Below are 54944 nucleotides of genomic sequence, written 5' to 3' on the forward strand. Positions count from 1 at the left end.
CTGATCAGCCTGTGTCGCTGATCATTCTGTGTCGCTACTCGATTCCGATGGTGAGAAGCCAGTTCGGTATCGTCCCCGCCGGACCCGACGAGGCCGGCTGGCTCACCCCGCACGGACGCGAGGCCCTTTCCGGGGCGCCCGTCTTCCGTCGGCACACTCCCCAGGAACAGGACTAAGAAATGGCACTATCAGAACTCACCCGCGAAACCACCTCCTCCGGCGCCTTCGACCGTCAGACCAACTCCTTCTCCACGCCGTTCGGGGACGCCCCGGGCGAGCTGCCCGTCGAAGCCGGCCGCTACCGGCTGCTGGTGGCCAAGATCTGCCCCTGGGCCCACCGCCAGATCATCGTCCGTGAGCTGCTCGGTCTGCAGGACGCCATCAGTCTCGGCGTGGCCAAGTCGCTGCGGGATGATCGTGGTTGGCCCTTCGCGCTCGACGAGGGCGGCAAGGACCCGGTGCTGGGGTACGAGTACGTCACCGACGCCTACCTGGCTGCCGACCCCGGCTACGACAAGCGCGCCACCGTGCCCGCGCTGGTCGACGTCACCACCGGGCAGGTGGTCAACAACGACTACCACCGCATGACCAACCACCTCGAGGTCGCCTTCGCCCCCCTGCACGCCGCCGACGCCCCCGACCTCTACCCCCAGGAGCTACGCGAGGAGATCGACACCTTCAACGCCTGGCTCTTCGACCGGGTGAACAATGGCGTCTACAAGTGTGGTTTCGCTACCTCGCAGGCGGCTTATGAGGACGCCTACGACGCCCTGTTCGCCGCCCTGGACGAACTCGAAGAACGGCTTGCTGACCAGCGGTTCCTGTTCGGTGACCACATCACCGACGCCGACGTGCGGCTCTACGTCACCCTCGCCCGGTTCGACGCCGCCTACTACGGCCGGTTCAAGGCCAACCGTCAGCGATTGGTCGACTTCGAGCACCTCTGGGGATATGCCCGCGACCTGTTCGAGACGCCGGGGTTCGGTTCGACCACCGACTTCGACGCCATCAAGCTGGGTTACCACGCCTCGCTGGAGGGTCAGGGAGCCGTCGTCATCATTCCCAAGGGCCCCGACCTGAAGGGTTGGAAGTCCCCCCATGATCGCGCTCGGCTCAGCGGGACGCCGTCGGAGAAGTTCCGTCGAGCATGAGTCGTCCCGACGTCGTGGGGAGGCTGCCGCCGGGCTTGTGACGGGCGCCCCCACGACGGGCGGAGGCACCCGTTAGGCTGGCGGTGACAACACAGTCCAAGAAAGGTTGAACATGGCAACCATCGATTACATCGCCGCCCGCCAGATCCTTGACTCCCGTGGCAACCCGACCGTCGAGGTCGAGGTCGAGCTGGAGGACGGCGCGCAGGGCCGCGCCGCGGTGCCCTCGGGCGCGTCCACCGGCCAGTTCGAGGCTGTTGAGCTGCGCGACGGCGACAAGTCGCACTGGGGTGGCAAGGGTGTGACCAAGGCCGTCGAGAACGTCGAGGCCATCGCTGACGAGGTGCTGGGCGAGGACGCATCGGAGCAGCGCCTCATCGACCAGATCATGATCGAGCTGGACGGCTCGGACAACAAGGGCAAGCTGGGCGCCAACGCCATCCTGGGCGTCTCCATGGCCGTTGCCCACGCCGCCGCCGAGTCCGCCGGCCTGCCCCTCTACCGCTACATCGGTGGCCCGACCGCCAACATGCTGCCGGTTCCGATGATGAACATCCTCAACGGTGGCTCGCATGCCGACTCCAACGTTGACATCCAGGAGTTCATGATCGCCCCCATCGGTGCCGAGAGCTTCGCCGAGGCCGTCGAGATGGGTGCCACCGTCTACCACGCCCTCAAGAAGGTCCTCCACGACAAGGGACTGGCCACCGGCCTGGGTGACGAGGGCGGCTTCGCCCCCAACCTGGAGTCCAACCGCGCCGCCCTGGACCTGATCGTGGAGGCCATCAAGGCTGCCGGCTACGAGCCCGGCTCCCAGGTTGCCCTCGCCCTGGACGTTGCTGCCTCCGAGTTCCACAACGAGGACGGCACCTATGCCTTCGAGGGCGCCAACAAGTCGGCCGACGACATGATCGCCTACTACACCGAGCTGGTGGACAACTACCCGCTGGTCTCCATCGAGGACCCCCTGAACGAGGAGGACTGGGAGGGCTGGAAGAAGATGGCCGCCCAGCTCGGCGACCGCGTCCAGCTCGTGGGTGACGACCTGTTCGTGACCAACGTGACCCGCCTGCAGCGCGGCATCGACGAGAAGGCCGCCAATGCCCTGCTGGTCAAGGTGAACCAGATCGGTTCGCTCACCGAGACCATCGACGCTGTCAACCTGGCCCACCGCAACGGCTTCTCGACCATGATGTCGCACCGTTCGGGTGAGACCGAGGACACCACCATCGCCGACCTGGCTGTCGCCCTGAACTGCGGCCAGATCAAGTCCGGTGCCCCCGCTCGTACCGACCGTGTGGCCAAGTACAACCAGCTCCTGCGCATCGAGCAGGACCTGGACGAAGCCGCCCAGTACGCCGGCGCGTCGGCCTTCCCCCGTTTCAAGGCCTGAGCTGGGAAACCTGAGCGTTCCCGCTTCGATCGGCCCCGACCCCCACGCTGGGGGCGGGGCCGTTCCGCTTCCGTTCCCGGAGACCGCACTACACTGGCCGCGTGAGTCCCCAAGGCAGCAGTCGCAAGCCTGGCTCCGGAACCCGCTCCGGCGCCCGGCGCCCGGGCGACACCCCGCGTTCACGCGCAGGGTCGCGAGCTGCCGACCGTTCCCGCTCGCGATCGAGCGCCTCGAACACGAAGAAGCAGGCCGCCGAGCCCATGGCGTCCCAGCACCCGGCGACCAGGGAACGGACCGGGACAACCGGACGCAGCCGGCGCGGTGCCCACGCCGCGCCCCGCGCGCGCCGCAGTCTCGGCGTCACCTGGCGGGCGGTGGCGGTGCTGGCCGTGCTCTTCATCCTGCTGCTGAGCTACCTGAACAGCCTGCGCGTGTACTTCTCCCAACAACAGGAGATGGCCGAGACCCGCGCCCAGATCGAGTCGGAAAGGCGACAGATCCAGGAGCTCCAGGACGAGAAGACGCGCTGGGAGGACCCCAACTACGTCAAGGCGCAGGCGCGTAGCCGGCTCGGCTGGGTGGTCCCCGGCGAGGTCGGCTACAAGGTCATCGGCGCCGACGGCAAGCCACTGGGCGGGGGCGCCGAGCTGGACCCGGCAACCACCGACGAGAAGGGCAAGCATCCTGTGACCTGGTGGGAACGGCTGATCGGTTCCCTCAAGACCGCCGACAATCCGGTCCCCGCCGCCCCGACCGCCAGCCAGTCGCCCACAGCGCAGAAGACGGTCAGGTACGCCCCACCCTCCAAGACCACCCCGCAACCGACCTCCACCCGGTGAACCGTGACAGATGACATGACCCACGATGGCGCAGCTCTGCCCAGCCTGGAACCCATGACCGAGGCCGACGAAAAGGCCATCGCCGAGCAGCTGGGCCGCGCGCCGCGCGGTGTCGCCGGCATCGCCTGGCGCTGCCCCTGTGGCAAGCCCGGAGTCGTCGCCACCGAGCCCAGGCTCCCCCAGGGGACGCCGTTCCCGACCACGTACTACCTGACCTGCCCGCGCGCCACCTCCGCGGTGTCGACGCTCGAGGCGAGCGGGCTGATGGCCGAGATGAGCCAGCGTCTCACCGAGGACGCCGAACTGGCTGCCCAGTACCGTTCTGCGCACGAGTCCTACCTGGCCGATCGGGCCAGGCTCGGCGAAGTGCCCGAGATCGAGGGCATCTCCGCCGGTGGGATGCCGACCCGCGTCAAGTGCCTGCATGTGCTCGTGGGCCATTCGCTGGCCAAGGGGCCGGGCGTGAACCCGCTGGGTGACGAGGCGGTGGCGACACTGGGCGAATTCTGGCAGCGTCCCTGCCTGGAGGACGGCGAATGAGCAGTACCGGACGGGTCGCGGCCATCGACTGCGGGACCAACTCCATCCGACTGCTGGTCGCCGAACCGGGGGCTGACCGGCGCCCCGTCGAGGTCCTGCGCCGCACCACCATCGTGCGCCTGGGGCAGGGAGTGGATGCGGCCGGTGAATTCCACCCCGATGCCCTCGCCCGCACCTTCGCGGCCTGCGACGACTATGCCGCCCTCATTGCCGAGACCGGGGGAGTGCAGCAGGTCCGTTTCGTCGCCACCTCGGCTGCCCGCGATGCCGCCAACTCCGAGGAGTTCTTCGCCGGGGTGGAGCAGCGTTTCGGCGTTCGCCCCGACGTCATCACCGGTGCCGAGGAGGCGCGGCTGAGCTTCACCGGTGCCGTGGCGGGGCTCCCCCAGGCCCCCGACCCGGTGCTGGTGATGGACATCGGCGGAGGGTCCACCGAACTCATCCGCGGCACCGGTGGAAACATCGAGGAGGCCGAAAGCCTCACCATGGGTGCTGTTCGCCTCCGGGAGCGATTCCTGCACGACGATCCGCCGACCGCGCCGCAGGTGGCTGAGGCCTGTGAACGAGTCAACCACCTGCTCGACCACTGTCGCGTCCCGTTGGAGGGGATCGCCACCTTCGTCGGTGTCGCGGGCACCGTGACGTCGATGGCAGCGGCCGAACTGGGCCTTCCGGTCTACGAGCGCTCGAAGGTGCACCTGTCCGTACTCGGCGTGGAACGCGTGGAGGACGTGGCGGCCGAGTGGCTGTCGCGGTCGGTGGCCTCGCTGCGGGAGATCCCTTCCATGCAGCCGCAGCGCGCCGAGATCATCTCCGCCGGCGCGCTGATCCTGGGCGAGGTCATGAAGCGCGTGCGGGTCCCATTGACGGTGAGCGAGTCCGACATCCTCGACGGCATCGCCCTGGAGATGCTGGCCGAGAAGCAGTAGGGGCCTCCCACTAGGCTGGATCCCACGCCCTCGTGGCCCAACTGGCAGAGGCAGGCGGCTTAAACCCGCTTCAGTACGGGTTCGAATCCCGTCGGGGGCACAGCGAATGCAACATGTGGCAACACAGACCCCTCCAGTTGACCCCCCCTAGACTGATATGGCAGTGGTGACGACCGACGTCCCCTGGACAACGCGATGGTGCGACGGGAGGCCGGACATGTGGACGCTCACGGGGTTCGCCGATGAGATCGCCGATGATTTCGTCGAACAACTCGATCTTCTCAACGCACTGGGGGTCACCCATCTGGAGTTCCGCTCCGCGTGGGGAACGAACATCCTGAAACTGGACGCTGCGCAGAGGGACGAAGCCAAGCGCCTGCTCGACGAGTACGGCATCAGCGTGAGCGCCATCGGATCTCCCATCGGGAAGATCGGCATCGAGGACGACTTCGAGCCCCATCTGGACGCGATGCGCCACGCTGCGGGGGTGGCGCACTTCTTCGGCACCGGGTACATCCGCATGTTCAGCTTCTTCATCCCTGCGGGGAAGGACCCTGCCGACTACCGCGACGAGGTCATGCGCCGTATGAAGGCGCTGGTCGAGGTCGCCACCGAGGCCGGGGTGACCCTGCTGCACGAGAACGAGAAGGACATCTACGGGGACGTCCCCGCACGCTGCCTCGACCTGGTGCAAACGATCGCCTCCCCGAACCTGAAGGTCATCATCGACCCGGCCAACTTCGTCCAGTGCGGCGTCGATCCGTTGGCTGACGCGCTCCCGGTCCTGAGACCGCACGTGGTCTACATGCACATGAAGGACGCCGTGGCCGGCACACCGCGAGTGGTGCCCGTGGGCGAGGGGGATGGCCGCGTCCCCGAACTCCTGGACGAGCTGCACCGCAGTGGATTCGATGGATTCTTCTCCCTCGAGCCGCACCTGGGTGAGTACACCGAGTTCGGCGCCATGACCGGCCCCGACCTATGGGCTCGTGCCCATGAAGCGCTGGTCAGCGTCCTCCAGGACCAGGGGATTGCCTTCCGATGACGACAGCGGCGATTGTGGGATGCGGCGACGTGGCCGTGGTCCACGCCGAGGCTCTGGCTGCCCTGAACATCCCCATCGTCGGTATTGCAGACACCGATCCCGCCGGCCGCGAGCGTGCCGCCCATCTCCTTCCAGGGACGCCGGTCTTCGCCTCCCATGAGGAGCTCATCGCCAGGACCTCGCCCACCGTCGTCCACGTCACCACACCGCACCACCAGCACGCCGACGTCGTCTGTGATCTGCTCGAGCGCGGCATCCACGTGCTCCAGGAGAAGCCCCTCGCCCACACCCTGGCCGACGGAGAACGGATCGCGGCGGCGGCCGCCGCCAGCGACGCCCAGTGCGGGGTCTGCTTCCAGAACAGGTACAACGCCCCGATCCAGGCTCTCAAGCAGGCCCTGGACGCCGGGGAGCTGGGCGCAGTGAACGGCGCCTACGGCAGCGTGATCTGGGCGCGCACCCCCGACTACTACGACGACAGGCCCTGGCGAGGTCGCAGGAGCGCCTCCGGTGGGGGACTGCTCATCAACCAGGCGATCCACACCCTCGACGCGATGGCCTGGCTGTTGGGCGAGCCCGACCAGGTGGCCGGCACCATCGCCACTCTCAGGTACCGGGACCGGATCGATGTGGAGGACACCGCTTCGGCGTGGTTCCGCCATCCGGGGGGTGTCACCAGCACCTTCGCCGGGTCGCTGACCAATGAGACCTACCGGCTGGTCGAAATCGAGGTCTACGGATCCGAGGGCACCGGTGTCATCCGCGACGGGCTCGAACTGAACACCGGCAGTGGCACCCCCCGGCGCGTTCCGGAACGCCGTGTCCGCACCAGCGGGCGTACGTACTGGGGGATGTCCCACCAGCTGCTCATCCAGGACTTCCACCAGAGCATCGGCTCACCGGAGCGCTTCTGGCTGGGGCCAGAAGAGGCCCTGGTCTCATTGCGCATGGTGATGGCCCTCTATGCCGACGCAGACCGCGGACGACCACACCAGGGGGAAACAGCATGACCAGCCACGATCAGACCGCTGTGCGGCTGGGAATCATCGGCTTCGGCGCCGAGGGCGCCAGCTACGCACGATTCCTCGCTGCGGGCCGCGTGCCCGGCATGGTGATCGGCGCCGCCTGTGACATCGATGAATCGAAGAGGGCCGAGGCAGAACAGTTCGGCGTCCCCGTCTTCGAGGATGCCGTGGCGATGATGGAATCGGGCACGGTCGACGCAGTGGTCACGACCCTGCCGCACTACCTCCACCCCGAGATGGGCATCTTGGCGCTCGACCGCGGCCTCCACGTCTTGGCCGAGAAGCCACTCGGGGTCTACACCCGCCAGGCCCAGCAGCTCATCGACCATGCGAGCACCAGGCCTGACCTGACCTTCGCGGTCTTCTTCAACCAGCGGGCCAACCAGCTGTACCGCGACCTGAAGCAGCTCATCGAGTCCGGTGAGTTGGGCAGACTGCGCCACGTCTACTGGGTCATCACCACGTGGTGGCGCCCCCAGGGCTACTACGACCAGTCAGAGTGGCGCGCCACCTGGGGTGGGGAGGGCGGCGGCGTCCTGGTCAACCAGGCCCCCCACCAGCTCGACCTCCTGCAGTGGCTGTGTGGAGTTCCGCGCAGCGTCTTCGCGAAGTGCGCCTACGGATTCGCCCGCGACATCGCCGTCGAGGACGAGGTGAACGCGCTGCTGGACTTCGGCGAGGGCGTGACCGGCAGTTTCATCACCGCCACCCACGACCTGGCCGGCACCGATCGGCTCGAGATCCTCCTGGACGCCGGGAAGGTCGTGGTGGAGGGATCCCGCAAGGTGACGATCACCCGGATGGCGCAGGACGAGCGTTCCTACAGTCGCTCCCTCGGCCCGGAGCAGGTGCGCGGCATCTTCTCCGGCGACTTCGACCCGACGGGAGTGCTCTCCATCCAGACGCAGGAGTACGAGTCGGTGTGGGGGCAGCAGCATGTGGAAGTGCTGCGGAACTTCGCCGCCGCCGTGCGCGGGGAGGAGCCCTTGCTCGCGGACGGGGCCGATGGCATCCATGGCGTGCGCCTGGCCAATGCCATCCACCTGTCCAGCTGGACCGGTCAGGAGGTCCCCCTGGACGATTTCCCCGAGGAGCTCTATCTCCGGGAACTCAACGACCGGATCCGGGCTGAGGGCGGCCCCTGGCCGGAACGCGCCTGAAACGGATCCGCTGATGTCTGCTGCAGAGGAGATGAGGATGCCCAAACTCGGCGTTCAGATGATGATGGTCAAGGAGGCTGTGGCCGAGGAGGGGATGTGGCCCGTGCTGCAGCGGCTCCACGACCTCGACCTGGAAGGGGTCGAGGTCAGCCAGATCCCCACCGATGAGACGAATGTGGCCGCGCTGGAGCGGGGGACCAGGGAACTGGGACTGGCAGTGGGTGCCCTCTCGGTGGCGATCGAACCGATCGCAACCGCCAGCTGCGACAACCTGGTCACCGACTTTGCCAAGATCGTGGAGGACTGCCAGCGTCTCGACTGCCGGTACGTCCGCATCGGCATGATGCCGGTGGCGGCCATGACGAGCAAGGACGCCTGCGAGGAGTTCGCCCGCAAGTGCCAGGCGAAGGCCCAGGAACTCGCACCGCACGGCATCACCCTCTGCTATCACAACCATCACGTGGACCTGGCCCAGCTCGAGGGGGAGAGGATCTTCGACATCGTCCGCCGCGTCGCCCCCAGCCTCGGTTTCGAGGTCGACCTGCACTGGGTCATGCGTGGTGGAATGAATCCCCTCGACATGCTCAAGAACTATCACGGCGTTTGTAAATTGGTGCACCTCAAGGACTTCCGTGTGGTGCCGCTGACGCCTGAGATGGCTGAATTGCCTTCTCAGGGAAAACACCGCGAGTTTGCCATCGAGTTCAACAATCTTGTGCGATTCTCAGAGGTGGGGGCCGGGAACATGAACTGGCCCGAACTCCTGCCGGCGGCGAAGGCGGCAGGAGCGGACTGGTTCTTCATCGAGCAGGATGAGACCTACGGCCGCGATCCCTTCGACTGCATCAAGGACTCCAGGGAGTACCTCCGGACGATTGGCTACTGATCTCAGAGAGGAGATGGGATGTCCGCACCTGCCGTCACCGGCGCGAAACCCCGCAGGCAAAGCCTGCTGCGGCGGCTCAGTCGGGACAGGACACTGCTGTTGATGTGCCTGCCCGGCCTGCTTGTCCTGCTCATCTTCCATTACGCGGCACTCGCCGGAAATGTGATCGCGTGGAAGGACTACAAGCCCTACATCGGCATCGCTGACTCCGACTGGGTGGGCTGGGAGAACTTCCAGCTGATGACCAATGGGGACCCAGAATTCCTCAATGCCGTCAAAAACACCCTGGTGTTGACCCTGGTCCAGACCGTGCTGGTCTTCCCGGCACCCATCCTGCTGGCCCTCCTGCTGAACTCGGTCATGTCCACCAAGATCAAGCGGATCATCCAGAGCGTCCTGTACCTCCCGCACTTCCTGTCCTGGGTGGTGGTGGTCGCCATCTTCCAGCAGGTGCTGGGCGGCGGTGGCCTGATCAACACCTGGCTGCGCCAGAACGGCCACGAGACGCTCAACATCATCGGCAACCCGGACCTGTTCGTGGGGCTGTTGACCAGCCAGGTGATGTGGAAGGACACCGGCTGGGCGACGATCCTCTTCCTCGCTGCGCTGGCCGGTATCGATTCCACTCTGTACGAGGCCAGTCAGGTTGACGGCGCCTCCCGCTGGCGACAGCTATGGCATGTCACGCTCCCGGGTCTCCGGGGGATCATCATCCTGCTGTTGATCCTGCGCCTGGGCGATTCGCTCAGCGTGGGCTTCGAGCAGATCATCCTGCAGCAACGAGCGGTGGGCATGGACGCCAGTGAGGTCATCGACACCTACGTCTACAACCACGGCATCACCGGAAACGCCTGGGGCGAGGCCACAGCAGTGGGCCTGGTGAAGGGGTTGATCGGCACGATCCTGGTGTTGGCAGCCAACAAGGTGGCCCACATCTTCGGTGAACAGGGGGTCTACAAGTCATGAGCGCTCGTCCATCCCAGCGCAAGCGGCTGGAGAATGGCCAGCAGGCCCCGGGCCCCGCTGAAGCCTTCCTCACTGGCGTCATCCTGCTCCTGTGCTGTCTGGCGGTGGTGGTGCCCTTCCTCGGCATCATCTCCACGTCGCTGTCCAGCGCGCGTCACCTCAATCAGGCCGGCGGCTTCGTGCTGTGGCCCGATGGCTTCAATCTGGACGCCTACCGGTCCGTGCTCTCAGGGGGTGTCGTCACCCGGGCTCTGATCGTGAGCATCGGGATCACCACTGTCGGCACCATCCTGTCCCTGAGCGTGAGCGCGATGATGGCCTACGGGCTGAGCCGCCCGGGAAGCTTCGGCCACCGGCCGATCCTGATGGTGGTGCTGTTCAGCCTGCTGTTCAGTCCCGGCCTGATCCCGCTCTACCTGACCGTCAAGCAGGTCGGGTTGCTGGATTCGTACTGGTCACTGATCCTGCCCGGCCTGGTGAGCGCCTTCAACATCATCGTGCTGCGCGCCTTCTTCATGAACATCCCGGCCGAGTTGTTCGAGTCGGCGCGCATCGACGGGGCCACCGACTGGTCGATCTTCACGAAGATGGTGCTGCCGCTGTCCAAGCCGGTGCTGGCGGTGATCGGCCTGTTCTACGCGGTGGGCTACTGGAATGCCTTCTTCGGGGCCCTGATCTACCTGTCCGACCAGGGCAAGTGGCCGCTGACTCTGGTGATGCGCACCTACGTGCTGGACAATGCCCAGCTCTCCGGCGGTGACCTCGGCGCCGGGGTGGATGCATTGCCGCCCCAGCCCGCCCTGCAAATGGCGATGCTGCTGATCGCCGTCGCTCCCATCCTGTTCGTCTACCCCTTCCTCCAGAAGCACTTCACCACCGGCATGCTGACCGGTGCGGTGAAGGGCTGACCCAACCCCTCCAAGGAGAACAATCATGAGCGAGTTGACTCGTCGAAGCCTGATTCAGACCGGCAGTGTTGCCGCCGTCGCGCTCGGCGTCCCGTTGGTCGCCGGCTGCGGCAGCAAGGACGGGGGTGACACCGGCAAGGGCGCTGACGGCAAGAATGTGGCTGCGCCGGCGTTCAAGGCCCCCGAGGGCCCCAAACCCGACATTGCCGGCGACAAGGACATCCCCGACACCTTCTTCAAGTATCCGGCCGAGCCCACGGTGTCGGTGAAGGAGAAGGCCGGCGACGGCAAGCCGGTCAGCATCCTGACCCAGACCTTCGCCCCGGTCACCGCCCAGCCGCCGAAGAACACCGCTTGGGCGAACTTGAACGAGAAGATCGGCTCGGAGCTGAAGATCCAGCAGATCCCGGCAGGGGAGTACGCCTCGAAGTTCTCCACCACGGTGGCCGGCGGACAGCTGCCCGACATGTTCTTCATCGGCGAGGTCCCCGACATGGCCGGCATGGTGCAGGCCACCTGCCTCGACCTGTCCGACCACATCTCCGGGGACAAGATCTCCCAGTACCCCAACCTGGCCGCCATCCCCAGCGAGTGCTGGGAGGCAGGCCGCTTCGGCGGGCGCCTTTACGGCATTCCCAGCCCGCGTGGCGCGATGTCCTCCGGCGTGGTCTACCGGCGCGATGACCTGCTCGCCGACAAGGGTGTGAAGGCTGACTGGGGCAACTTCCAGGAGTTCTTCGACCTGGCCAAGCAGATCAACGACCCCAAGGGCGGACGCTGGGCGTCCACGATGGTGCCCGGCCAGTACATCAAGAACATGCTGGGCATCCCCAACTTCTGGAAGTGGGACGGGAAGACGATGCAGAGCTGGTGGACCGCCCCCGAGATGGAGGAGGCCATTGAGGCCCAGCGCAAGTGGGCCCAGGCCGGGCTGATGCATCCTGACGCCTTCTCCGCCCCCAACACCAAGGTGTGGTTCAGCACCGGCAAGGCCTATTTCAACCCCGACTCCTTCAGCGCCTGGTCCCAGTACTGGAGCGACGCCCCGAAGGGGTTCGACATCGACGTGTGTCAAATCCCTGCCTTCGACGGCAACGGCAAGGGCCACATGTGGATGAGCTTCCCCTCCTTCGGTCGCTCGGCCATCAACAAGAAGGCTGGCGACCGCGTCGAGACCCTGTTGAAGGTGGCCAACTACCTGGCTGCACCCTTCGGTACCAAGGAGTACCTGGACGTCAAGTACGGGAAGGAGGGCAGCGACTACACCCTCAAGGGCTCCGACCCCGTCCCCACCCAGACCGGTGGTGCCAACAGCCAGCTGGGCGTGAAGTACATCGCGGACGCGCGCATCGCCAACTACCTGCCGGGTCACGAGGATTCCGCCCGCAAGCTGGACGCGTCCATTCGCAAGCTGGTGCCTGACGCCTACCGCAACGACGCCGTCTACCTGCCTTCCAAGACGGTGGAAAAGAAGTGGGACGAGGCGAGCAAGACGTTCGGTGCCCTTGAGGGCGACATCGTCCAGGGGCGCAAGAAGGTCTCCGAGTACCGCCCCATCGCCGACAAGTGGTGGAAGGACTACGGGCAGAAGATGGCTGACGAACTCGCGCAGGCCTACACGGACGCCGGTCGCGGCTGAGCAGGACAGCACACAATACAAGGAGCATCTGTTGAGCGTCATCGCGCTGACCGAGTGGAAGGCGTGGGCCCGTTCGGGGCCCGCGCCCTCCGGGGCAACCCAACCCTTCCCGGCAGCAGCACCGGGCAGCATCCACACCGACCTCATGGGTGCGGGGCTGCTGGAGGACCCACTGCTGGCAGACCACGAACTCGACCAACGCTGGGTCGGGCTGGTCGACTGGTCGATGGAGGCCGAGTTCGACCTCGAATCTGATGGGGTGGGTGACAGCTCGGTGACGCTGTGCCTCGACGGCGTCGACACCTTCGCGCGCGTTCACGTGAACCATGCCGAGGTGGCGCGGGTGGAGAACATGCACCGACGCCATCGGCTCAACATCTCCGATGCTGTCCAGCAGGGGCGCAACCGCGTGCGGGTTGAGTTCGATGCTCCACTCAGCGAGACCAACCGGCGTGCCCTGGACCAAGGGATGCGTCCGCATGTGAACGACCACCCCTACAACGCAGTGCGCAAGATGGCCTGCAGCTTCGGCTGGGACTGGGGCCCGGACACTGTCACCTCCGGCCTCTGGCGCCCGGCCTGGGTCGAGGTCGACACCGGGCCGAACCTGGAGGGCACCATGGTGTCCACGCGGCGGCAGGACGACTCCTGGGCCCTCCGGGTCGAACTGGCTGAGGATGTCGACGACTGGAGCGTGCACCTGACCGGGCCCGGCGTCGAGTTCCAGTCCGCAGGCCAGGGTCGACATCTGGATGTGCCCGTGCACGGCGCGCAGCTGTGGTGGCCCCGGGGGTTCGGCGACCAGCCGCTGTACACCGTGACCATCGAGGCAACCCGGCGGGGACGCCCGAGCCGTGCAGTGCGGCGCATTGGTTTCCGCGAGGTCCGGGCCGTCCAGGCTCCCGACGAGCTGGGGCATGGCTTCCATCTGCAGGTCAACGACGAGCCGGTGTGGGTACGCGGGATGAACTGGATCCCCGATGATCCCTTCCCGCACCGCGTGGACGAACAGGCCATCCGGCGGCAGCTGGCTGGCGCCGTCGACCTGGGGTGCAATCTCATCCGGGTCTGGGGTGGTGGAACATGGGAGTCCGACACCTTCTACCGGGTCTGCGACGAGCTCGGGCTGCTGGTGTGGCAGGATGCCCTGTTCGCCTGCGCCTTCTACTCCGAGGAGGAGCCGCTGCGCTCGGAGGTGGAGGCCGAGGTCCGGGACAACCTGGTTCGCCTGCACCATCACCCCAGCCTGGCGCTGCTGTGCGGCGGCAATGAGTGCGAATCCATCGGGGCCGAGCGCGGCTTCCAGGACGGGCACGACTTCCGCCACAGTTGGGGCCTGGGCTATTGGCGCGACATCATTCCGAGCCTCGCCTCGGAGCTGGTGCCCCAGCTCGCCTACATCCCCAACTCCCCGTTCAGCCCCCGCGCCGATGACATGCCCAACGACCCCGCGCAAGGCACGATGCACGTGTGGGACGTGTGGAACTCACGTCCCTATGAGGACTACCGCACCCACCGCCCCCGCTTCGCTGCCGAGTTCGGCTGGCAGGCGCCGCCGGCATGGACCACCCTCACCGAGACACTGGAGGACGACCCGCTGACACCTGAGTCGCCACAGCTCCTCATCCACCAGAAGGCCGGCGCGGGGCAGTTGAAGTTGCAGCGTGGCATTGTGAGGGACTTCGGGCTCCAGACCGACATGAAGTCGTGGCACTGGGCGGCACAGCTGGTCCAGGCCAGGGCATTGCGGGTGGCGATCGACTGGTTCCGCAGCCTTGACGAGTGCCGCGGGGCCATCATCTGGCAGCTCAACGACTGCTGGCCGGTGCTGTCGTGGGCAGTGGTCGACAGCAACGGCTGGCGCAAACCCGCCTACTACTCCCTCCAGCAGGCGTTCTCGTCCAGGACGGCGAGCGTGCCCGAGCCCGAGGGCCCGTGGGTCAGCCTGTCCAACCACACGACCACTCCCTGGGAGGCCAGTGGGGAGCTGATCCGCTATGCCTCAGATGGGACCGAGCTGGCCCGAGAGCAGATCCAGGCGTCGGTTCCAGCCGGCCAGGTCGTGCGTGTGCCCCGCGGTGACGACCTGCAGTTCTCCTCACCGGGGGAATTTCTCAGGATCGACGTGGGTGACGCCCCGATCGCCCATTGCTGGGCAGCGGCAAACCGCACGGACCATGCCGCCCCGGCCCAGTACGACGTGCGGCTGGACGGAGACACAGTGGAGCTCACCGCACAGGCCGTCCTGCAGGAGGTGTGGCTCGCGGCCGATGAAGTCGGGTGCGAGGTGACCGGCGACCAGCTGGTCTCCCTGCTGCCCGGAGAGGTGCATCGCTGGGTGCTGGTCAAGGTCCCTGACTCGGTTGATGTGGTGAGGAAGGCGATCCGGACGGCGAACGAGTTGGTAACCTCGGACTGAGGCACCCTGATTCCACCCCGAATCACGGCGGCGGCGGAACATCTGGACCGGCCACGTCGTTGGTTACCATTGACAGCGTCGCCTGACATCCGCACAGTCCGTGCCGGGCTGGTGGCGCCACTTCTCCAGGAGGTATTTGCACCATGGGCAATCCTGTCCTCGGTCGAATCGAGCAGTTCAATCGCCCTGCACCGAGCCAGGGCTATGGATACCCCCAGCAGGGGTACGGCCAGCAGGGCTTCCCCCAGCAGGGGTACGGCCAGCAGGGCTTCCCCCAGCAGGGCTATGGCCAGCAGGGCTACGGCCAGCCCCAGGGCTACGGCTATGGCCAGCCGCAGCAGTATGGGTACGGCCAGCCGCAGGCTCCCCAGGGAGTCATGACCTTTGATGACGTCATCGCCAAGAGCGCCCTGGTCCTGGGTGCGATCGCGATCGTCGCCGGACTGAGCTGGGCGCTCATTCCCGATGCCCTCATGGGGCCCGCGATGATCCTGTCGGCACTGGTCGGCTTCGTCACCGTCCTGGTCGTCACCATGCGCCGCACTGCCTCGCCAGTCGGCGTGCTGGCCTATGCGCTGATCGAGGGTGTCTTCATCGGCATGTTCTCGAAGTTCTTCGAGAGCGTCTACCCCGGCATCGTGGTCCAGGCCGTGATGGCCACCTTCGCGACCGCGGGTGTTACCTTGGCGGCCTACCGCTTCTTCAACATCCGTGTCACCCCGAAGTTCCAGAAGGTGGTCTTCCTGGCCACTGCCGGTTTCGCCGTGGCGATGCTGATCAATTTCGTGTGCGCCCTCTTCGGTATTGACCTGGGCCTGCGCTCGATGGGCGGCAACTCCCTCATCGTCCTGGGCGTGGCTCTTCTGGGTGCCGTTCTGGCCGTGCTGAACCTGGTCACCGACTTCGACATGATCGAGCGGGGAGTCGCCAACCGTGCTCCTGCCTCGCAGAGCTGGGTGGCAGCCCTGGGCGTCGCGGTCACCATGGTGTGGCTCTACACCGAGATCCTGCGCATCATGAGCTGGTTCCGCGACTGACCTTCTCCTGATGTCACAGTGCCCCTGCTTCGGTGGGGGCACTGTTGTCTCCGGCCCAGTGCGCCTCGGACCCTGCCCCCTGCCATCACCGCGCGGCCGATTGTCAGTGCGCGGGGATGCTGGAGCCGTACTTGTCCAGGATCGACCGAGAACCCGAGGTCCAGGGCAGGGAACGCCACTGCCACAGCGGCACCCAGGCGGAGCGCTCGGTGGTGCCATCCACGTCGATGACGACCGGGTCGGTGGGGTTTTCGCAGGTCGCGGAGTAGAAGATGCGCAGGGCGTGGAAGTCCTCCAGGACACCATTGGGCGCGCGTCCGATCCAGTGGTCTGACTGGAGGTCAAGCAGCCGGTTGATCCGAATCTCCTGGCCAGCCTCCTCGAAGACCTCCCGCACGACGGCTTCTGCGGGGCTCTCGGCGGGGTCCAGCCCGCCGCCAGGCAGCTGCCACAACCCGGGCACGGCGGTTCGATCCGAGCACTCTGTCCCCAGCAGGCCACGGACCGATCGCACCAGTGCGTAGGCGGCGATGCGTTGGTTGCGCACGGGAGTCTCGCCGGGCTCGATACGCAACTGCGGGTCGGCCCCGCGATATTTCATCCGCGGGGGGCGCGACCGCGGCGTCCTGGGGGCGACTCGTGCCGTCAGCACGACCTCGCCCTCCACCATCTGGGCGCTGAGCAGGCTCTGGATCACCCACCCCTGGCGCCAGAAGGCCAGCTTCGGGTGCTGCCCGTGGGCAATGTCGACGCGGGCGAGCTCCTTGGACCCAGGACTGGCCACGCCGATGATCTGCATCGGTTCATCATCTCATCTCGGTGAGGGGATGTCGCCGAGCACCTGTCCGCTCCTGACGAACAGTCATCCTCGCCCCAGAGCCCATGGCCACCTCGCGACTTCCCCTACAGTGGACTCACCAGCTCGATCGAAGGGGCTCCCATGGATTTCAAGAGCGATGCCGGAATCGACTCCGGCTCCGTCATCAGCGGAGGCGGTGGCGGCCGTGGCGGCGGTCTGGCCGTTGGCGGCATCGGTGGCGTCATCATCGCCATCATCGCTGCCCTGCTCGGCTTCAATCCCGCCGACGTCCTGGGTGGGGGTGGCGGCGCGCAGGGCCCGGGCGCCCAGCAGACCCAGTGCAGGACCGGCGCGGACGTCGAGCGCGACCCCGAGTGCCGTTGGCCCGCCTACATGACCTCGTTGAACCAGTACTGGAGCCAGACCGTCAACGGTTACCAGAAGCCCACCATGCGCACCTTCAGCGGCAGCGTCCAGACCGCCTGCGGCACGGCAAGCTCCCAGGTCGGGCCCTTCTACTGCCCGGGTGACCAGAAGATCTACGTCGACACCCGCTTCGTCGGGCAGCTGCTGCAGCAACTGGGCACCGAGTCCAGTTCTGCGGCCGAGGCCTATATCGTCGGCCACGAGTTCGGCCACCACATCCAGAACCTGACCGGCGTCCTGGCCAAGTCCCAGGACGGCAAGACCGGACCGACCTCCAATGGCGTCCGTGTGGAACTGCAGGCCGACTGCTACGCCGGTGTCTGGTTCAAGTGGGCGGCCCAGAACCCCGATGACATCATCGAGAACATCACCCAGGACGATCTGAACCGCATCGTCGATGCCGCCCGGGCTGTGGGCGATGACCACATCCAGCAGCAGTCCGGTGGCGGCGTCCACCCCGACGGTTGGACCCACGGCTCGTCCAAGATGCGCAAGTACTGGCTGGCGAAGGGCTTCAACTCGGGCGACCCGAACACCTGCGACACCTTCAGCACCGACGAGCTCGGGCAGTGATCACACCTCGGTGGTGATGTCCCGGCCGCTCAGGTCGGTCACGATGGTCCTGCTGCCCACGGTGAACCTCACCGTGGGCAGCGGTCGTCCGTCGCGACAGTCGATGACCCAGGTCACCGCTGTCCCCTCGGGTTGCTCGAGGCGTGCCGGCAGCGATTCCATGTGGCTCACGAGGACGTCCAGAGGGATGTCGGTGGGGCTGAAGGAGGCCATCGTGGGCGCCTCGGCCCGCGAGGTGCGGTAGGCGGGCACCTTCTCCGGACGCGTGATACGCAGCGTGGCACTGCTGTTCTTGGGGTCCGCCGACTCTGCATAGATCAGGTCACGGGCCAGTTCGACGCGGGTGAGCTGGGTGCGCCCGGCCACGGCGTCCTTGAGGCCCTCCTCGAGCCCCGGGCGGGTGTGCAGATCAAGCCTTCGCACCAGGGATCCGTCAGGCCGGAAGAAGACGGCTTCGGATTCCGGGCGCGTCGTGACCACCATCTGGATGGAACCGGGGGTCTGCTCCACAATCTGCAGTTCCTGCCCCGAGGAGCTACCCGACACCTCAGCAGCAGCACGGAAGAGCGCCCCGACGTCCTGCAGGTCGAAGTCCTTGGGGTCGAAGCTGGCCTGCTGGATGTACTCGATGTCGGAGGCAACCTTCGTGATTCCCCCCGATTCCCAACGCCAGGCAGCCACCTTTTTCTGCGCGTCGAGGCAGCTCAGCGTGGCAGTGGTCCGGGTGATGTCGAGTTTGATGACCGGCAGGCGTGCCCAGGCCACGAGGGCATCGACGACCTTGCGCGCCTCGCCCGGTCTGGTCAGGTCGGCCTCTGCGCTGCTGCTCGCGCTGGGAGTGGGGGACACCACCGGCACCGTGCTCGTGGTGGGCGAGCTGGACGGGCTCACGCTCAGAACCGGCCCCTCGCCCTTCCCACAGGAGGCCATGCCCAGGGACATGGCCGCCAGACTCAGGAGGCGTCGACGAGGCAGGGGCACGGCAGAATCCTACGCGCGTCCCGGACCACACCGCGTCGGGGATCGAACGCGGAAAATGCGTTGCGCACCGCCCGCGGGCGTCCTAGCGTGGCAGTACACAGGAAAGGGGGTGGTCCACACAGTGACGTACGACAGTGGGACATGTGAGGTGGTCTGCCGCTGAGGCGGAATCCACTCAGATCACCGGAACCCGCAGGGTCAGGCTCTCGTCCCGCCTGGCTGCCCCACTGGGCAACCTGCGGGTTCTCCTGTGTCCGGCTCAGTGCTCCTCGTCGTCCCCGGCACCGTCATCGTCGAAGTCCTCGTCGGTGAGCGCCCACGCAGGTCACCGTCGCAGCGATGGGCGGGCAGCAGCCCTCGCAGCCAGCGGGACTGCCTCAGCCCAGGACGCCGACCTGGCAGCTCACGCCGTTGGGCCCGTGGTTGCAGTAGCCATTGGGGACGCGGTCCAGGTACTGCTGGTGGTAGTCCTCGGCCCAGTACCACTCACCAGCCGTCCCGACCTCGGTGGTGATGGGGCCGAAGCCCTTCTCGGTGAAGCGGGGCTGCAGCTCCACGACGGCGGCGCCGGCGATGGCGGCCTGCTCGGGGGTGGTGGTGAAGATGGCCGAGCGGTACTGGGTGCCCACGTCATTGCCCTGGCGCATCGCCTGAGTGGGGTCGTGGTTCTCGAAGAACACCCTCACCAGCTCGGCGTAGCTGATCGTGTCGGGATCGAAGACGATGCGCACGGTCTCGGTGTGGCCGGTCTTGCCGGTGCACACCTCTTCATAGGTGGGGTTGGGGGTGAACCCGCCCATGTAGCCGGCGGCAGTCGCCTTCACACCGTCCAACTCCCAGAAGATGCGCTCTGCACCCCAGAAGCAGCCCATGGCGAAGTAGGCGACTTCAGTGCCCTCGAACTCCCGGTCCAGCGGGTCACCGAAGACGCGATGGTAGGTCGGATGGCCCAGGACCGGCTCGCTGCGTCCCGGCAGCGCCTTGTCGGGGGAGACCATCGAGGTCTTGTCAGTCAGGTTGCGCCACATGGTGTGCACCTTTCAGCCGAGGGTTCGGGGACAGACGAAGATTCATGTGTCCCTTTCAGCAATAATGCACCTGTGACCAAGGACGCCAGCGGACCGGCTGCTCGGTCCTTCGCGGCGTTCGTTGACCGGCTGCATGGACTGCTACCCGGTATTCTCTCGCGAATCCCGGCCACGTTCATCGGGTTCGCCATCATCAACCTGTTCACCTTCGGGGTGGACCTGATCCTGTTGTGGATCAGCCATGGAGTCCTGCGCCTGCCCTATCCGCTCGCCGTCAGCGGCAGCTTCGGTCTCGCCAGCGTGCTCGCCTTCTTCCTGAACAAGCTGCTGAACTTCCGGGCGCACGGCGACACGGCCAGCCAGTCGGGCAAGTACCTGGTGGTCATTGTCAGCAACTACCTGATCTGGATCCTCGCCTTCTCCTCCCTGCTGGAGTGGCTCGGGGTCTGGTACCCGATCGCGCGCGTGACGGCAGCCTGCGTCGAGGGCATCTACATCTACACCCTGGCGCGCTTGTGGGTGTTCCGGGGACACCGCTCGGCGTCGGTCAGTCCCCAGCCGGCGGAAGAGCCCAGTCAATGGGAGCAGCGTTCTGCCGCCTGAGCTCCTCATTGGCCCGGCTGAACGGGCGTGAGCCGAAGAACCCTGTCCGTGCCGACAGCGGCGAGGGGTGTGCACTGGCAATGATGGGGACCCCGCCCAGCATCGGCGTCAGCGACTGTGCGTCACGGCCCCACAGGATGGCGACCAGCGGGCCCCCGCGCTCGACGAGCGCCTCGATCGCCAGCTGGGTCACCCGTTCCCACCCCTTGCCGCGATGGCTTCCGGCGGCTCCCGGCCGCACGGTCAGCACCCTGTTGAGCAGCAGGACGCCCTGACCGAACCAGTGGCTGAGGTCGCCATGGGCACTCGGGGCGATCCCGAGGTCGGAGTCGAGCTCGGCAAAGATGTTCACGAGGCTGCGGGGCAACGGATGGACCCCGGCATCCACGGAGAAGGACAGCCCCACCGCGTGACCGGGCGTGGGGTAGGGGTCCTGGCCCACGATCAGTACCCTGACGTCCGCCAGCGGTCGGCTGAAGACGCGCAGGACATTCGGCCCCGCGGGGAGGTAGCCGCGTCCCTCGGCAATTTCGGTGCGGAGGAAGTCACCCAGGGCGTGAATGGTCGGTTCCACAGGGGAGAGCGCCTCGGCCCAGTCGGGGGCGATCAACTCGTTCAGGGGTCTGGGGGTGCTCACCGCACCAGTCTGGCGCACGAGTCTCCCTGAGATCACCCTGACCGTCACCTCCAGGCCCCGGCGGCTCCATACGATGGAGCCATGAGCGATCAGATGTCCATCCTGGAAGACCTCGCCGCCGGCCGCATCGACGCCGCAGAGGCTGCGCGACGCATCGATGCCCTGAAGTCCGACTCCAGCGGGGGCACGGACACCGCCGAACAGGCTGAGCAGTCCACACCCGAATTCGAGGGGGGACGCGCCCAGTTCGCCACCCACACTCGTGAATCCTTCCGGCGTGATCCGGAGCCCGAGGCTGAGGAGGTTCCCGAGGAACCGCGACATGCCGATTCGGATCAGGAGACCGTCGTCGAGGCCGAGATTGTCGAGGAACCCGCTGAGGAGCAGCCGCGACCCCAGGGCACCCGCGGCGTCGACCGCGTGGTCGTTCGTGCTGTCGGACGCCGGGTACGGATCATCGGCGACAGGGCCACCGCGACGGTGACCGCCGACGGACCCCACGTGCTGCGTCGCACCGGCAAGACCCTCGAGGTCGCCAGTGACGGCGAGATCGGCCCCTCACTGAAGGGTTTCAGCATCCTCAAGCCGCCGCGCAGCCTGGACGACCTGCGCACCCTCGGTCTGGGCAAGGAGTTGCTGATCCGGGTGAACCCAGCGATCCCCGTGGACGTGGAGGTCACCGGCGGGGCGCTGACCGTGACAGACGTGCCAGTTCTGGGTCGGGTCCGCGTGACGGTGGGTGGTGCCACCCTCGAGGGCGTCACCGAGGTCGAGGATGCCCTGGTGCAGACCGGCCCGGCCCATGTCACCGGCAGCATCAACCGCGGCCGCTCCCGGATCCGCGTTGAATCGGGGTCGCTGACCATCGAGCTGGGCGCTGAGTCGAATGTGACCGTTCGTGGTGAGGCCCGCTTGGGGCGCGTGGTCTGGCCGGGGGAGGCCGGACCGCTCGATGAGTACGTCGCCGGCAATGGCTCGGCGCGACTGGACGTCGGGGTCGTGATGGGTCAGGCCATCATCAAGGACGCCACCGCCTGACCTGCGCAACCGCAGGACAAATGCCAGCGCCCGTCATCCTCAGTGATGGCGGGCGCTGGCACGGTCTGCAGGAGTGGCGCTAGCCGGAGAAGGGTTCCACCTTCACGATGGTGACGCTGATGGTCTTGCCGGTTGGGGCGACGTAGTCGGCGTCCTCGCCGACCCTCTTGCCGACGATCGCCGACCCGAGCGGGGATTGCGGCGAGTAGACCTGGATGTCCTCGACGGAGTCGTCCAACCCCATCACCTCTCGGCTACCGAGCAGGAAGGTGTCGGTGTCGTCCTCGTCGCCGAAGTAGGCGACGGTGACCATGGTGCCCGGGACGACCTCATCGCCGCTCGTGGGGGCCTCGCCCACCTCGGCGCGACGCAGCATGTCCTCGAGCTGGCGGATACGGGCCTCCATCTGGCCCTGTTCCTCACGGGCGGCGTGGTAGCCGCCGTTCTCGCTCAGGTCGCCCTCCTCACGGGCAGAGGCGATCTTGGCGCTGATTTCGGTCCGGCCCTCACCCTTGAGGTACTCCAGCTCGTTGGTGAGCTTGTCGTACGCCTCCTGGGTCAGCCAGACAACGGATGCGGTATTTGCAGACATTCCGCAATTCTATCCGGTTCGGCGTGGGAACAGCGACAGGGGCCCAGTGGTGTCGCGGGTACTCAGACGAGCCTGCAACTGGTCAGGATCGCGGTGTGCGCGCGAAGGTAGGTCTTGATCGAAGCGGGGATGCGGGCGTCCTTGGCCTCGGAGGGGGGCACCGCGACATCGAGTTCGCCCACGGTCTCACCGGAGGGGGCCTGCGCCTGGACGGTGCAGCGAGCCGCTCTGGACGGGTCGGGCCGATGGACGTTCACCTGCACGTCGACCTGGGCGTCGCTGACAACCCTGTAGCTGTAGAGCTGCCCGTGGACGCCGGGCCGTGACTTCTCCCAGCCGGCCCAGATGCCCCAGCCGAGCAGGGCTCCCACCAGCACCAGGCCGACGACCAGTTGCGGCCAGTGGCGGGTGCGCGGGGGATAGCGTTGGGCAAGCCTCTGGCGATCAGCCTGGCTCAACCCTTCGGGGACCCGAACATCCATGATCTCCACTCTAGTGTGGACGGCAGCCGCGATGACTGCCGGATTCCTGTCAGTGGCCGGCACGAGATGAACGTGGGCGGGTCCCTCGGGTGCGCTGGTGCACAATGGGGCCTATGTCCGAGACCGACCTGCGCCTCCTGCACGTCCATGCCCACCCCGATGACGAGTCGTCCAAGGGGGCGGCGACCACCGCGAAGTACGTCGCCGAGGGCGTCCGCGTGATGGTGGCGACCTGTACCGGCGGCGAACGTGGCAGCGTCCTGAACCCCGCGATGGACCGACCCGAGGTGTGGGCGGACATTGCCGCCATTCGTGCCCAGGAGATGGCTCGCGCCCGCGAGATCCTCGGCGTGGAGCAGGTCTGGCTCGGCTTCGTGGACTCCGGATTCCCCGAGGGGGACCCGCTGCCCCCGCTGCCGGAGGGCTGCTTCGGGCTGGTCGATCCGGTCAAAGCCGCCACACCGCTGGTGCGGGTCATCCGTGACTTCAAGCCCCAGGTGATGACGACCTATGACGAGAAGGGCGGCTACCCGCACCCCGATCACATCATGTGCCACCGGCTCACGATGGAGGCGTTGAAGCAGGCTGCCGACCCCGACGCACACCCCGAGCTGGGGGAACCCTGGCAGGTCAGCAAGCTCTACTACCAGATGTCCTTCCACCGGCTCCGTTTCGCGGCGCTGGATGCTGCCATGCATGAGGCCGGGATGGACTCCCCCTACCGGGAGCGGCTGGCCAACTGGGAGGACTTCGACTACGAGCGTCGCGTCACCACCCGCGTCCCCTGTGCGGAGTACTTCGACGTGCGCGACCGGGCCCTGATCGCTCACGCCACCCAGATCGACCCGAATGGTCCCTGGTTCGAGGTCCCCCAGGACGTGCAGAGCCGGGCCTGGCCCACCGAGGACTTCGAGCTCGCCTTCACCACGGTGCAGTCCGAATTGCCCGAGGACGACCTGTTCGCCGGCCTCCGGGGCGAGGTGCGTCCCACGGCCCACGCTCAGGGGGACGACTTCACCATCTGACCTGCTCGGGGTGGGCCGAGTCATGGGCGGCGACCCGTGACACGGTGACGGGCGGTAACCTTCGACCCATGGGCAATCTGAACTCGGGTCAACTGACGCTGCTGGCCTTCGGTGTGCTGGCGCTTTTCGGCGTGCTTGCGTTCCTGAGCCTGCGCCGCAACATCCGCGGCATCCGCCCGGCCACTCCCGAGGAACTCGAGGCCATGGAACACCCCGGCATTCCTGTGTCGGACAGCCCGTCCGCGGAAACCTGCGAGGTGACTTCCCTGGAGGAGGCCAGCCCCGCCGCGGACCCCACCTCGGGACGCCGCAGCCGACGCGGTCGACGCCCACCCAAGGCGTCCACCCGCAGCTGACTGGTCGTCCGTTCCAGCGCTTCAGGCGATCGCTAGGCTGGCGGCATGCCGAACCGTCTGGCCGATGCCACCTCCCCCTACCTGCTGCAGCACGCCCACCAGCCCGTTGACTGGTGGCCCTGGGGCGAGGACGCCTTCGAGGAGGCCCGCCGACGTGATGTGCCGATCTTCCTGAGCGTGGGCTACGCGGCCTGCCACTGGTGCCATGTCATGGCGCACGAGTCCTTCGACAATCCTGAGATTGCCCAGTTCCTCAACGACAATTTCGTCTCGATCAAGGTCGATCGCGAGGAACATCCCGACGTCGACGCCGTCTACATGAACGCCACCCAGGCGATGACCGGACGCGGCGGCTGGCCGATGAGCGTCTTCCTCACCCCCGAAGGGGTGCCCTTCTTCGCCGGAACCTACTTCCCGCCGGTCGCAGGTGGCGGGATGCCCGGCTTTGGCGACGTCTGCCAGGCACTGTCGCAGGCCTGGCAGGAACGCCGCGAGGAGGTCGTGGGATCGGCAGGTCAGATCCGTGAGCAACTCGCGGAGCTGAACCAGGTGCCCACCGCCGCCGACAAGGCGCCCACCGCGCTCGACACCCTGGAGAAGTTGGGGGAGAGCTACGACATGGTGCACGGCGGCTTCGGGGCTGCGCCCAAGTTCCCGCCGTCGATGCTGCTGGACGCGCTTCTGGTGAAGGGCGACCCGACCAGCCTGGACATGGCCCAGCTGACCTGCGAAACCATGGCCCGTGGCGGCATCCACGACCAGCTCGCCGGCGGCTTCCACCGGTACTCCGTGGACGCCGGCTGGGTGGTGCCCCACTTCGAGAAGATGCTCTACGACAACGCCCTGCTGCTGGGCACCTACACCCGCGCGTGGCGCCGCACCGCTGACCACGACCCCGACAAGCGGGCCCTGTTTGAGCGGGTCATCTTCGGCATCGTTGACTGGCTGCGGGAGGAGATGACCACCGAGAACGGCGGTCTGGCCTCCAGCCTGGATGCTGACTCCGCCGACATCCGCGGCGCGGTGCACGAGGGCATCTTCTACGTCTGGAATCCCGAGCTGCTCACCGATGCGCTGGGCGAGGAGGACGCAGAATTCGCCCAGAAGGTCTTCCACGTCACCTCCGGGGGCACCTTCGAGCACGGCTTCTCCACCCTGCAACTACGCACCGTCTCCGACTGGGAGCGGCTGGAGCGCGTCATCGCCCGCCTGAAGGAGGTCCGGGCCGGACGCTTCCGGCCCGCCCGTGATGACAAGGTCGTGGCGGTCTGGAATGGCCTGGCGATTGACTCCCTGGTGACCGCCGGGATGGTCTTCAACCAGCCCGAGTGGGTCGAGATGGCCCGGCGCGCGGCCGAGGCGGTCTGGACCGTGCACCGGGTGGAGGTGGAGGGCGTGCCGACCCTGCGTCGCACTTCCCGTGATGGCGTCCCCGGGGAGTCGCCGGCTGTCACCGAGGACTTCGGGGCCCTGGCGCTCGGTTTCACCCGCCTGGCCGGCGCCCTGGGCGATGCCCAGTGGCTCGAGCGCGCCATGTGGCTGGTCGACCAGGCCGAGGAGCTGTTCTCCAGCGAGGACGGCGGGTTCCACGATGCGGCCGAGGACGAGCTGCGCTTCGCGCGTCCGCGTGACCTGACCGACAACGCGACCCCCTCGGGCACCGCGACCATGGTGGCCGCGCTTCGGGCGGTCTCCCTGCTGTCGGGGGAGCAGCGCTACATGGAGCGCGCCGACCAGGCGGCCCGGACCACCTGGTCGACCACTGCGGCGATGCCGCGGTTCGCCGGCTGGAGCCTGGCAGACGCGCTGGTGATGGAGGAGGCGCGACGCGGGCTGCGTCCGGCCTACGTCACGATCGTGGTCGACGAGGGCGACCAGCTGAACCAGCTGGTGCGGGCGGCCTGGCGGATGGCGCCAGCCGGGACCGCGCTGGTCGCCGGCCCCGTCGGAACCCAGGGCTTCGGTCACCTGTTCGAGGGACGCGGTCAGATCGACGACAGCGCCACGGCCTATGTCTGCCGCGGGATGACCTGCTTCGAGCCGGTCACCTCCTACGAGGAGCTGAAGACTCCGCTGTGGAGCCGCTGCTGACCCAGAAGGAGCGTGGCCTCACCGCTCTGGAATCTGGGGGACCAGGGTCTTCACACTGAAGCGCGCAAAGTCCCGGTCGAAGCTGACGACCGTTCCATTGACCTCCAGGGCCAGGGCAGCCAGATGGGCGTCGCTGGTGAGGTTGGCCGCTGATCCGCTGGCAGAGAGCAGGCCAGCCAGCACGTCAAGGTGGCGGGGAGACGGTTCGGGTGTGACGACCCGTGGGTGGTCGAGCCATGACCTGACGAGGCCGGTTGCCTCGTCCACAGACAGCGCTTCGGTGAACAGTTGCCGATTCGTGGCGATCCGGAGGAAGGCCAGAAGGCTTGTCCACGGCATTCCCACCACCTCGGTGCCCTCCCGGAGCTGGTGGAGGAGCCACTCCCGGCTGGCCAGGTGCTGGGGTGCGGAGGCGTTCGCCGCGTACAACAGGACGTTGGCATCGATGATGAGCATCACCGACCCTCGGCCATCTTGGTCAGGAGCGCCTCATCCTCCATGGAGGCCGCGAGACGAAGCGCGTGGGTGAGGTCCACTCGGGGCACTCCCATGGAGTAGCTGGGGAACGTGAAGTCCGCCCCGCGGGAGGCTCCCAGGCCGCGCCTCAGGGCGTCATTCACCACCTGCTTGAACGGCAGCTGCCGGGCCGCCATCTCGCGCTCCAACAGGGCCTCGACATCACTGTCCAGAGTGATCGTGGTACGCATGGAGGCATCATAGCATCATAGAGCGTGATGCCATGATGATTCCCTCCTGCGCGCCGGACTGGGGGAGGTCTTGCCAGGCTCGGGGGAGGACCTGCCAGCTCGCTCCGAAGGGGTCGACGATCCAGCCGCAGGCCAGTTGGACCTGGCTTCGGGAGAGCTCGAGGGTCCAGAGCTGGACCTCGCCCGTGGGCTGGTCGGCGTTCTTCAGGGTGAGGTTCCGCAGGACCTTCGAGTTCGGGATGACGGTGGCGTAGAACTCGACGGCCTTCCGGGCCTCCTCGGTGGTGAACCAGAGGCAGGTGAAGACGACGTCACGACTGGCCCTCCTGCACCTTCGTGTCGGTGTCGACGATCATTAGGGTCGCGCCGGCCGGGTCCTGGATGGTGGCCAGGCGACCGAAGGGGGAGTCCTCGGGGCCGTCAAGGACCTTGCCGCCGAGCTCGGTGACGCGCTGGGAGGCGGCATCGCAGTCCTCGACGCGGAAGTAGGTGCGCCAGTAGGAACCCATCTCGGCCGGGATGAAGCCCTGGGCATTGCACAGCCCTGAGCTGGAGGAGTCGGCGGGGCCGTTGGTGAAGTAGTTCGCCTCGGCCTCCGCGTCGTCCGTCGACTCCGCCATCGGGACCGGCTGGAAGTCGAAGACCTCGGTGTAGAACTGCTTGGTGGCCTCGATGTCCTGGCTCATCAGCTCGAACCACACCGGGGTGCCGACGTTCATGGAGAAGTCATAGCCCTCGGTGTCTCCGGACTTCCACATGCCGATCGTCGCGCCGGTGGGGTCGAGCACCATCGAGAAGCGCCCGGCCGCACCCGCGTCGCCGGGTTCCACGATGACGTGGGCACCCTTCTCGGCGGCAAGCTTCGTGCGCGCGTCCACGTCGTCGACGGCGAGATAGACATCCCAGCTGCTCGGGATCGGATTGCCCTCGGGGCAGGTGATCCCGGTGGTGTCCATGCCGCCACCGACCAGCGCGCCATCCTTGGTGGTGATCATGGTGTAGTGCCCCATGGCCTCACCGGAGTCCTCGAACTGCCAGCCGAACAGCTGCTCGTAGAAGGCCTTGCTGGCGGCGAAATCGTTGGACCCGACATCGATCCAGGTGGGGGTGCCAATGCTGCGGTTCATTGCTGTCTCCTGAAGTCACTCGTGGTGTCGTGATCTGACAGCACTCACGCTACGGACGCCTGGAGGTCGGCGTTTGTCCGTTCCTGCGCAGTGTTCAGCCGACCTTGCGGCAGAGGCTGGGCAGGGCGGTGAGCAGGGGCACCGAGTCGGCTCCTGCGGCGGCGAAAACCAGTCGGACGCTGCCGGCTTCGGTGATCGGGCCGTGGTGCACTGCCACCACGGGGCGGGTGGGGGCGAGTTGCTCGGTCACGTCGAGGCCCTTAGGCACGGCGAAGCCGAGAAGCCACGGTGCGCCGGGCGCCAGCGGGAGGTCGACGGGGTCGCCGAACTCGGCCAGCACGCCTCCCCGGGGCAGCCCGACCGGCGCCGGTTGGGGGTACCAGCCCAGCCACAGATGCGCTTTGTCCCCCAGAGCCACAGGCAGCACAGGAGTGATGCGAACGGTCGCCTGGCGTGCGTCCCCGAGCTGGAAGGGGCGGGCAGGGTGGTCAGCGAGCTTGTCGGCAAGATGCCGCAAGGCGCCGGGCGGCACCCCGACGCTGGTCCGGAAGCGGCGGCTGAAACTGGACAGCGAGTCGAAGCCGACAGCGGTGGCGACGTCGATCACAGCGTCGTCGCCGGTGAGCAGCATTCGCTTGGCGGCGTCCATCCTGACAGCGGCGAGGTACCGGGCAGGCGGCACGCGCATGGCTGCCACGAACAGGCGGCTGAAGTGGAAGGGGCTGTAACCCGCCTCATCGGCCAGATCGGCGACAGTGAGATCCTCGTGGAAGCGCTCGGCCACGAGATCGAGCACCGACTTCAGGGCGGGGCCAATCGTGGCAGTGCCCACAGCGGCGGGCACTCCGGTGACAGCGGTCGCGACCATGGGGAGAGGCTACTTCGAGCCGGGCCGACCGCGTCGCTCAACGACCGTATCGACGTTCCCGCTGGGTGAAGGATCGCAGGGCGCGCAAGAAGTCGACGCGCCGGAAATCAGGCCACAGGGCCTCACAGAAGTAGAGCTCGGAGTGCACGCTCTGCCAGATCAGGAATCCCGACACCCGCTGCTCCCCACTGGTGCGGATGATCAGGTCGGGGTCCGGCTGCCCCTTGGTGTACAGGTGGTCGGCGATCTGTTCGATCTCGAGGGTCTCCGCGAGTTCGGAGAGGGAGCTGCCCTTCTCGGCCTCGACGGCCAACAGCGAACGGAAGGCATCGCGCAGCTCGTGGCGTCCTCCGTAGCTGACGGCAACGTTGATGTGGATGCCCTCATGACCTGCGGTGGACGCGGTGGCGCCAGCGAGCCGTTCGGCGATGGGTCCGGGCAGCAGCTCCATCGCCCCCACGATCTGGACGCGCCAGCCGGGGTGGTGGGACAGGTCCTCCACCAGGGTCGCGATCACCTCGAGCAGGTCGTTGAGCTCCCCGTCCTCGGCGCGATGGAGGTTGTCCGTGCTCAACACCCACAGGGTGACCCGCTCGATGCCGGACTCGTCACACCACTCGCAGAACTCCTTGAGCCGCTCGGCGCCGGCCCGGTAGCCGGCGGCCAGTGGCTGGCCCGGGGCATTCAGGCGGGCCCAGCGCCGGTTCCCGTCGGCCATGACGGCGACGTGCTGGGGGAGTCGGGTGCGATCCAGCTCAGCCGCCAACCGCGCCTCGTAGGAGCGGTAGAGCAGGCCCCGCGGGTGCAGGCGGTCGACCAGCTCCTGGACATGCTCGGGCCTGACCAGTCGCTGGAGGTCCTTCTTGGTGACCATGAAGCAGAGCCTAGCCACTCGGAATGTCGTTGCGGCAGCGCGGCGTTCCCGGTGGGGTGGAGGTCCCAGCTTGTGAGCAAACCTACGGAAGCGTAGGTTTGTCCTGCCTACGCAACCGTAACTTTGGAGGTGGTCGCCATGGCGACCCGAACAGTGATCGCTGAGGAGTCCGTGGCTGAGCGCGCGATGGACGCCGTGAAGCCGCGGCTGCGTGGCTGGTTGCACACGGTCATGGCTCCGTTGTGCTTCCTGGGTGGCCTGGTGCTGCTGGTGCTCACCCCGACCGTGGGCGGCAGGGTCGCGGTGGCGGTCTACCTGGTGGCGTCCCTGATGTTGTTCGGCAACAGCGCGGTCTACCACCGCGGCACCTGGCCCGAGGGCACCAGCCGGCTGCTGCGCCGGTTCGACCACGCCAACATCTTCGTCTTCATCGCCGGCACCTACACCCCGCTGGCGGTGCAGCTGCTGACCGGACGCTCGCGCGTCGCGTTGCTGGTGCTGATCTGGTCGGCGGCTCTGCTGGGCGTCCTGTTCCGGGTGCTGTGGCTCTCGGCGCCGCGCTGGCTCTACACCGCGCTCTACGTCCTGATGGGGTGGGCGGCGGTGGGGTGGCTGGCTGAGTTCTGGCGCCACGGCGGACCCCTGGTGGTGGCGCTGATCATCGCGGGCGGCATCGTCTACTCCCTGGGGGCAGTGGTCTATGCGCTCAAGAAGCCGGACCCCTCACCGGCCTGGTTCGGTTTCCACGAGATCTTCCACTCGGCCACCGTGCTGGCGGCCGCCTGCCACTTCGCGGCGATCTGTCTGGCCACCTTCCGCTGACCACATCTCCACCCAAAGGTGGACAGAAGATGAACGATCGGCGCGCCGCCCGGATGTGACCGCGCCGCGAGTTAGCGTCAGCACCAGAAGCAGTCGTCAGGGCCCCATGGCCCCTCTTCCCCGACAATGCTTCGACACGGACGAAGGACCGGCAGGGGTCCGCCGTCGAGGGGTCCTTGCCGCGGGAAGGAAATACCGTGCTCGAGAGCACCTTTGCCCCCTCCGGAGATGTCCAGACCGGTCAGGTGACCGCTCACGACCCCACGCCCGTCACCCCGGTTGGCCGGGACACCGACCTCAAGACCTATGTGATCGACACCTCGGTGCTGTTGAGTGACCCTCGCGCGCTGCTGCGTTTTGCCGAGCACTCGATCGTGTTGCCGATCGTGGTCATTACCGAACTGGAGGCCAAGCGGCACCACCCCGAGCTGGGCTACTTCGCCCGCTCCGCCCTGCGCCTGCTGGACGAGCTGCGGGTCAAGCATGGTCGCCTGGATGCGCCGATCCCCGTCAATGACCAGGGCGGCGTGGTGCACGTGGAGCTGAACCACACCGACGTGGGGCGCCTGCCCGTGGGCTTCCGCCTGGGCGACAACGACACTCGCATCCTCGCGGTGGCGCTCAACTACCAGGCCGAGGGCCACGATGTCGTGCTGGTCTCCAAGGACCTCCCGATGCGCGTCAAGGCCTCGGCAGTTGGCCTCGAAGCCGAGGAGTACCGCGCCGAACTCGCCCGCGACACCGGCTGGACCGGCATGGTCACCCTCGACGTCCCCACCGATGTGGTCGACCAGCTCTACTCCACCGGCACGGCCACCGTGGAGGAGGCCGAGAACCTCCCGGTGCACAGCGGCCTGGTGCTGAACTCGACCGCCGGCTCGGCCCTGGCCCGCAAGCTGCCCTCGGGTGAGGTGCGACTGGTCAAGTCCGACCGTGAGGCCTTCGGCCTGCATGGACGCTCCGCCGAGCAGCGGGTGGCCCTCGACCTGCTGCTCGACCCCGAGGTGGGCATCGTCTCGCTGGGCGGCCGCGCCGGCACCGGCAAGTCCGCGCTCGCACTGTGCGCCGGTCTGGAGCAGGTCATGGAGCGCCGAATGTACTCCAAGGTGATGGTCTTCCGCCCGCTCTACGCGGTCGGTGGCCAGGACCTGGGCTACCTGCCCGGCAGCGAGTCGGAGAAGATGGCGCCCTGGGGCCAGGCAGTCTTCGACACCCTCAGCGCCCACACCAACAAGTTCGTCATCGACGAGATCCTGGAGCAGAACATGCTCGAGGTGCTGCCGCTGACCCACATTCGCGGTCGCTCGCTGCATGACGCCTTCGTGATCGTCGACGAGGCCCAGTCGCTGGAGCGCAACGTCCTGCTGACCGTGCTGAGCCGCATCGGCCAGAACTCCCGCGTGGTGCTCACCCACGACGTGGCCCAGCGCGACAACCTCCGGGTCGGACGCCACGACGGTGTCGCCGCGGTCGTGGAGCGCCTCAAGGGCAACCCGCTGTTCGCCCACGTCACCCTGTCGCGCTCGGAGCGTTCGCCGATCGCTGCCCTGGTCACCGAGATGCTCGAGGATGCCCTCTGATCTGCTGACCACACCCCCGGACCAGTGGGGGGGGGGGCGGGGGGGGGCCCCCCGCCCCCCGCGGGGGGGGCGGGGGGGGCGGCGGCCGCCGCGCGACGTCGCTCCTTGGGGGTCTGGTTGGGGTGGAGCCGCGCCATGCGCTCGGCCTCGGCCTCCGCGCGGGTCTTGGTGGGGCGGCCCTTCTTCGGGGTCTGGCCCTTGCGCAGGGGAGCCTCGGTCGCACCGCCTGCGGCGTCCTCGGCGATGGAGGTGGTGCCAGCAGAGTCGGCGCTCTTCTGCTGGTAGGGGCGCAGGAGTGCCACGATGAATTCCTCAGGGTCGTCGGAGGCCGCAGTGTCGACCAAGGTGTCGAGCCGGCGGCCAGATCCCCCTCATTCTACGAGATGGGCCGCAGGCCTCGCGATGCGCCTCGGCTGTCGGTCCGAGGGCGCGTGGTCATCGAGGCGAGCCTTTCCCCCAATGACCCCTGAAAGCCTGTCGGGCGCACCGTTGCGCCCATAAGGTGGGAGGAGCCACGATCCGACGGGCACCAGCGCCCCCACCCGTCGCACGGTGGGGCGGGGGCAGCAACCACTGGAAGGACACGCAGACTCTCATGGCCGGAATCTTCTCCCGCATCTCGACAGTCTTCCGTGCCAAGGCCGACAAGGCCCTGGACAAGATGGAAGACCCACGCGAGACCCTTGACTACTCCTACCAGCGCCAGCTGGAACTGCTGCAGAAGGTCCGCCGTGGTGTGGCCGATGTCGCCACCAGCCGCAAGCGGGTCGAACTGCAGGCCACCCAGCTCAACAGCGAGGTTGACAAGCTGACGCTCTCGGCCCAGCGAGCCCTCGAACAGGGACGCGAAGATCTCGCTCGCGAGGCCCTCACACGCAAGTCCGGTCTACAGCAGCAACTGGCCGATCTGCAGCAGCAGCACGCCGCTCTCCAGGCTGAGGAGGAGAAGCTCATCCGCGCCAGCACCCGCCTGCAGGCGAAGGTGGACGCCTTCCGCACCCGCAAGGAGACCATCAAGGCCACCTACTCCGCTGCTGAGGCGCAGACCCGCATCAACGAGGCCTTCTCCGGCATGAGCGAGGAGATGGGCGACGTCGGTCTGGCGATCCAGCGCGCCGAGGACAAGACCCTGCAGATGCAGGCTCGGGCCTCCGCAGTGGACGAGCTGCTCGCCTCCGGCGCTCTGGAGGACCCCAGCGGCACCTACAAGAGCGATATCGAGCGCGAGCTGGATGCCCTGGCCTCCGATTCCCAGGTGGAGAACGAGCTGGCGGCGTTGAAGTCGCAGCTGCAGATCGGTGGTGCCCCGCAGACGCAGGGTGCGCTCCCAGCCGGGCACGGCCAGGTTCCCCAGACCCAGCCGACCCAGCACCAGCCCGCTCAGAGCCAGCAGACCCCCACCACCGCCTACCAGGCCCCCGCTGGCGGCTACCAGGCACCCGCTGGCGGCTACCAGGCACCGGGCGCCGCCCAGCAGGCTCCGCGGGACCCCCACGGCAGCCGCCCCGCCCCGCTCGAGGACGGCAACTACGTCGGGCCCGGTGGTGAGGCCGGACACCAGGCCCCCGCCTACCAGCCGCCGGAGCAGGGTGATGCCCCGAACTACCAGCCCCACACCGACGGCGATGTCCCCGCCTACCAGACCGAGGTCGACGACAACGGCCGCTGAGCCGCCACCACATCCAGGAGGAAACCATCATGACCGACAACATCAACGACGAGTTCACCCCGGCCGGTGGCCACGACGGCGGCCACCAGGCGCCGAACTACCAGCAGCCCCATGAGCACGACAATGCCTACCAGCCGATCGAGCAGGGGGACGTTCCCAACTACCAGCCGAAGGTGGCCGACGACCTGCAGGAGGCGGGTGGTGTCCACGACCCGGCGGCCGCAGGCGAGCAGCCTGCTGACCCCTCCGGCGAGATTGCCGGCGGCACGTCCGTCGACGAGGCCGGCATCATCGGGGAGCAGGCATGATCATTCGCATCCTGGGTGAGGGCCAGTGGACAGTCGAGGAGGATCGCCTCGACGACCTGCAGTCCAGTGACGCCAAGGTCGAGCGAGCCGTCGCCGAGAACGATCAGGACGAGCTCAGCGAGGCACTCGCAGGCCTCATCGACCACATCAAGGAGGTCGGCCTTCCGGTCCCCGACGACGTGCTGGCAGACTCGGACCTGATCATCCCCGATGCCGGGTCGACTGTTGATGAGGTGCGCCAGTACCTCGACGAGATCGGCTCCGGCGAAGGGCTCATCTTCAGCTGAAGCGAGATTCCACAATGAGAGTGGTCGTCGCCACGGACCGCCACCCCGCCCTCAGCTCCGCCCAGGCAGGCGCCGCCATCGGCACCGCCTGGGCGGAGCTGCACGCCCAGGTCGCGGTCGTCCCCCTGGGGAATGCGCTGGAGGGCTTCCAGCAAGCCCTGGCCGACCTGTTCGCCGGCAGCCTCGATGTCTTCGCCGACGGCACCAGCCTGTGCGAGGCCGCGACCGAAGCCGGGCTCATCGTGGCCCTGCGCCCCGAACACGTCCCGGCCGAGCCCGGGATCGACGGGGCGTCCAGCTCCCTGGCCCTGGGCCGGCTGGTGCACGATGCGCTGGAGCGGGCCCGGATGCGCGGACCTGTCGCGGAGGTGGTCCTCGAACTCGGTGACCGTCCCTGCCACGACGGAGGCGCCGGACTGCTCTCCGCATGGGGGGCCACCGGCGATCGTCCCCTGGAGGGTGGAGTGGACGCCCTGACCGGGATCACCCGCTGCGACCTGGCCCCGGTACGGGAATGGCTGGGGGACACCCGGCTGACCCTGGTCGTCCCGGCGGGGGAGAAGAGCCGACACCTGGTCGGGTTGAAGGGGATCACCTCGGTGCGAGGTCACCAGGTGGGCATCGACCCGGCCCGGCTGCTCGCCACCGACCAGGCCCTGGTGGACTTCGCCGGTGCCTGCGGCTCGGGGGGAGTCGCCGCCTCCGCGGGGGCTGGTGCAGCCGGTGGCATCGGGCACGCCGTCATGGCGCTGGGCGGGCGTGTTCTCACCGGCGCCGGGTACGGCAGGGAGGCCGCCAAGCTCGACCAGACCATCAGCCGGGCAGACCTGGTGATCACCGGCGGGGGACAGCTCGATTTCGGCACCATGGGCGGTGACGTCCTGTTCACGGTGGTCGAGGCCGCCACCCAGGCGCTGCGGCCGGTGATCGCCATCGCCGAGCAGAACTCCATCTCCCCGCGGGAACTGCGGTCGATCGGCGTGGAGGCCGCCTACTCCGTGCGCGACCCCCAGGCAGCCGGTGGCCCGGTGGAGGCCGGGGAACTGACCCGCGCGGCGCGTCCCGTGGCGGCCAGCTGGGTCTGGTGAGTGCGGAGCTTCGCCCAGCGCGAAATCCGGCTCCCGCGGACTCGGGGCGTCCTTGGCGACTTCGGTCACGGGATCGAGCAGCGTAGACTCGTGGATGCGGTGTGACCTCGATCACCCACCACCCGCATGCGAAAGGGAGACCATGACCACCACCACAGAGCCCACCCTCGCGGGCGTCCAGCTCACCGACGGCGCCGCTGCCAAGGTGAAGTCGCTGCTCGAGGCCGAGGGCAGCCTTGACGAGCTCTCGCTTCGCGTGGCCGTCCAGCCGGGCGGCTGCTCGGGCCTGCGCTACCAGCTCTACTTCGACGACCGCGACCTCGACGGCGACATCGTCAAGGACTACGACGGTGTGAAGGTTGTCACAGACCGCATGTCCGCTCCCTACCTGGGCGGCGCGACCATCGACTTCGTGGACACCATCGAGAAGCAGGGCTTCACCATCGACAACCCCAACGCGGGTGGCTCCTGCGCCTGTGGGGACTCCTTCCACTGAGCTGTGGGTCGCTGCACCCCGTGGGAAGAGGGCGATTCCTCCGCCCCCTCCCAAGGGGTGCGATCGGCCGTTCACCAGCGCCATCCCGCCGTGGGCAGAGGCGACGGGGTGGCGCTTTTGCGTTACGCTGACCCCTGTAGCGGTGGCCAACCACTGCTCGGTTAGGATTCGCGGAGGCCTCACTGTCGGCTCCGTGGAGAAAATCTCGGTACCGGAGGTGACGACGACGTGAGCTTCAAGCGCCATGTCAACAACCCGGGCAGCGGGCGCAAGCTCGGTCGTCCGGCCGCAGGGATGACTGCTGCGGCCTTGCTGCTCCTGGGCGGGTGCAGCGGGCAGGGTGGTCGGTTCGGCCTGCTGGAGGCGGCGAGCGATCGTGCCCCGTTCATGGGCGACCTGTGGAAGGGAGCCTGGATCGCCAGCATCTCGATCGGCGTCCTCGTCTGGGGCCTCATCTTCTACGCGATCTGGCGTTACCGCCGTCGCCCCGGGAACATCGCACCTCGCCAGACGAAGTACCACCTCCCGATGGAGCTGCTGTACACCCTGGTGCCCCTGCTGATCATCGCCGTGCTCTTCTTCTACACCGTGAAGGCGCAGAACCGCGTCCTCGAGCAGGAGGACAAGCCGGACCACGTCATCAACGTGGTCGGCCAGAAGTGGTCTTGGACCTTCAACTACATGGAGCAGGACAACCCTGAGGTCAAGAACGTCGTCCACCAGGTGGGCACGATGTCCTTCATCCCCGACCTGGTCCTGCCGGTCAACAAGTCGGTGCGCTTCAACCTGGCCTCCGCGGACGTCATCCACTCATTCTGGGTGCCGGCCTTCTACTTCAAGCTCGACGTCATCCCCGGGCACCCCAACACCTTCGACCTGACCCCGACCAAGGTCGGCGAGTTCGACGGCAAGTGTGCCGAGCTCTGCGGCACCTACCACGCCCACATGATCTTCAAGGTGAAGGTCGTCTCCGAGGCCGACTACAACGCCTACCTCAAGGGCTTGGCCGCCAGTGGCCAGACCGGTGAGAAGAAGGCGCCCGTCTCGGCCACCCAGATGGCCACCCAGCCCGCGAAGGAGCCCCACAAGTGACCAGTCTCGCTCGCACCGACGTCCGGGTCGGAACCCGGCAGGAAGTCAAGCAGCGCAGCATCGGCAAGCTTGCGATGGACTACCTGACCACCACTGACCACAAGAAGATCGCGAACCTGTACTTCATCACTTCGATGATCTTCTTCTGCTTCGGCGGTCTGCTCGCGCTGGGGATCCGGCTCGAGCTCGCCGCCCCCGGCATGCAGTTCATGCATCAGGAGGTGTTCAACCAGCTGTTCACGATGCACGGCACCGTGATGTTGCTGATGTTCGCCACCCCGTTGTTCTCCGGCTTCGCGAACGCCCTGCTGCCGCTGCAGCTGGGTGCACCGGACGTGGCCTTCCCGCGGCTGAACATGCTGTCCTACTGGCTGTACCTCATCGGTTCGCTGATGGCCTGCGCCGGCTTCCTCAGCCCTGGTGGCGCTGCCTCCTTCGGCTGGTTCGCCTACGCCCCGCTCTCGGACGCCATCCACTCCCCGGGGGTGGGTGGCGACCTGTGGATCATGGGCGTCTACCTGCTGGGTCTCTCCTCGATCCTTGGTTCGGTCAACTTCGTGACCACGATCGTCACCATGCGCGCCCCGGGCATGACCATGTTCCGCATGCCGATCTTCTGCTGGAACATCCTGGTCACCGCCATCCTGGTGCTCATCGTGTTCCCGGTGCTGTCGGCGGGTCTGCTGGTCCTGGAGGCTGACCGTGTCATCGGCACGAACATCCTGGATTCCGCCCACGGAGGCCCGATCCTGTGGCAGCACCTCTTCTGGTTCTTCGGCCACCCTGAGGTCTACATCATCGCCCTGCCCTTCTTCGGGATCATCACCGAGGTCATCGCCGTGTTCAGCCGCAAGCCCGTCTTCGGTTACGTCGGCCTGGTCATGGCCACCCTGACCATCGGCGCCCTGTCGGTGTCGGTGTGGGCCCACCACATGTTCGTGACCGGTGCCGTCTCGCTGCCGTTCTTCTCCTTCATGACCTTCATGATCGCGGTGCCCACCGGTGTGAAGTTCTTCAACTGGATCGGCACCATGTGGGGCGGCTCCATCAGCTTCGACACTCCGATGCTGTGGGCGATCGGCTTCCTGACCACCTTCCTCTTCGGGGGTCTGACCGGCGTGATCCTGGCCTCCCCGCCACTGGACTTCAACGTCTCCGACACCTACTTCGTCGTCGCCCACTTCCACTACGTGCTCTTCGGCACGGTGGTGTTCGCGATGTTCGCGGGGTACTACTTCTGGTGGCCAAAGTTCACCGGCCGCATGCTCAACGAGACCTGGGGCAAGATCCACTTCTGGACCCTGTTCTTCGGTTTCCACCTCACCTTCCTGGTGCAGCACTGGCTCGGTGTTGAGGGCATGCAGCGTCGTATCGCTGACTATGGCAACTGGGAGGGCTTCACCCTGCTCAACCAGATCTCGACCTTCGGCGCCTTCCTGCTCGGCGTGAGCTTCCTGCCCTTCTTCTGGAATGTCTGGATCTCCCGCAACAGCCCGAAGGTCACCGTGGACGACCCGTGGGGCTGGGGACGCTCGCTGGAGTGGGCGACCTCCTGCCCGCCACCGCGCCACAACTTCGACAAGCTGCCGCGCATCCGTTCGCCGTACCCCGCCTTCGACGCCAAGCACCCCGAGCTGGTCGAGGCCGAGTACGAGGTGCCTGCGGAGATCCGTGATCGCTACGAGAATGACGCCAAGGAGCTCGTCCGATGAAGTCAGAGAAGACCATTTTCGGTGCTCTCGGCATCTACTTCCTGATCGTCGGTGCCGCCTACTACTTCCTGACCGAGGAACTGGTCGGCACCGTGGCCCTCATCCTGACCGCCGTGATGTCGTTCATCATCACGACCTACCTGGCGGTGGCCGGCAAGCAGACGGGTCGGCGTCTGGAGGATGATGTCGACGCCGAGATCTACCAAGGTGCCGGCGAGCTGGGATTCTTCCCGCCGCAGTCCATCTGGCCGCTGTGGGTCGCCCTCACCATCGGCGTGATCTGCCTGGGGCCGGTGTTCGGCTGGTGGCTGACCCTGGCCGGCATCGGCATGGGCCTGTGGTCGGTCACCGGCTGGGTGATGCAGTTCTACCGCGGCGACTACGCCCACTGAGCCTCGACTCTCCTGAAACGGCAAACGCCGCGCCCTTCGGGGCGCGGCGTTCGCACGTTGTCGGCCGGCTCACCAGCTCGAATGCAGCGGGCGACCCTCCTCGAAGCCGGCAGAGCTCTGGACGCCCACGACGGCGCGCTCGTGGAACTCCGTGAGGTCGGCAGCCCCGGCGTAGGTGCACGACGAGCGGACGCCGGAGGTGATGAAGTCGACCAGGTCCTCCACCCCGGGCCGGGCCGGGTCGAGGTACATCCTGGAGCTCGAGATGCCTTCCTCGAAAAGGGCAGCGCGGGCGCGGTCGAAGGGGCTCTGCGACATGGTGCGGTGGCGGACCGCGCGGGCGCTGGCCATGCCGAAGGACTCCTTGTACCGCCGGCCCTGGTGGTCCACCAGCATGTCGCCGGTGGACTCGTGGGTTCCGGCGAACCAGGAACCGATCATCACCGAGCCGGCACCAGCAGCGAGGGCCAGGGCCACATCGCGGGGGAAGCGGACGCCGCCGTCTGCCCAGACCGACCTGCCCAACTCGTGGGCTGCCGCAGCACACTCCAGCACTGCGCTGAACTGTGGGCGTCCGACTCCGGTCTGCATGCGCGTCGTACACATCGCACCCGGGCCCACACCCACCTTCACGATGTCGGCGCCGGCCTCGCTCAGCTCACGCACCCCCTCGGCGGTGACCACGTTCCCGGCCACCAGCGGGATACGACGGCCGGTCTGCCCAGCGAATTCCTCGCGCACGGCGTGGACCGCCTCCAGTGCGTCGATCATCGTGTCCTGGTGGCCATGCGCTGTGTCCATGACCAGCACGTCGGCATCGGCCTCCAGCAGGGCTCGCGCGCGTCCTGCGACGTCGCCATTGATGCCGACCGCGGTGCCGATCATCAAGCGTCCCTGGGGGTCCAGGGCCGGACGGTAGAGGGCCGAGCGCAGGGCGCCTCGAGAGGTCATCAGTCCCACGAGCTGGTCGTCCTGGACCCCCAGCACGACCTTGTGGTGACGCTCGGACAGGGCCGTGAAGACCTCCTCGGGGGTCGCAGTGACCGGCACCAGGCTCAGGTCGCGGACCATGACGTCCTGCACTTGGGCAAAGCGGTCGGCACCCTCACATTCGGCGGGGCTCACCATGCCGATCGGTCGGCCGTCCTCGACCACGATCGCGACGCCGTGAGCGCGCTTCTGCATCAGGCTCATGGCCTCGCCCACCGTCGTGGTGGGGTCGACGGTGATGGCGGTGTCGAACTGGGTGTGGGCCTGCTTGACGCGGGTGATCGACGTGGCCACGAACTCGGTGGGAATGTCCTGGGGGAGGATGGCGATGCCGCCCCGGCGTGCGATGGTCTCCGCCATCCGGCGGCCGGAGATGGCGGTCATGTTCGCGACGACCAGCGGCAAGGGCGTCGCCAGCCCATCAGTACTGGTGAGGTCGACGTTCTGGCGCGAACCCACCGAGGATCGGCTGGGCGTCATGAAGACGTCGTTGTAGGTCAGGTCATGGTCCGGAGGACTCTTCAAGAACTTCACGCTCTCGATTGTCTCCCACGGCGACGATGTTCCCGAATGTTCATGTTCACCACGTCGTGGGGAGTGGCGTGGCTCGATAGCGTGGAGCCTGGGCCGGTGCGCCCACTTCCGCCCCGCAGAAAGGCTGACGATGGTCAACGACCTCTTCGACACCTCACCGGAGAAGCGCGCGAACCTGCGTGAGTTCATTGATCGACTCGTGACCGATGGGTACACCGTGGGCGACGTCGAGGGCCCGGACCCCGACCTGATCGACCCGCAGGGACGCGCCGTCAAGACTTGGCAGCAGGACTACCCCTACGAGCAGCTGATGGATCGCCAGACCTATGAGGAGGAGAAGTACAAGCTCCAGGTCGAGCTGCTGAAGCTGCAGTACTGGGGGCAGGACCACGGCATCAAGCAGCTCCTCATCTTCGAGGGTCGCGACGCCGCCGGCAAGGGTGGCACGATCAAGCGTTTCACCGAGCACCTCAACCCCCGAGCGGCCCGTGTCGTGGCGCTGAACAAGCCCAATGACGAGGAATCAGGGCAGTGGTACTTCCAGCGCTACATTCGCCACCTGCCCACTGCCGGCGAGATGGTCCTGTTCGATCGTTCCTGGTACAACAGGGCCGGTGTGGAGCGCGTGATGGGCTTTTGCTCGCAGGCGGAGTACGAGATCTTCATGCGCCAGGTGCCCGAATTCGAGCGGATGCTGGTCGAGTCCGGTATCCACCTGACCAAGTTCTGGTTCTCGGTGACCCAGCGTGAGCAGCGGACGCGGTTCGCCATTCGCCAGATTGATCCGGTGCGCCGCTGGAAGCTCTCTCCGATGGACCTGGAGTCGCTGGACAAGTGGGAGGCCTACACGGACGCCAAGGAGGCCATGATCCTGGGCACCGACACCGATGTGGCCCCGTGGACCACCATCAAGTCCAATGACAAGAAGCGGGCCCGCCTCAATGCGATGCGGTTCTTCCTCAACCAGTTCCAGTACGAGGGACGCGACGACTCGGTCGTCTACCCGCCCGACCCGCTCATCGTCCAGCGTGGTCGTGACTCCATCGCCGACTGATCGCCCGCGCTCCTTCGAGGGGCGCGATCACGGCAGCCGGGATGACATCCAGGCGATGGTGCTGCTGGCCGCCGAGCTGGTTCCGTGGGGGAGAGTCATCAGCTACGGCGACGTGGCCGAACTCGTGGGCGGCGGTGCCCGTCAGGCTGGCCGGATCATGGCGCTGCACGGCGCGCACACCCCATGGTGGCGAGTGGTGAACCATGCCGGTGACCTGCCGCAGCATCTCCTCGTCGCGGCGAAGTTCCACTGGCAGCGCGAGGGCATCACGATGAAACCCAGTGGCCGAGGCTGCCGCATCGGGCGGCACCGCGCCGATCTCGTCGCTCTCGCGGACGCATGGGAGCAGGCCCGCGCAGCAATGGCTCGCTCAGCGACGGAATGACTGGCTGAGTGGTACCCAGCGGTCCAGCAGTGCGGCCGCAGCGCCCGAGTCGATCGCGTCTGCGGCGCGCACCAAACCACCGCGCAGCTGCTCCTCGAAGCCGCCCTCCAGGTCGGGGGAGTCATAGGCCACCAGCGCGGCCGCAGCATTGAGCAGGACAATGTCACGCACTGGCCCTCGGCGTCCCTCGACCAGGGCGCGGACCACCTGGGCATTGTGGGCCGGCGGGCCGCCGGTGAGGTCCTCGGGGGCCGCCGAGGACAGCCCCAGCGTGGTGGGGTCGAGTTCGGTGGCCACCACGCGTCCATCGGCGAAGAGCCAGACCGAGGAGGTGGTCGTGGTGGTCAACTCGTCCAGGCCGTCCTGGCCGTGGAAGACCAGGCCCCGTCCGCCGCGCTGGCTCATGACACCTGCCATCAGCGGGGCGAGGTGGGCATTGGCGACACCGATGGCCTGGGCGCGGGGGCGGGCCGGATTGGACAGCGGGCCCAGGAAGTTGAACGTGGTCTGTACGCCCAGTTCGCGGCGGGCGCCAGCAGCATGTCGCAGTGAGGAGTGGAAGAAGGGGGCGAAGAGGAAGGTCATGCCGACCTGGTCGAGGATCTCCGCGTGGTGTTCCACTGGCACCTCGAGGGCGACACCCAGTTCCTCCAGGCAGTCCGCCGTCCCGCAGAGGGAGCTGGCGGCGCGGTTGCCATGCTTGATGACCTTGGCGCCTGCGGAGGCAGCCACGATGGAGGCCATCGTGGAGACGTTGACGGTGTTGGCGCGGTCCCCTCCCGAACCGACCACGTCCACGGCCTCCGGGTTCAGGTCGAGCTGCGTGGCGCGGGCCAGCATGGCGTCGGCCAGGCCGCCGATCTCGTCCACCGTCTCACCCTTCGCGCGAAGGGCGACCGCGAAACCGGCGATCTGCACGGGGGTGGCGTTGCCCTGGAGCACCTCGTCCATTGCCCAGGTCGCGGTGGCGGTATCGAGGTCGCGTCCGCTGATGAGGGTGCTGAGGACTTCTGGCCAGGTGTGGTTCTGCTCAGGCATGTGTCAGGACGTCAGGCGTTCGCGGGCAGTGCCACACCAGCACGGTGCTTGCGGACCATGTCGGCGAAGACCACGGGGAGCTTCAGGTCGTCGACCGGGAGGTTGGCCACGGCCTCCGCGCGCGACCAGGTGGCCAGCCAGGCATCCGCCTGACGGGCGACCAGCACCAGCACCGGCGGGCAGTCGGCAACCTCGTCCTTGATCTGGTAGGCCAACCCCATTCCGCCAGCAGGGACGGCCTCCCCGTCGAAGATCAGTGCGTCGTAACGGGAGGCGTCGAGGGCACGCAGCACGGCGGGGGCGGTGGCGACGTCGAAGTACTCGACCTCGGGCAGGTCGGCAGCTACACGGCGCCCGAGGGCGAGGCGGATCTGCTCGCGCGTGTTGCGGTCGTCGGAGTAGACCATGACCTTCAGGGTTCCCTGGTCGCGACCGGCTTCCTGCTCGGTGCGGGGCTGCTCAACGCTCATCAGGATCGTCCTTCACATGTGCTTCCGGCAGGGAGCCGGCCAGGTCGTTTGAGCCGTCAGGGACGGGCTGGGACAACACTCTAGCGTGGGCCTCGGCCTCCTCGGCACGGTCCAGGGCGCGGTCCACACGGCGGGCTTCCTTCTGGGAGTCCTTGTACCAGTTGATGACCAGCGCCGTCAGCATGGTGAACATCGTCAGGTCGCCGGTCGCCCACAGGATGGCGCCGGCCCAGGACTGGTCGCGCATCGGCGAGATTCCCCAGTCGCGGTCGAAGGCGAGGTACCACTCCTCGGCCACCAGGCGCTGGGCGCCCATGATCGTGACGCCGATGAACGCGTGTCCGGGCATGGAGAGCAGCACCAGGAGCAGTCTCAGGGGGTAGGGCAGCTTGTTGGGCAGCGGGTCAGTGCCCAGAATCGGGATGAAGAAGGCGGTGCCGATGTAGACCATCCAGATGTGCATGATGTTGTGCGCCCAGTCATGGCGCATCGTGAACTCGTACAGAGGGGTCATGTAGAGCGCGAAGGGGTAGCCGATCATGCACAGGGTGGTCAGCGGCGGGAAGAGCAGGATCTTCGCGATGGTGGAGTGCAGTACCGCGAGCAGCCAGGCCCGCGGCCGGCGGGGGAGTGTCCTGAGCGCCAGGGTGACCGGCGCTGCCTGGGCGATGTGGACGCCGGCGATCATGGTGATCAGCATGTGCTGCACCATGTGCACCCAGAACAGGACATTGTCGTAGACCCCCAGGAAACCGCACAGCGAGACCAGCAGCAGCAGGTGGGCCATGATCCAGGAGACTGTGCGCAGCAGTGGCCACCGGTCGCCGCGCCGGTGGAGCATGTGCACACCCCAGAGGTAGATCCCCAGAGAGAGCAACAGCGGGATCACGGCCCATGGTGACAAATCCCACGCCGTCAGGTACCGCCACCCCTCGAGGGGCTCGATGGCGTCCTCGGGGCGAGCGTGCAGCGGGAGCAGGAGAAGGAGTGTCTGGGGGCCGGACATGGCTGGGATTATCCCACCATCAGTCAAAGGCCTGCCCCCGGGGGCCGGCTCCACCCCATCCTCGCAAGCCCGGACGGCATTCCTCGGTGCCCACCCCAGAGGCCATGATTTCAGCGCCACATCGTGGACCTCGCTGCGTCCGACATGACCAATCGTGAATTTGTGGCCATAATGACCCCGTGGCTACTCAACAGACGACTCGCACCATCACGGTGCCCAGCGGCGCCTTGCACCCCATTGCGCCTGCCCGGCTCAACAAGCCCGCCGGACGACCTGATCTGGTCCCGGTCGGCACGTGGGTGTGGCTCGCCAGCGAACTGATGTTCTTCGCGGCGCTGTTCGCAGCCTTCTTCATGATCCGCGAGAACACCAACAACCTCGCCGCCGACGGCGCCACGACGCTGTGGCAGTCGGAGAAGGCCCACCTCGCGGTCACCTTCGCGGCCATCAACACCGGCATCCTGGTGCTGTCCTCGATCACCTGCCAGTTCGGCGTCCACCAGGCCGAGCACGGTCGGGTCAAGCGCATCGGCGGACTGTTGAACATCGCCAAGTGGGGCATGCGCGAGTGGTACATCCTCAGCTTCATCCTGGGCTCGATCTTCATTGCCGGTCAGGCCATGGAGTACGCCACGCTCGCCGGTGAGGGCTTCAACCCCTCCAGCAACGTCTACTGGTCCCTCTTCTTCCTGGCGACCGGCTTCCACGGCCTCCACGTGATCGGTGGCCTCATCGCCTTCCTCTACGCGATCGCGCGCACGATGGTGACCAAGACCTTCACCCACGAGCAGACCGTCACGGCGATGGTGGTGTCCTACTACTGGCACTTCGTCGACGTCGTGTGGATCGTGCTGTTCGCGGCCATCTACATCCTGCCCTGACCAGAGAAAGCGACATCATGCGATTCCTCTCCCGCAGGCGGCGCCACCCTGCTGCCAAGCCACTCGCCCTGGTCCTGGCGCTGTTCGTCATGGGCGCCCTCTACTCGGCGATGGCGCCGACGACGGTCTCCACTGCCGATGACTCGACCCAGCAGAGCCAGCTGGCCAAAGGCAAGGAGCTCTTCCAGGTCAACTGCTCCTCCTGCCACGGTCTGAACGGCGAGGGTACCCCGGAGGCCCCGACCCTGATCGGTGTCGGAGCCGCCTCGGTCGATTTCCAGATGGAAACCGGACGTATGCCGATGGCGCGCCCGGAGGCCCAGGCCCCCATCAAGAAGACCTTGTACACCTCCGAGGAGATCTCGGCGATCGCCGCCTACGTGGCGTCCCTGGCCCCCGGCCCGAAGATCCCCAGCAAGGAGCAGTACGACACCTCCAAGCTCTCCCAGGAGCAGATTGCCCGAGGTGGCGAGCTCTTCCGCACCAACTGCTCCGCCTGCCACAACTTCGAGGGACGCGGTGGCGCGCTGCCCAACGGCCGCTACGCCCCCTCGCTGATGAAGACTTCGGACAAGCACATCTACGAGGCCATCCGCACCGGACCGCAGCAGATGCCCGTGTTCGCCCAGGGCTCGCTGAGCGATGACGACGTCACCGAGATCATCGGTTACCTCAATACCCTCCACGACGAGCCCAACGGCGGCTTCGACCTCGGTGGTTTCGGCCCCGTCGGTGAAGGCCTTTGGGGCTGGGTCCTCGGACTGGGCTCGCTCGTCCTCGTTGCCGTCTGGCTCGCCAAGAAGGGAGCTCGCGCACGATGAGCACCAAGAACCCTGTCCCCGCCCACCAGGGACCGCTGTCCCCGGAGGACTACGACGAGACCCTCCCTGTGGCGTCCAGCAATCCCGACAAGCCCGTGGACGACCCGGGCATCGAGGAGCACATCGAGCGCTACACCGACGCCAACACGGCGGCGGGCAATCGTGCCTACGCCCAGGTGGTCGGCATGCTCGCGCTGGTGCCCCTGCTGGCGATCGCCTTCGTGGTGATCTATTTCGCCGTTCCGCGCGACTGGTACATCAAGTTCGGCCCGCTGCACTCCTATGCCCAGCACCTCGGCCTCGGCATCACCGGCGGTCTCGCCGTGCTGCTGATTGGTCTGGCCTGCATCCATTGGGCCAAGCAGCTGATGAACGACACCGAGATCTCCGACGAGCGCCACGCAATGGTCTCCTCCCCGGAGGATCGCGCTGCCTTCCAGAAGGAGTTCGACCAGGGGGCGGCCGACTCGGCCCTCGGTCGTCGCAGGCTGATCGGCGGTGCGCTGGCCGGGGCCATCGGCATGGCAGTGGTTCCCGCTGTCGTTGTCCTCGCCGACCTGGGCCCCCACCCGGGCAAGGGCCTGCGCAAGGCGACGATCGAGAAGACCCTGTGGGCCGATGGAGTCCGCCTCGTCACCGACGTGAACAAGCGCCCCATCAAGGCCTCCGAGATGGAGATCGGCCAGTTGGTGAACGGGCAGCCCGAAAACCTCTTCGACCTGCACGGCGTGGAGTTCCAGCAGGCGAAGGCCAAGTCCTCCATCGTCGTCGTGCGCATGGAGCCCGACCGCATCAAGATCCCCGAGTCCCGCAAGGACTGGCAGGTCGGCGGCATCCTCTGCTACTCGAAGATCTGCACCCATGTGGGGTGCCCCATCTCCCTGTGGGAGCGCACCACCCACCACCTGCTGTGCCCCTGCCACCAGTCGACCTTCGACCTCGGCAACTCCGGTGTGGTGGTCTTCGGGCCCGCGACGCGCTCGCTGCCGCAGCTGCCGATCAAGGTGGACGCCGAGGGTTACCTGGTGGCCCAGAGCGACTTCACGGTGCCGGTCGGCCCCAGCTATTTCGAGCGCGACTCGCGCCACGACTACAAGGACGGTGACAACTGATGGCGTCGCGCACCCAGGTCGTTGAGACCTCGCCCGCCCTCGAGACGCGGGAACCGGCCAAGCCGCACGCCCTGAAGGGTGCCTCCGGCGTCCTGAACTGGGCCGACGAGCGTCTGGGCCTTGCCTCGCTCGGGAAGAAGAACCTGCGCAAGGTCTTCCCCGATCACTGGTCCTTCCTGTTGGGTGAAGTCGCCCTCTACTCCTTCATCGTCCTGCTGCTGACCGGTGTGTTCCTCACCATCTGGTTCAAGCCGTCGATGGCCGAGGTCGAGTACCAGGGCTCCTACCAGATCCTGCAGGGCACCCAGATGTCCGAGGCCTTCGCCTCCACTCTGGACCTGTCCTTCGACATCCGGGGCGGCCTACTGGTCCGCCAGATCCACCACTGGGGCGCCATCCTGTTCGTGGCCTCGATCATGGCGCACATGCTGCGCGTGTTCTTCACCGGCGCGTTCCGCAAGCCTCGCGAGATCAACTGGCTGATCGGTGTGGGCCTGTTCGCGCTGGCCACCATCGAGGGCTTCGCCGGCTACTCCCTCCCTGACGACCTGCTCTCGGGTACTGGTCTTCGGTTCGTGGACGGCCTGATTCGCTCGATCCCGCTGATCGGAACCTGGGCTGAGTTCTTCGTCTTCGGCGGCGAGTTTCCCGGCGAGCTGATCGTGCCCCGCCTCTACATGGTGCACATTCTGCTGGTGCCCGGCATCCTGCTTGCCCTGATTTCGGCCCACCTGGCGCTGGTCGTCTACCACAAGCACACCCAGTACCCCGGACCGGGCCGCACCGAGAAGAACGTGGTCGGCTACCCCCTGTTCCCGGTGTACATGGCCAAGGCCGGCGGTTTCTTCTTCGTCGTCTTCGGCGTCCTGGTCCTCATGGGTGCCTTCATGCAGATCAACCCGGTCTGGAAGTACGGTGCCTACAACCCGGCACAGGTGACCGCGGGCTCGCAGCCTGACTGGTACATGGGCTGGGTCGAGGGCGCAATCCGCATCATCCCACCGATGGAGTGGCACATCGGGCACACCACGTGGACCTGGTCCGTGTTCCTGCCCGGTGTCGGCCTGATGGGCATCCTGTTCACCGGTCTGGCCCTGTGGCCATTCTTCGAGGCCTGGGTCACCGGGGACAAGCGCGAGCACCACCTGCTGGACCTGCCGCACAATGCCCCCACCCGCACGGCCTTCGGCGTGTCCATGATGAGCATCTACGGCCTGTTCTGGATCGCCGGCGGCAACGACATCATCGCGACCCAGTTCGCCCTGAGCCTCAATGGGGTGACCTGGTTTATTCGCATCGCGCTGTTCATCGTGCCCTTCCTCGCCTTCATCATCACCAAGCGCATCTGCATCTCCAAGCAGCGCCGTGATCGTGAGCGCGTACTGCACGGGGGTGAGACCGGTGTCATCGTCCGCTCGCCGGATGGTGGTTACTCCGAGGCCCACGAGGCGCTCTCCCAGGACGAGCTGTGGACCCTCACCCAGCACGATGAGCCCCCGGTGCTGGTCGCCTCGGACGGTCTGGATGCCAACGGGGTGCCCAACGGCCAGAAGGTGTCGAAGTTCCGTGCCTCGATGAGCCGCTGGTTCCATGGGTACCGGGTGCAGCCGCCCACTCGCGAGGAGATCGCCGAGTCACAGCACCACGACGAGGAACGTGATCGCGATGTCGATCGGGAGGTCTCCAGCGGTGCGGCTCCGAGCTCGCATCCGCTCGAGCGCCATTCCGATGGCGATGCCGAGGTCGAAGCGCGCGTCTGAGGCCAGCTCGCTGACCCGTCATTGTGGATGGGCGGTTCCCCCTGGGGGCCGCCCATTCACCGTTCTCCAACACCGTTGCGCTGGGGTCCCGTCGAGGGCAGATGCCTCACCAGGCGCTCATGAGCAGCGCCAGGAAGGGCCCCGCCCACAGGGCCGGGCCATAGGGGAAGGCGGTCCCCAAGGGCGAGGGGTGGCGACGCCGATACAGTGCCACGGCGATCGCACAGACGGCACCCACGATGGTCCCCAGCAGCATGCCCGCCCACCAGGTCTGGACGCCCAGCGCCCCGCAGAATCCCCCGGTGAGGGTGGCGAGGCGCACATCGCCGTAGCCGAAGCCGTTGCCCACTCGCCAGATCACCCAGAACAGGCAGAAGGACGCCAGGGCTCCGAAGACTGCCCCGAGGCCGATCGGCCACCACCTGGCGCGGGGTTCCCAGAGCAGCACGCCCAGGGCCCCCAACAGGACCACGGCACTCACCGTCAGCCAGTGCAGCCGCGAGGGGAGATAGGTTGTTGCTGCATCGACACTTGACAGCGCAGCTCCCAGACCGGCCAGGGCCAGAGCCCCCAGAACCATCCCTCCGGCCAGGGGGCTGGTCCCTCCGGCGATGCCGCCCAGTGCCAGGGCAGGGATCGTGACGCCGGGGCGCACCAGGTCCCGGTACAGCGGCTTCACGAAGGGGTCATCAGGGTCGACTTCCGGCTCGGGGAGCCTGGGCACGAGGAAGCGGACGGCGATCAGGGCCAGCAGGGCGGCAACCAGAGCCGTCATGGTGCCGGGCCAGAGCAAGGTTCGCCACAGGGGCAGGGGCATGGGGACACCCTAGGCCGCGACGGTCGCGGGTCGGGCACTTGCAAGCCGTCGATGGGCGTTCACGATCCTGTCGTCATCGACGCGGAGAAGTGCGACGCCGACCCGATGGGGGATGCGTCCCCAGCGGGGAGTGCAGCGCATCAGGGTTCGGGAGTCACCCCGGCTGAGACCGGCCGCGAGCAGCACGGCCCGCGCGCTGGTGTCGTGGCGAGCCGCGAGGTGGTCAAGCAGCAGGCGGAAGGGCCAGCCGTGCACCCACACGGCGTCCTCCGAGGGCTGAGGTGGGATTGTGCTGGACATGGTGGGCCTTTCGCGAGGGATGCTTCTGCCCTGTAATGCCCATCCCCGGCCCTGCAATGTGACATCTCCCGGGTGAACTCTGGATGAACACATCTGGGAACGCAACAGGGCCCGGATCCATCAGATCCGGGCCCTGCGCCGTGAGGGTGTCACTCCTCAGGGGAGATCACGCCACGGTTCAGCGCTGCGCCTTGCTGAAGCCTGCGGTCCGGGCGGCCTCCTCGGACACGAACCAGACGTCAGCGATGGTGCGCTCGTAACCGGCGGAATCGGGGGTGTGGTACTTCTTCGAGCGCTCGTTGCCCTTGATCGTGTGGTCAGCCGGAGGCTCCGAACCCACGTAGGCGCCCTCACCGTAGACGACGCCGGCAGGAGCGGACGCACCCTGGACGGCCTCGACGTCAGGAACGTCACCCTCGGCCGGAGCCTGGGCGGCGAAGTCCTCGCCGCCGGCGACGGGGCCACCCTCGGCGGTCATGCGCGCCTCGGCATCCCCCTCGACAGGCTGGGTTGCCGGGACCTCCTCGGTGCGCTCCTCGCCACCGGTGCTGTAGACCAGCGTGGAGTCGGCCTTGTGGGTGTCGGCGGTGTAGGCCGGGGAGGGCTCGTGGGCGGTCCAGCCGTCGTCCTTGGAGAGCAGGAACTGGCGCACGGCAACGGCGGCACCGGCGAGCAGGGCGCCCGCGGCCATCACCTTGGCAAGGGTGCGGGCCGCTCCGCCCTTCTTCTCCGCGACGGCGGGCGTGCGCACGTCCAGGTCGCCCTTGAGGGCAGCCACGGTGGCGAAGCCACGCTTGGTGGCCTCCTTGACGGCGGGGTGGTCCTCGGCCTCGTGCAGGATCTCGGTCAGCTTGGGCAACAGGTCATCGGCGACGCGCTGGCGCGCGGCATCGACACCCGGGGTGACCAGGGCAGCCGCTCCGGCCAGCTTGGGGGCCAGATCCTTCTGGGCAGACTCCTTGGTGCGGTCGGCGATCTCCATCGACTTGGCCAGGGCGACCTTGGCTGCCGGAGCAGCCTTCTCCTGGGCCTGCCCGAGGGCGGCAACGAGGGCGGCAGCAGCCTGGTTGACGGCAGCGGCAGCGTGGTCAATGGCTGCGGATGCGCGGTCGGCGGCGGTCTCAGCTTCGACGGCGGCCTTCTTGATGTGCTTCTTGCGGCGGTCCACGGTTTCCTCCGTAGTGTGGTGGGGCTCGTGATCGAGCTGCTCGTGGTCGAGCGTGCCCTCCACGCTAGTGCGCCCTGGGGGGCCAGGGGAGGGACCGGGGGAAATCAGCGTCCCCCAATTCACCCTGAGCGCACCCCCCTGAACCAGCCCCGACACATCCGCCCGGGGGAGACAGGGAGTGAACTCCCTGTTCGTCACGGGCGCTCCAGGCCCCGCCGCGTCCCCCTAGACTCGTGGTCACAGACACACCAAGAACGAACGAGAGGTTTCCTCGTGGCTGACAAGGCAATCCTGCACACGAACCACGGCGACATCGCCATCGACCTGTTCCCCGAGGTCGCGCCCAAGACGGTGGAGAACTTCACCGGTCTGGCCGGAGGCACCAAGGAGTACAAGGACGCCCAGACCGGACAGCCCCGCACCGGCAAGTTCTACGATGGCCTGATCTTCCACCGCGTCATCGATGGCTTCATGATCCAGGGTGGTTGCCCGCTGGGCGCCGGCTACGGAGGCCCGGGCTACCAGTTCGAGGACGAGTTCTCCCCCGAGAAGAAGTTCGACCGTCCCTACCTGCTTGCCATGGCCAACGCCGGCCCCGGCACCAACGGCTCGCAGTTCTTCATCACCGTCGCTCCCACCCCGCACCTGAACAATCGCCACACCATCTTCGGTGAAGTCACCGATCCCGCCTCGCAGAAGGTCGTCGACGAGATCGCCAGCGTGCGTACCGGACGCAACGACCGCCCGGTCGAGGATGTCGTCATCAACAGCGTCGAGCTGGTCTGAGACATCACCAGCACCCCACCCCAACGGGCCGACCACCTGGTCGGCCCGTTGTGCTGCCCGGCAGGTGGCCGTCAGAGCGAGAAGGCGGCGTCCAGGTCGTGACGTGAGAAGGTGCGGAAGGCGATGTGGGTCTCGGTCTCCTTGACCCCTGTCAGCTTGTTGATCCGGTCCGCGACCACTGCGGCGACCTGGTCAACGTCACGCACCCGCACCATGGCGATGAGGTCGATGGCTCCGGTCACCGAGTAGACCTCGCTGACCCCCTCGATGCCAGCGATCTCCTCGGCGAGCTCGGGGATGGAGGAGACGTCGGCGGTGACGAAGACGATGGCGTTGATCATGACGACAGCCTAATCATCCCTGCCCTCGGGGCGTGGGCAGGATGCTGGCCACCACCACGATGTTCGCTCACCACCAGAGGTTCCTTCAGGGACACGTTCGCCAGCCGAGCCACGTCGACCTCCGGCAGGCAGGCATGGGCCGGCCACGCCCAGTCCCCCACCAGCTCGATGAATCGGACGCCGTCGGCTTCCAGCCAGGAGGCCACCCGTTCGGCCTCCTCGATCGAGGCGGCTGGAAAGCCCGCACTCGGTGCTGGCACCGCCGCCGCATGCGCCACTGCATCACGCGCCACCGCCTGGGGGATGGCCCCCGCGGGGGCGTACGCGGCGGCTGCCAGCCGACCGTAACGCAGGACGTGGATCTCCCAGCCTGCTCCGTCGTGTCGAGCCGCGACCATCTGCGGGCAGGATGACAGCGACCGCAGTCGGTGCCAGCGTCGGGTGGTGCCCAGGTAGGTGCGCAGGCGAGCGGTGAGTTCGGCAGCCTCCTCGAAGCGCTCCTGGCGCGCCAGGGAGGTGAGCCGGCGCCCCATCGCGCTCACCACGGGGCGCACGTCCTCACCGATGGCCCGACGCAGGGCGTCCACCACCTCGCTGTACTCGTTCTCACCGCCGTCCAGGAGACAGGGGGCCGGGCATCGCCCCATCTCGCCCTGCGCACAGGAGGCGCGCGGCCTGGTCGGGGAGAGCTTGTGGGTGCACTGGCGGATCCGGAAGCTGTCGTAGAGGGCCAGTACCCCCTGCTCGGCCTGCCTGCGTCCACTGAAGGGCCCCCAGTAGTCGGCGCCGTCATCGAGGACCTTCGACACGACCGACAGCCGAGGAAACGCCTCACTGGTCAGCTTCACCCAAGCCACCTTGTCCTGGCGGCGGGAGCGCCGGTTGTAGCGCGGGGAGTGCGCCGCGATCATGCGCAGCTCCTGTACTTCGGCCTCGAGGGGAGTGGCGCAGACCAGGTGGTCGACACCCGTGGCCACCCGCACCATCTCCTCCATGCGAGCACGCTTCTCCGCAGCAGTGAAGTAGGTACGGACGCGGCGCTTGAGGTTCACCGACTTGCCGACGTACAGCACCTCCCGGCGCGTGCGGCTGGGGTCGTCGGGGTCAGGAAGGTCGGCATGGAACCAGTAGATGCCCGGCTTCTCGGGCACAGTGTCAGCCCAGGTGCGCTTGGCCCGGCGCTGGGGGGAGACGCGGCGGGTCAGGTCATGGAGGTCCTCCAGGGTGGCAACGCCCAGATTGCCCACCCGCTCCAGCAGGCCGTGCAGAACGTCCACGGTGGCCCTCGCGTCGCTGAGCGCCCGGTGCTCGGGCGTGGTGGTCGCACGGAAGAAGGCGGCGAGGGTGGCCAGCTTCACGTTCGGGACCTCATCACGCAGGAGCACCTGCCTGGCCAGCGCCACCGTGTCGACCACGGTGGCAGCGGGCCATTCCTGACCATGCTCGTGGCAGGCTCGCTTCAGAAAACCGATGTCGAAGCCGGCGTTGTGGGCCACCAGGACACTGCCGCGGATGAACTCCAGGAAACTTGGTAGCACCTGGGCCAGAGTCGGCGCCGAGGCGACCATCTGGTTGGTGATGCCGGTGAGCACGGCGATGAGCGGGGGGATGTGCGTGCGCGGGTTGACCAGGGTCTGGAACTCGCCGAGGACCTCACCGCCCTGCACCTTCACGGCGCCGATCTCGGTGATCTGGTCCTCGCCGCTGCCGCCGGTGGTCTCCAGGTCCACCACGACGAAGGTGACCTCCGACAGGGGGGTGCCGAGGTCCTCGATAGAGGGCTGGTACTGGCGATAGGCGGAGGCGATGGAGACCATGCCGGAGACGGTAGACACGGCCCCCGACAATTCCTGCACTCAGATCCGGGACGCCCGCTTGGTCATTCCCCTGA

At 67.2% G+C, this 54944-nt stretch carries 58 protein-coding genes, 1 tRNA gene and 2 pseudogenes (1 of these 61 cut by a window edge); 40 read left to right on the forward strand and 21 right to left on the reverse strand.

Annotated features, from left to right (window positions below):
• The 17 genes from M3G03_RS12905 to M3G03_RS04655 form a co-directional block, all read left to right on the forward strand.
• A protein-coding gene (locus tag M3G03_RS12905; RefSeq protein ID WP_396121888.1) for a putative leader peptide crosses the window boundary here: on the forward strand, positions 1–4 show its final stretch. The gene continues 65 nt to the left of window position 1, outside the view; 4 of the gene's 69 nt are visible here — the last part of the coding sequence; the start codon falls outside the window, past its left edge; the stop codon is at positions 2–4.
• A 46-nt stretch (positions 5–50) separates the two neighbouring features.
• Positions 51–176 (forward strand): hypothetical protein, encoded by a 126-nt coding sequence (locus M3G03_RS04580; protein ID WP_259808439.1) that lies wholly within the window; start codon positions 51–53, stop codon positions 174–176.
• Between the two features lie 3 nt (positions 177–179).
• Entirely contained in the window at positions 180–1151 is a 972-nt protein-coding gene (locus M3G03_RS04585; RefSeq protein ID WP_259808441.1) for a glutathione S-transferase family protein, read from the forward strand.
• Between the two features lie 112 nt (positions 1152–1263).
• Positions 1264–2544 (forward strand): phosphopyruvate hydratase, encoded by a 1281-nt coding sequence (eno, locus tag M3G03_RS04590; protein ID WP_259808443.1) that lies wholly within the window; start codon positions 1264–1266, stop codon positions 2542–2544.
• A 101-nt stretch (positions 2545–2645) separates the two neighbouring features.
• Complete coding sequence (locus M3G03_RS04595) at positions 2646–3383, forward strand: septum formation initiator family protein (protein ID WP_259808445.1); 738 nt, start codon at positions 2646–2648, stop codon at positions 3381–3383.
• Between the two features lie 15 nt (positions 3384–3398).
• The gene (locus M3G03_RS04600) at positions 3399–3923 is read left to right on the forward strand and encodes a DUF501 domain-containing protein (protein ID WP_259808447.1); all 525 of its coding nucleotides are present in this window, start codon (positions 3399–3401) and stop codon (positions 3921–3923) included.
• Positions 3920–4852, forward strand: coding sequence for a Ppx/GppA phosphatase family protein (locus M3G03_RS04605; protein WP_259808449.1), 933 nt, complete (start codon positions 3920–3922; stop codon positions 4850–4852). The genes M3G03_RS04600 and M3G03_RS04605 overlap by 4 nt, the downstream gene beginning before the upstream one ends.
• A 26-nt stretch (positions 4853–4878) precedes the next feature.
• Positions 4879–4952: transfer RNA gene (locus M3G03_RS04610), tRNA-Leu, on the forward strand.
• A 117-nt stretch (positions 4953–5069) separates the two neighbouring features.
• Complete coding sequence (locus tag M3G03_RS04615; RefSeq protein WP_259808451.1) at positions 5070–5897, forward strand: sugar phosphate isomerase/epimerase; 828 nt, start codon at positions 5070–5072, stop codon at positions 5895–5897.
• Positions 5894–6907 (forward strand): Gfo/Idh/MocA family protein, encoded by a 1014-nt coding sequence (locus M3G03_RS04620; protein WP_259808453.1) that lies wholly within the window; start codon positions 5894–5896, stop codon positions 6905–6907. The genes M3G03_RS04615 and M3G03_RS04620 overlap by 4 nt, the downstream gene beginning before the upstream one ends.
• Positions 6904–8082, forward strand: a complete 1179-nt coding sequence (locus tag M3G03_RS04625) for a Gfo/Idh/MocA family protein (protein ID WP_259808455.1) — start codon at positions 6904–6906, stop codon at positions 8080–8082. The genes M3G03_RS04620 and M3G03_RS04625 overlap by 4 nt, the downstream gene beginning before the upstream one ends.
• 37 nt (positions 8083–8119) lie before the next feature.
• The gene (locus M3G03_RS04630) at positions 8120–8968 is read left to right on the forward strand and encodes a sugar phosphate isomerase/epimerase (protein WP_259808457.1); all 849 of its coding nucleotides are present in this window, start codon (positions 8120–8122) and stop codon (positions 8966–8968) included.
• 18 nt (positions 8969–8986) lie between these two features.
• Entirely contained in the window at positions 8987–9934 is a 948-nt protein-coding gene (locus M3G03_RS04635) for a sugar ABC transporter permease (protein WP_259808459.1), read from the forward strand.
• On the forward strand, positions 9931–10842 hold the full coding sequence (locus tag M3G03_RS04640) for a carbohydrate ABC transporter permease (protein ID WP_259808461.1): 912 nt from the start codon (positions 9931–9933) through the stop codon (positions 10840–10842). Before M3G03_RS04635 ends, M3G03_RS04640 begins: the two co-directional genes overlap by 4 nt.
• A 25-nt stretch (positions 10843–10867) precedes the next feature.
• Entirely contained in the window at positions 10868–12481 is a 1614-nt protein-coding gene (locus M3G03_RS04645) for an extracellular solute-binding protein (protein ID WP_259808462.1), read from the forward strand.
• A gap of 31 nt (positions 12482–12512) precedes the next feature.
• Positions 12513–14900 carry a glycoside hydrolase family 2 protein gene (locus tag M3G03_RS04650; RefSeq protein ID WP_259808463.1) on the forward strand — a complete coding sequence of 796 codons (2388 nt, stop codon included), beginning with the start codon at positions 12513–12515 and terminating at the stop codon, positions 14898–14900.
• 143 nt (positions 14901–15043) lie between these two features.
• Positions 15044–15937, forward strand: a complete 894-nt coding sequence (locus tag M3G03_RS04655; protein ID WP_259808464.1) for a Bax inhibitor-1/YccA family protein — start codon at positions 15044–15046, stop codon at positions 15935–15937.
• A 103-nt stretch (positions 15938–16040) separates the two neighbouring features.
• On the opposite strand, the gene M3G03_RS04660 is transcribed toward M3G03_RS04655, so the two are convergent.
• Entirely contained in the window at positions 16041–16736 is a 696-nt protein-coding gene (locus M3G03_RS04660) for an NUDIX hydrolase (protein WP_311197474.1), read from the reverse strand.
• Between the two features lie 141 nt (positions 16737–16877).
• Here M3G03_RS04660 and M3G03_RS04665 point away from each other — a divergent pair, with 141 nt between their 5' ends.
• Complete coding sequence (locus M3G03_RS04665; protein WP_259808465.1) at positions 16878–17735, forward strand: neutral zinc metallopeptidase; 858 nt, start codon at positions 16878–16880, stop codon at positions 17733–17735.
• Here M3G03_RS04665 and M3G03_RS04670 read toward each other — a convergent pair whose 3' ends face one another.
• Together M3G03_RS04670 and msrA are read right to left on the reverse strand one after the other, a co-directional pair.
• Positions 17736–18716 (reverse strand): hypothetical protein, encoded by a 981-nt coding sequence (locus M3G03_RS04670; RefSeq protein ID WP_259808466.1) that lies wholly within the window; start codon positions 18714–18716, stop codon positions 17736–17738.
• A 377-nt stretch (positions 18717–19093) separates the two neighbouring features.
• Positions 19094–19744: a peptide-methionine (S)-S-oxide reductase MsrA gene (gene msrA / locus M3G03_RS04675; protein WP_259808468.1), complete on the reverse strand. Its 651-nt coding sequence runs from the start codon at positions 19742–19744 to the stop codon at positions 19094–19096.
• A gap of 72 nt (positions 19745–19816) precedes the next feature.
• Between msrA and M3G03_RS04680 the strand changes: the two genes are divergently transcribed.
• Complete coding sequence (locus tag M3G03_RS04680; RefSeq protein ID WP_259808469.1) at positions 19817–20347, forward strand: GtrA family protein; 531 nt, start codon at positions 19817–19819, stop codon at positions 20345–20347.
• On the opposite strand, the gene M3G03_RS04685 is transcribed toward M3G03_RS04680, so the two are convergent.
• On the reverse strand, positions 20292–20984 hold the full coding sequence (locus M3G03_RS04685) for a uracil-DNA glycosylase (protein WP_259808470.1): 693 nt from the start codon (positions 20982–20984) through the stop codon (positions 20292–20294). The two genes, M3G03_RS04680 and M3G03_RS04685, sit on opposite strands and share 56 nt — an antisense overlap.
• Before the next feature lie 81 nt (positions 20985–21065).
• On the opposite strand from M3G03_RS04685, the gene M3G03_RS04690 reads away from it, so the two are divergent.
• A complete protein-coding gene (locus M3G03_RS04690) occupies positions 21066–22022 on the forward strand; it encodes a hypothetical protein (protein WP_259808471.1) in 957 nt (318 codons plus the stop codon).
• A gap of 79 nt (positions 22023–22101) precedes the next feature.
• On the opposite strand, the gene greA is transcribed toward M3G03_RS04690, so the two are convergent.
• Both greA and M3G03_RS04700 read right to left on the reverse strand, forming a co-directional pair.
• Positions 22102–22614, reverse strand: a complete 513-nt coding sequence (greA, locus tag M3G03_RS04695) for a transcription elongation factor GreA (RefSeq protein WP_259808472.1) — start codon at positions 22612–22614, stop codon at positions 22102–22104.
• 62 nt (positions 22615–22676) lie between these two features.
• Complete coding sequence (locus M3G03_RS04700; protein ID WP_259808473.1) at positions 22677–23096, reverse strand: DUF4307 domain-containing protein; 420 nt, start codon at positions 23094–23096, stop codon at positions 22677–22679.
• A gap of 113 nt (positions 23097–23209) precedes the next feature.
• Between M3G03_RS04700 and mca the strand changes: the two genes are divergently transcribed.
• From mca to M3G03_RS04715, 3 genes are all read left to right on the forward strand, one after another.
• Positions 23210–24121: a mycothiol conjugate amidase Mca gene (mca, locus tag M3G03_RS04705; RefSeq protein WP_259808474.1), complete on the forward strand. Its 912-nt coding sequence runs from the start codon at positions 23210–23212 to the stop codon at positions 24119–24121.
• A 68-nt stretch (positions 24122–24189) separates the two neighbouring features.
• Positions 24190–24477, forward strand: a complete 288-nt coding sequence (locus M3G03_RS04710) for a hypothetical protein (protein WP_259808476.1) — start codon at positions 24190–24192, stop codon at positions 24475–24477.
• Positions 24478–24522: 45 nt separating this feature from the next.
• On the forward strand, positions 24523–26568 hold the full coding sequence (locus tag M3G03_RS04715; RefSeq protein WP_259808479.1) for a thioredoxin domain-containing protein: 2046 nt from the start codon (positions 24523–24525) through the stop codon (positions 26566–26568).
• A gap of 18 nt (positions 26569–26586) precedes the next feature.
• Here the strand turns inward: M3G03_RS04715 and M3G03_RS04720 are convergent, their stop codons facing one another.
• The 6 genes and pseudogenes from M3G03_RS04720 to M3G03_RS04740 form a co-directional block, all read right to left on the reverse strand.
• Positions 26587–27024: a TA system VapC family ribonuclease toxin gene (locus tag M3G03_RS04720; protein WP_259808480.1), complete on the reverse strand. Its 438-nt coding sequence runs from the start codon at positions 27022–27024 to the stop codon at positions 26587–26589.
• Positions 27024–27275: a hypothetical protein gene (locus tag M3G03_RS04725; RefSeq protein ID WP_259808482.1), complete on the reverse strand. Its 252-nt coding sequence runs from the start codon at positions 27273–27275 to the stop codon at positions 27024–27026. The genes M3G03_RS04720 and M3G03_RS04725 overlap by 1 nt, the downstream gene beginning before the upstream one ends.
• A gap of 7 nt (positions 27276–27282) precedes the next feature.
• Positions 27283–27570, reverse strand: a pseudogene (locus tag M3G03_RS12910) (VOC family protein); the annotation flags it as partial.
• Positions 27571–27586: 16 nt separating this feature from the next.
• A complete protein-coding gene (locus M3G03_RS04730) occupies positions 27587–28402 on the reverse strand; it encodes a VOC family protein (protein ID WP_259808484.1) in 816 nt (271 codons plus the stop codon).
• Positions 28403–28496: 94 nt separating this feature from the next.
• Positions 28497–29270 carry a helix-turn-helix transcriptional regulator gene (locus M3G03_RS04735; RefSeq protein ID WP_259808486.1) on the reverse strand — a complete coding sequence of 258 codons (774 nt, stop codon included), beginning with the start codon at positions 29268–29270 and terminating at the stop codon, positions 28497–28499.
• 37 nt (positions 29271–29307) lie between these two features.
• On the reverse strand, positions 29308–30144 hold the full coding sequence (locus M3G03_RS04740; protein ID WP_259808488.1) for an isoprenyl transferase: 837 nt from the start codon (positions 30142–30144) through the stop codon (positions 29308–29310).
• Between the two features lie 186 nt (positions 30145–30330).
• On the opposite strand from M3G03_RS04740, the gene M3G03_RS04745 reads away from it, so the two are divergent.
• The 10 genes and pseudogenes from M3G03_RS04745 to M3G03_RS04790 all read left to right on the forward strand — a co-directional run bounded on the left by M3G03_RS04745 (position 30331) and on the right by M3G03_RS04790 (position 39590).
• Complete coding sequence (locus tag M3G03_RS04745) at positions 30331–30966, forward strand: hemolysin III family protein (RefSeq protein ID WP_259808608.1); 636 nt, start codon at positions 30331–30333, stop codon at positions 30964–30966.
• A 197-nt stretch (positions 30967–31163) separates the two neighbouring features.
• Positions 31164–32546 (forward strand): PhoH family protein, encoded by a 1383-nt coding sequence (locus M3G03_RS04750; RefSeq protein ID WP_396121873.1) that lies wholly within the window; start codon positions 31164–31166, stop codon positions 32544–32546.
• A gap of 595 nt (positions 32547–33141) precedes the next feature.
• Positions 33142–33837 (forward strand): annotated as a pseudogene (locus M3G03_RS04755) (PspA/IM30 family protein); the annotation flags it as partial.
• Between the two features lie 407 nt (positions 33838–34244).
• Positions 34245–34523 (forward strand): hypothetical protein, encoded by a 279-nt coding sequence (locus M3G03_RS04760; protein ID WP_259808491.1) that lies wholly within the window; start codon positions 34245–34247, stop codon positions 34521–34523.
• On the forward strand, positions 34520–34810 hold the full coding sequence (locus M3G03_RS04765) for a PspA-associated protein PspAA (protein ID WP_259808492.1): 291 nt from the start codon (positions 34520–34522) through the stop codon (positions 34808–34810). Before M3G03_RS04760 ends, M3G03_RS04765 begins: the two co-directional genes overlap by 4 nt.
• A 14-nt stretch (positions 34811–34824) precedes the next feature.
• Complete coding sequence (locus M3G03_RS04770) at positions 34825–35898, forward strand: glycerate kinase (protein WP_259808494.1); 1074 nt, start codon at positions 34825–34827, stop codon at positions 35896–35898.
• Between the two features lie 142 nt (positions 35899–36040).
• Positions 36041–36394: an iron-sulfur cluster assembly accessory protein gene (locus M3G03_RS04775; protein WP_259808496.1), complete on the forward strand. Its 354-nt coding sequence runs from the start codon at positions 36041–36043 to the stop codon at positions 36392–36394.
• Positions 36395–36688: 294 nt separating this feature from the next.
• Positions 36689–37486, forward strand: coding sequence for a cytochrome c oxidase subunit II (gene coxB / locus M3G03_RS04780; protein WP_259808610.1), 798 nt, complete (start codon positions 36689–36691; stop codon positions 37484–37486).
• A 74-nt stretch (positions 37487–37560) separates the two neighbouring features.
• Positions 37561–39198 (forward strand): cytochrome c oxidase subunit I, encoded by a 1638-nt coding sequence (gene ctaD, locus M3G03_RS04785; RefSeq protein WP_259808611.1) that lies wholly within the window; start codon positions 37561–37563, stop codon positions 39196–39198.
• The gene (locus tag M3G03_RS04790) at positions 39195–39590 is read left to right on the forward strand and encodes a cytochrome c oxidase subunit 4 (protein ID WP_259808498.1); all 396 of its coding nucleotides are present in this window, start codon (positions 39195–39197) and stop codon (positions 39588–39590) included. The genes ctaD and M3G03_RS04790 overlap by 4 nt, the downstream gene beginning before the upstream one ends.
• Positions 39591–39659: 69 nt before the next feature.
• Here the strand turns inward: M3G03_RS04790 and M3G03_RS04795 are convergent, their stop codons facing one another.
• A complete protein-coding gene (locus M3G03_RS04795; protein WP_259808500.1) occupies positions 39660–41114 on the reverse strand; it encodes a GuaB1 family IMP dehydrogenase-related protein in 1455 nt (484 codons plus the stop codon).
• A gap of 130 nt (positions 41115–41244) precedes the next feature.
• Here M3G03_RS04795 and ppk2 point away from each other — a divergent pair, with 130 nt between their 5' ends.
• On the forward strand, positions 41245–42168 hold the full coding sequence (gene ppk2 / locus M3G03_RS04800) for a polyphosphate kinase 2 (RefSeq protein WP_259808502.1): 924 nt from the start codon (positions 41245–41247) through the stop codon (positions 42166–42168).
• Positions 42149–42553 (forward strand): MGMT family protein, encoded by a 405-nt coding sequence (locus M3G03_RS04805; protein ID WP_259808504.1) that lies wholly within the window; start codon positions 42149–42151, stop codon positions 42551–42553. The genes ppk2 and M3G03_RS04805 overlap by 20 nt, the downstream gene beginning before the upstream one ends.
• On the opposite strand, the gene trpD is transcribed toward M3G03_RS04805, so the two are convergent.
• Genes trpD through M3G03_RS04820 form a run of 3 tightly spaced genes read right to left on the reverse strand, consistent with a single transcriptional unit; the run spans position 42539 to position 45067 of the window.
• On the reverse strand, positions 42539–43591 hold the full coding sequence (gene trpD, locus M3G03_RS04810) for an anthranilate phosphoribosyltransferase (protein WP_259808507.1): 1053 nt from the start codon (positions 43589–43591) through the stop codon (positions 42539–42541). The genes M3G03_RS04805 and trpD overlap by 15 nt on opposite strands.
• Positions 43592–43602: 11 nt before the next feature.
• Complete coding sequence (locus M3G03_RS04815; RefSeq protein ID WP_259808509.1) at positions 43603–44061, reverse strand: response regulator; 459 nt, start codon at positions 44059–44061, stop codon at positions 43603–43605.
• Positions 44051–45067, reverse strand: a complete 1017-nt coding sequence (locus tag M3G03_RS04820; RefSeq protein ID WP_259808511.1) for a cytochrome c oxidase assembly protein — start codon at positions 45065–45067, stop codon at positions 44051–44053. Before M3G03_RS04820 ends, M3G03_RS04815 begins: the two co-directional genes overlap by 11 nt.
• Positions 45068–45345: 278 nt before the next feature.
• Between M3G03_RS04820 and M3G03_RS04825 the strand changes: the two genes are divergently transcribed.
• Genes M3G03_RS04825 through M3G03_RS04840 form a run of 4 tightly spaced genes read left to right on the forward strand, consistent with a single transcriptional unit; the run spans position 45346 to position 49641 of the window.
• Complete coding sequence (locus tag M3G03_RS04825; RefSeq protein WP_259808612.1) at positions 45346–45948, forward strand: heme-copper oxidase subunit III; 603 nt, start codon at positions 45346–45348, stop codon at positions 45946–45948.
• A 17-nt stretch (positions 45949–45965) separates the two neighbouring features.
• Complete coding sequence (locus M3G03_RS04830) at positions 45966–46769, forward strand: c-type cytochrome (RefSeq protein WP_259808513.1); 804 nt, start codon at positions 45966–45968, stop codon at positions 46767–46769.
• A complete protein-coding gene (locus M3G03_RS04835; RefSeq protein WP_259808515.1) occupies positions 46766–47881 on the forward strand; it encodes a ubiquinol-cytochrome c reductase iron-sulfur subunit in 1116 nt (371 codons plus the stop codon). The genes M3G03_RS04830 and M3G03_RS04835 overlap by 4 nt, the downstream gene beginning before the upstream one ends.
• Entirely contained in the window at positions 47881–49641 is a 1761-nt protein-coding gene (locus tag M3G03_RS04840; protein WP_259808517.1) for a ubiquinol-cytochrome c reductase cytochrome b subunit, read from the forward strand. The genes M3G03_RS04835 and M3G03_RS04840 overlap by 1 nt, the downstream gene beginning before the upstream one ends.
• A 106-nt stretch (positions 49642–49747) precedes the next feature.
• Here M3G03_RS04840 and M3G03_RS04845 read toward each other — a convergent pair whose 3' ends face one another.
• The 3 genes from M3G03_RS04845 to M3G03_RS12850 form a co-directional block, all read right to left on the reverse strand.
• Entirely contained in the window at positions 49748–50458 is a 711-nt protein-coding gene (locus tag M3G03_RS04845; RefSeq protein ID WP_259808519.1) for a leader peptidase (prepilin peptidase)/N-methyltransferase, read from the reverse strand.
• A 9-nt stretch (positions 50459–50467) separates the two neighbouring features.
• Complete coding sequence (locus M3G03_RS04850) at positions 50468–50758, reverse strand: hypothetical protein (protein WP_259808521.1); 291 nt, start codon at positions 50756–50758, stop codon at positions 50468–50470.
• Positions 50759–50936: 178 nt separating this feature from the next.
• A complete protein-coding gene (locus M3G03_RS12850) occupies positions 50937–51926 on the reverse strand; it encodes a hypothetical protein (protein ID WP_311197477.1) in 990 nt (329 codons plus the stop codon).
• 273 nt (positions 51927–52199) lie between these two features.
• Between M3G03_RS12850 and M3G03_RS04860 the strand changes: the two genes are divergently transcribed.
• Positions 52200–52712, forward strand: coding sequence for a peptidylprolyl isomerase (locus M3G03_RS04860; protein ID WP_259808523.1), 513 nt, complete (start codon positions 52200–52202; stop codon positions 52710–52712).
• A 71-nt stretch (positions 52713–52783) separates the two neighbouring features.
• Here the strand turns inward: M3G03_RS04860 and M3G03_RS04865 are convergent, their stop codons facing one another.
• Together M3G03_RS04865 and M3G03_RS04870 are read right to left on the reverse strand one after the other, a co-directional pair.
• Positions 52784–53053, reverse strand: a complete 270-nt coding sequence (locus tag M3G03_RS04865) for an Lrp/AsnC family transcriptional regulator (protein WP_259808525.1) — start codon at positions 53051–53053, stop codon at positions 52784–52786.
• On the reverse strand, positions 53050–54870 hold the full coding sequence (locus M3G03_RS04870; RefSeq protein WP_259808526.1) for a DEDD exonuclease domain-containing protein: 1821 nt from the start codon (positions 54868–54870) through the stop codon (positions 53050–53052). The genes M3G03_RS04865 and M3G03_RS04870 overlap by 4 nt, the downstream gene beginning before the upstream one ends.
• Positions 54871–54944 lie beyond the last annotated feature (74 nt).

This window comes from Aestuariimicrobium sp. p3-SID1156 (genome assembly GCF_025144225.1).
Taxonomy (GTDB): domain Bacteria; phylum Actinomycetota; class Actinomycetes; order Propionibacteriales; family Propionibacteriaceae; genus Aestuariimicrobium.

Excerpts from the sequence above, each read along its gene's own strand:
- M3G03_RS04585 (WP_259808441.1), top strand. The coding sequence starts at position 180 with ATGGCACTATCAGAACTCACCCGCGAAACCACCTCCTCCGGCGCCTTC.
- eno (WP_259808443.1), top strand. The coding sequence starts at position 1,264 with ATGGCAACCATCGATTACATCGCCGCCCGCCAGATCCTTGACTCCCGT.
- M3G03_RS04600 (WP_259808447.1), top strand. The coding sequence starts at position 3,399 with ATGACCCACGATGGCGCAGCTCTGCCCAGCCTGGAACCCATGACCGAG.
- M3G03_RS04605 (WP_259808449.1), top strand. The coding sequence starts at position 3,920 with ATGAGCAGTACCGGACGGGTCGCGGCCATCGACTGCGGGACCAACTCC.
- M3G03_RS04615 (WP_259808451.1), top strand. The coding sequence starts at position 5,070 with ATGTGGACGCTCACGGGGTTCGCCGATGAGATCGCCGATGATTTCGTC.
- M3G03_RS04620 (WP_259808453.1), top strand. The coding sequence starts at position 5,894 with ATGACGACAGCGGCGATTGTGGGATGCGGCGACGTGGCCGTGGTCCAC.
- M3G03_RS04625 (WP_259808455.1), top strand. The coding sequence starts at position 6,904 with ATGACCAGCCACGATCAGACCGCTGTGCGGCTGGGAATCATCGGCTTC.
- M3G03_RS04630 (WP_259808457.1), top strand. The coding sequence starts at position 8,120 with ATGCCCAAACTCGGCGTTCAGATGATGATGGTCAAGGAGGCTGTGGCC.
- M3G03_RS04635 (WP_259808459.1), top strand. The coding sequence starts at position 8,987 with ATGTCCGCACCTGCCGTCACCGGCGCGAAACCCCGCAGGCAAAGCCTG.
- M3G03_RS04640 (WP_259808461.1), top strand. The coding sequence starts at position 9,931 with ATGAGCGCTCGTCCATCCCAGCGCAAGCGGCTGGAGAATGGCCAGCAG.
- M3G03_RS04645 (WP_259808462.1), top strand. The coding sequence starts at position 10,868 with ATGAGCGAGTTGACTCGTCGAAGCCTGATTCAGACCGGCAGTGTTGCC.
- M3G03_RS04655 (WP_259808464.1), top strand. The coding sequence starts at position 15,044 with ATGGGCAATCCTGTCCTCGGTCGAATCGAGCAGTTCAATCGCCCTGCA.
- M3G03_RS04660 (WP_311197474.1), bottom strand. The coding sequence starts at position 16,736 with ATGCAGATCATCGGCGTGGCCAGTCCTGGGTCCAAGGAGCTCGCCCGC.
- M3G03_RS04665 (WP_259808465.1), top strand. The coding sequence starts at position 16,878 with ATGGATTTCAAGAGCGATGCCGGAATCGACTCCGGCTCCGTCATCAGC.
- msrA (WP_259808468.1), bottom strand. The coding sequence starts at position 19,744 with ATGTGGCGCAACCTGACTGACAAGACCTCGATGGTCTCCCCCGACAAG.
- M3G03_RS04690 (WP_259808471.1), top strand. The coding sequence starts at position 21,066 with ATGAGCGATCAGATGTCCATCCTGGAAGACCTCGCCGCCGGCCGCATC.
- greA (WP_259808472.1), bottom strand. The coding sequence starts at position 22,614 with ATGTCTGCAAATACCGCATCCGTTGTCTGGCTGACCCAGGAGGCGTAC.
- M3G03_RS04700 (WP_259808473.1), bottom strand. The coding sequence starts at position 23,096 with ATGGATGTTCGGGTCCCCGAAGGGTTGAGCCAGGCTGATCGCCAGAGG.
- mca (WP_259808474.1), top strand. The coding sequence starts at position 23,210 with ATGTCCGAGACCGACCTGCGCCTCCTGCACGTCCATGCCCACCCCGAT.
- M3G03_RS04710 (WP_259808476.1), top strand. The coding sequence starts at position 24,190 with ATGGGCAATCTGAACTCGGGTCAACTGACGCTGCTGGCCTTCGGTGTG.
- M3G03_RS04715 (WP_259808479.1), top strand. The coding sequence starts at position 24,523 with ATGCCGAACCGTCTGGCCGATGCCACCTCCCCCTACCTGCTGCAGCAC.
- M3G03_RS04720 (WP_259808480.1), bottom strand. The coding sequence starts at position 27,024 with ATGCTCATCATCGATGCCAACGTCCTGTTGTACGCGGCGAACGCCTCC.
- M3G03_RS04725 (WP_259808482.1), bottom strand. The coding sequence starts at position 27,275 with ATGCGTACCACGATCACTCTGGACAGTGATGTCGAGGCCCTGTTGGAG.
- M3G03_RS04730 (WP_259808484.1), bottom strand. The coding sequence starts at position 28,402 with ATGAACCGCAGCATTGGCACCCCCACCTGGATCGATGTCGGGTCCAAC.
- M3G03_RS04735 (WP_259808486.1), bottom strand. The coding sequence starts at position 29,270 with ATGGTCGCGACCGCTGTCACCGGAGTGCCCGCCGCTGTGGGCACTGCC.
- M3G03_RS04740 (WP_259808488.1), bottom strand. The coding sequence starts at position 30,144 with ATGGTCACCAAGAAGGACCTCCAGCGACTGGTCAGGCCCGAGCATGTC.
- M3G03_RS04745 (WP_259808608.1), top strand. The coding sequence starts at position 30,331 with ATGGACGCCGTGAAGCCGCGGCTGCGTGGCTGGTTGCACACGGTCATG.
- M3G03_RS04760 (WP_259808491.1), top strand. The coding sequence starts at position 34,245 with ATGACCGACAACATCAACGACGAGTTCACCCCGGCCGGTGGCCACGAC.
- M3G03_RS04765 (WP_259808492.1), top strand. The coding sequence starts at position 34,520 with ATGATCATTCGCATCCTGGGTGAGGGCCAGTGGACAGTCGAGGAGGAT.
- M3G03_RS04770 (WP_259808494.1), top strand. The coding sequence starts at position 34,825 with ATGAGAGTGGTCGTCGCCACGGACCGCCACCCCGCCCTCAGCTCCGCC.
- M3G03_RS04775 (WP_259808496.1), top strand. The coding sequence starts at position 36,041 with ATGACCACCACCACAGAGCCCACCCTCGCGGGCGTCCAGCTCACCGAC.
- coxB (WP_259808610.1), top strand. The coding sequence starts at position 36,689 with ATGACTGCTGCGGCCTTGCTGCTCCTGGGCGGGTGCAGCGGGCAGGGT.
- ctaD (WP_259808611.1), top strand. The coding sequence starts at position 37,561 with ATGGACTACCTGACCACCACTGACCACAAGAAGATCGCGAACCTGTAC.
- M3G03_RS04790 (WP_259808498.1), top strand. The coding sequence starts at position 39,195 with ATGAAGTCAGAGAAGACCATTTTCGGTGCTCTCGGCATCTACTTCCTG.
- ppk2 (WP_259808502.1), top strand. The coding sequence starts at position 41,245 with ATGGTCAACGACCTCTTCGACACCTCACCGGAGAAGCGCGCGAACCTG.
- trpD (WP_259808507.1), bottom strand. The coding sequence starts at position 43,591 with ATGCCTGAGCAGAACCACACCTGGCCAGAAGTCCTCAGCACCCTCATC.
- M3G03_RS04815 (WP_259808509.1), bottom strand. The coding sequence starts at position 44,061 with ATGAGCGTTGAGCAGCCCCGCACCGAGCAGGAAGCCGGTCGCGACCAG.
- M3G03_RS04820 (WP_259808511.1), bottom strand. The coding sequence starts at position 45,067 with ATGTCCGGCCCCCAGACACTCCTTCTCCTGCTCCCGCTGCACGCTCGC.
- M3G03_RS04830 (WP_259808513.1), top strand. The coding sequence starts at position 45,966 with ATGCGATTCCTCTCCCGCAGGCGGCGCCACCCTGCTGCCAAGCCACTC.
- M3G03_RS04835 (WP_259808515.1), top strand. The coding sequence starts at position 46,766 with ATGAGCACCAAGAACCCTGTCCCCGCCCACCAGGGACCGCTGTCCCCG.
- M3G03_RS04840 (WP_259808517.1), top strand. The coding sequence starts at position 47,881 with ATGGCGTCGCGCACCCAGGTCGTTGAGACCTCGCCCGCCCTCGAGACG.
- M3G03_RS04845 (WP_259808519.1), bottom strand. The coding sequence starts at position 50,458 with ATGCCCCTGCCCCTGTGGCGAACCTTGCTCTGGCCCGGCACCATGACG.
- M3G03_RS04850 (WP_259808521.1), bottom strand. The coding sequence starts at position 50,758 with ATGTCCAGCACAATCCCACCTCAGCCCTCGGAGGACGCCGTGTGGGTG.
- M3G03_RS04865 (WP_259808525.1), bottom strand. The coding sequence starts at position 53,053 with ATGATCAACGCCATCGTCTTCGTCACCGCCGACGTCTCCTCCATCCCC.
- M3G03_RS04870 (WP_259808526.1), bottom strand. The coding sequence starts at position 54,870 with ATGGTCTCCATCGCCTCCGCCTATCGCCAGTACCAGCCCTCTATCGAG.